The 57,671-nt window shown below is 42.9% G+C and carries 47 protein-coding genes (2 of these 47 only partly in view); 40 read left to right on the top strand and 7 right to left on the bottom strand.

What is annotated here, in order from left to right:
• The 11 genes from fabD to HII16_RS04315 form a co-directional block, all read left to right on the top strand.
• Positions 1-17, top strand: partial view of an ACP S-malonyltransferase gene (fabD, locus tag HII16_RS04365; RefSeq protein WP_135440071.1) — the 3' end only. The gene continues 913 nt to the left of window position 1, outside the view; only the last 17 of its 930 coding nucleotides appear in the window; the start codon falls outside the window, past its left edge; it ends in the stop codon at positions 15-17.
• Positions 18-19: 2 nt separating this feature from the next.
• The gene (gene fabG / locus HII16_RS04360; RefSeq protein WP_169127804.1) at positions 20-763 is read left to right on the top strand and encodes a 3-oxoacyl-ACP reductase FabG; all 744 of its coding nucleotides are present in this window, start codon (positions 20-22) and stop codon (positions 761-763) included.
• Positions 764-964: 201 nt separating this feature from the next.
• Complete coding sequence (gene acpP, locus HII16_RS04355; RefSeq protein ID WP_135440073.1) at positions 965-1,198, top strand: acyl carrier protein; 234 nt, start codon at positions 965-967, stop codon at positions 1,196-1,198.
• Between the two features lie 79 nt (positions 1,199-1,277).
• Complete coding sequence (fabF, locus tag HII16_RS04350; protein WP_169127801.1) at positions 1,278-2,513, top strand: beta-ketoacyl-ACP synthase II; 1,236 nt, start codon at positions 1,278-1,280, stop codon at positions 2,511-2,513.
• Positions 2,514-2,620: 107 nt separating this feature from the next.
• The gene (pabC, locus tag HII16_RS04345; protein ID WP_169127799.1) at positions 2,621-3,427 is read left to right on the top strand and encodes an aminodeoxychorismate lyase; all 807 of its coding nucleotides are present in this window, start codon (positions 2,621-2,623) and stop codon (positions 3,425-3,427) included.
• A 3-nt stretch (positions 3,428-3,430) separates the two neighbouring features.
• Positions 3,431-4,426 (top strand): endolytic transglycosylase MltG, encoded by a 996-nt coding sequence (mltG, locus tag HII16_RS04340; protein WP_169127797.1) that lies wholly within the window; start codon positions 3,431-3,433, stop codon positions 4,424-4,426.
• Positions 4,427-4,432: 6 nt separating this feature from the next.
• Entirely contained in the window at positions 4,433-5,053 is a 621-nt protein-coding gene (gene tmk / locus HII16_RS04335) for a dTMP kinase (protein ID WP_135440077.1), read from the top strand.
• A 14-nt stretch (positions 5,054-5,067) separates the two neighbouring features.
• Positions 5,068-6,024 (top strand): DNA polymerase III subunit delta', encoded by a 957-nt coding sequence (gene holB, locus HII16_RS04330; RefSeq protein WP_169127795.1) that lies wholly within the window; start codon positions 5,068-5,070, stop codon positions 6,022-6,024.
• Positions 6,025-6,069: 45 nt separating this feature from the next.
• Complete coding sequence (locus tag HII16_RS04325; protein ID WP_169127793.1) at positions 6,070-6,396, top strand: PilZ domain-containing protein; 327 nt, start codon at positions 6,070-6,072, stop codon at positions 6,394-6,396.
• A gap of 114 nt (positions 6,397-6,510) precedes the next feature.
• On the top strand, positions 6,511-7,284 hold the full coding sequence (locus tag HII16_RS04320; protein WP_169127792.1) for a YchF/TatD family DNA exonuclease: 774 nt from the start codon (positions 6,511-6,513) through the stop codon (positions 7,282-7,284).
• Between the two features lie 569 nt (positions 7,285-7,853).
• Positions 7,854-9,083, top strand: a complete 1,230-nt coding sequence (locus tag HII16_RS04315) for a spore maturation protein (RefSeq protein ID WP_169127791.1) — start codon at positions 7,854-7,856, stop codon at positions 9,081-9,083.
• On the opposite strand, the gene HII16_RS04310 is transcribed toward HII16_RS04315, so the two are convergent.
• Positions 9,080-9,601, bottom strand: a complete 522-nt coding sequence (locus HII16_RS04310; RefSeq protein ID WP_169127790.1) for a hypothetical protein — start codon at positions 9,599-9,601, stop codon at positions 9,080-9,082. The genes HII16_RS04315 and HII16_RS04310 overlap by 4 nt on opposite strands.
• A gap of 383 nt (positions 9,602-9,984) precedes the next feature.
• Here HII16_RS04310 and HII16_RS04305 point away from each other — a divergent pair, with 383 nt between their 5' ends.
• The 24 genes from HII16_RS04305 (at position 9,985) to pyrD (ending at position 43,075) form a co-directional block, all read left to right on the top strand.
• Positions 9,985-10,365 (top strand): molecular chaperone DnaJ, encoded by a 381-nt coding sequence (locus tag HII16_RS04305; protein ID WP_169127789.1) that lies wholly within the window; start codon positions 9,985-9,987, stop codon positions 10,363-10,365.
• Positions 10,366-10,376: 11 nt separating this feature from the next.
• Positions 10,377-10,856 (top strand): acetyl-CoA carboxylase biotin carboxyl carrier protein subunit, encoded by a 480-nt coding sequence (locus tag HII16_RS04300; RefSeq protein ID WP_169127788.1) that lies wholly within the window; start codon positions 10,377-10,379, stop codon positions 10,854-10,856.
• Between the two features lie 99 nt (positions 10,857-10,955).
• Positions 10,956-11,318 (top strand): hypothetical protein, encoded by a 363-nt coding sequence (locus tag HII16_RS04295; protein ID WP_169127787.1) that lies wholly within the window; start codon positions 10,956-10,958, stop codon positions 11,316-11,318.
• Between the two features lie 300 nt (positions 11,319-11,618).
• Positions 11,619-11,828: a hypothetical protein gene (locus tag HII16_RS04290; RefSeq protein ID WP_169127786.1), complete on the top strand. Its 210-nt coding sequence runs from the start codon at positions 11,619-11,621 to the stop codon at positions 11,826-11,828.
• 398 nt (positions 11,829-12,226) lie between these two features.
• A complete protein-coding gene (locus HII16_RS04285) occupies positions 12,227-12,907 on the top strand; it encodes a GntR family transcriptional regulator (protein WP_169127785.1) in 681 nt (226 codons plus the stop codon).
• 13 nt (positions 12,908-12,920) lie between these two features.
• A complete protein-coding gene (gene prpB, locus HII16_RS04280) occupies positions 12,921-13,799 on the top strand; it encodes a methylisocitrate lyase (RefSeq protein WP_169127996.1) in 879 nt (292 codons plus the stop codon).
• Positions 13,800-13,897: 98 nt separating this feature from the next.
• On the top strand, positions 13,898-15,022 hold the full coding sequence (gene prpC, locus HII16_RS04275; protein ID WP_169127783.1) for a 2-methylcitrate synthase: 1,125 nt from the start codon (positions 13,898-13,900) through the stop codon (positions 15,020-15,022).
• 78 nt (positions 15,023-15,100) lie between these two features.
• Entirely contained in the window at positions 15,101-17,716 is a 2,616-nt protein-coding gene (gene acnD / locus HII16_RS04270; RefSeq protein ID WP_211183391.1) for a Fe/S-dependent 2-methylisocitrate dehydratase AcnD, read from the top strand.
• Positions 17,717-17,890: 174 nt separating this feature from the next.
• Complete coding sequence (prpF, locus tag HII16_RS04265; protein ID WP_169127779.1) at positions 17,891-19,069, top strand: 2-methylaconitate cis-trans isomerase PrpF; 1,179 nt, start codon at positions 17,891-17,893, stop codon at positions 19,067-19,069.
• Between the two features lie 138 nt (positions 19,070-19,207).
• Complete coding sequence (locus tag HII16_RS04260) at positions 19,208-20,026, top strand: GNAT family N-acetyltransferase (RefSeq protein WP_169127777.1); 819 nt, start codon at positions 19,208-19,210, stop codon at positions 20,024-20,026.
• A gap of 11 nt (positions 20,027-20,037) precedes the next feature.
• Positions 20,038-20,643, top strand: coding sequence for a DUF2057 domain-containing protein (locus HII16_RS04255; protein ID WP_169127775.1), 606 nt, complete (start codon positions 20,038-20,040; stop codon positions 20,641-20,643).
• Between the two features lie 3 nt (positions 20,644-20,646).
• The gene (locus HII16_RS04250; RefSeq protein ID WP_169127773.1) at positions 20,647-21,351 is read left to right on the top strand and encodes an SIMPL domain-containing protein; all 705 of its coding nucleotides are present in this window, start codon (positions 20,647-20,649) and stop codon (positions 21,349-21,351) included.
• Between the two features lie 121 nt (positions 21,352-21,472).
• Positions 21,473-21,931, top strand: a complete 459-nt coding sequence (locus tag HII16_RS04245; RefSeq protein WP_169127771.1) for a GAF domain-containing protein — start codon at positions 21,473-21,475, stop codon at positions 21,929-21,931.
• Positions 21,932-21,964: 33 nt separating this feature from the next.
• Positions 21,965-22,252, top strand: coding sequence for a hypothetical protein (locus HII16_RS04240; protein WP_169127769.1), 288 nt, complete (start codon positions 21,965-21,967; stop codon positions 22,250-22,252).
• Between the two features lie 17 nt (positions 22,253-22,269).
• A complete protein-coding gene (proQ, locus tag HII16_RS04235) occupies positions 22,270-22,911 on the top strand; it encodes an RNA chaperone ProQ (protein ID WP_348981388.1) in 642 nt (213 codons plus the stop codon).
• 18 nt (positions 22,912-22,929) lie between these two features.
• Positions 22,930-24,942: a carboxy terminal-processing peptidase gene (prc, locus tag HII16_RS04230; protein WP_169127765.1), complete on the top strand. Its 2,013-nt coding sequence runs from the start codon at positions 22,930-22,932 to the stop codon at positions 24,940-24,942.
• Between the two features lie 368 nt (positions 24,943-25,310).
• Positions 25,311-26,768, top strand: a complete 1,458-nt coding sequence (gene nhaC / locus HII16_RS04225) for a Na+/H+ antiporter NhaC (protein WP_135440097.1) — start codon at positions 25,311-25,313, stop codon at positions 26,766-26,768.
• Between the two features lie 135 nt (positions 26,769-26,903).
• Positions 26,904-29,471: an aminopeptidase N gene (gene pepN, locus HII16_RS04220; protein ID WP_169127763.1), complete on the top strand. Its 2,568-nt coding sequence runs from the start codon at positions 26,904-26,906 to the stop codon at positions 29,469-29,471.
• Between the two features lie 396 nt (positions 29,472-29,867).
• Positions 29,868-31,898 carry a DUF1302 domain-containing protein gene (locus HII16_RS04215; RefSeq protein ID WP_169127761.1) on the top strand — a complete coding sequence of 677 codons (2,031 nt, stop codon included), beginning with the start codon at positions 29,868-29,870 and terminating at the stop codon, positions 31,896-31,898.
• 8 nt (positions 31,899-31,906) lie between these two features.
• Positions 31,907-33,271 carry a DUF1329 domain-containing protein gene (locus HII16_RS04210; protein ID WP_169127759.1) on the top strand — a complete coding sequence of 455 codons (1,365 nt, stop codon included), beginning with the start codon at positions 31,907-31,909 and terminating at the stop codon, positions 33,269-33,271.
• Positions 33,272-33,412: 141 nt separating this feature from the next.
• Positions 33,413-34,414 (top strand): YCF48-related protein, encoded by a 1,002-nt coding sequence (locus HII16_RS04205; protein WP_169127757.1) that lies wholly within the window; start codon positions 33,413-33,415, stop codon positions 34,412-34,414.
• A complete protein-coding gene (locus tag HII16_RS04200) occupies positions 34,414-36,741 on the top strand; it encodes an MMPL family transporter (protein WP_169127755.1) in 2,328 nt (775 codons plus the stop codon). Before HII16_RS04205 ends, HII16_RS04200 begins: the two co-directional genes overlap by 1 nt.
• A gap of 350 nt (positions 36,742-37,091) precedes the next feature.
• The gene (locus HII16_RS04195) at positions 37,092-41,939 is read left to right on the top strand and encodes an NAD-glutamate dehydrogenase (protein ID WP_169127752.1); all 4,848 of its coding nucleotides are present in this window, start codon (positions 37,092-37,094) and stop codon (positions 41,937-41,939) included.
• A gap of 125 nt (positions 41,940-42,064) precedes the next feature.
• Positions 42,065-43,075 carry a quinone-dependent dihydroorotate dehydrogenase gene (gene pyrD / locus HII16_RS04190; protein WP_135440104.1) on the top strand — a complete coding sequence of 337 codons (1,011 nt, stop codon included), beginning with the start codon at positions 42,065-42,067 and terminating at the stop codon, positions 43,073-43,075.
• A gap of 151 nt (positions 43,076-43,226) precedes the next feature.
• Here the strand turns inward: pyrD and HII16_RS04185 are convergent, their stop codons facing one another.
• From HII16_RS04185 to HII16_RS04165, 5 genes are all read right to left on the bottom strand, one after another.
• On the bottom strand, positions 43,227-44,915 hold the full coding sequence (locus HII16_RS04185; protein ID WP_169127750.1) for an RluA family pseudouridine synthase: 1,689 nt from the start codon (positions 44,913-44,915) through the stop codon (positions 43,227-43,229).
• Positions 44,916-45,036: 121 nt separating this feature from the next.
• Complete coding sequence (locus HII16_RS04180) at positions 45,037-45,861, bottom strand: hypothetical protein (protein WP_169127747.1); 825 nt, start codon at positions 45,859-45,861, stop codon at positions 45,037-45,039.
• A gap of 219 nt (positions 45,862-46,080) precedes the next feature.
• Positions 46,081-47,058, bottom strand: a complete 978-nt coding sequence (locus HII16_RS04175; RefSeq protein WP_169127745.1) for a helix-turn-helix transcriptional regulator — start codon at positions 47,056-47,058, stop codon at positions 46,081-46,083.
• A gap of 105 nt (positions 47,059-47,163) precedes the next feature.
• The gene (asnB, locus tag HII16_RS04170; protein ID WP_169127743.1) at positions 47,164-48,828 is read right to left on the bottom strand and encodes an asparagine synthase B; all 1,665 of its coding nucleotides are present in this window, start codon (positions 48,826-48,828) and stop codon (positions 47,164-47,166) included.
• Between the two features lie 265 nt (positions 48,829-49,093).
• Positions 49,094-50,740 (bottom strand): M28 family metallopeptidase, encoded by a 1,647-nt coding sequence (locus HII16_RS04165; RefSeq protein WP_169127741.1) that lies wholly within the window; start codon positions 50,738-50,740, stop codon positions 49,094-49,096.
• A gap of 178 nt (positions 50,741-50,918) precedes the next feature.
• Here HII16_RS04165 and HII16_RS04160 point away from each other — a divergent pair, with 178 nt between their 5' ends.
• From HII16_RS04160 to ihfA, 5 genes are all read left to right on the top strand, one after another.
• A complete protein-coding gene (locus HII16_RS04160) occupies positions 50,919-51,698 on the top strand; it encodes an ATP-binding cassette domain-containing protein (protein WP_169127739.1) in 780 nt (259 codons plus the stop codon).
• Positions 51,698-52,900: an ABC transporter permease gene (locus tag HII16_RS04155; protein WP_169127737.1), complete on the top strand. Its 1,203-nt coding sequence runs from the start codon at positions 51,698-51,700 to the stop codon at positions 52,898-52,900. Before HII16_RS04160 ends, HII16_RS04155 begins: the two co-directional genes overlap by 1 nt.
• A gap of 213 nt (positions 52,901-53,113) precedes the next feature.
• The gene (gene pheS, locus HII16_RS04150; protein WP_169127734.1) at positions 53,114-54,094 is read left to right on the top strand and encodes a phenylalanine--tRNA ligase subunit alpha; all 981 of its coding nucleotides are present in this window, start codon (positions 53,114-53,116) and stop codon (positions 54,092-54,094) included.
• A 13-nt stretch (positions 54,095-54,107) separates the two neighbouring features.
• Positions 54,108-56,492 (top strand): phenylalanine--tRNA ligase subunit beta, encoded by a 2,385-nt coding sequence (gene pheT, locus HII16_RS04145; RefSeq protein WP_169127732.1) that lies wholly within the window; start codon positions 54,108-54,110, stop codon positions 56,490-56,492.
• A gap of 4 nt (positions 56,493-56,496) precedes the next feature.
• Positions 56,497-56,790: an integration host factor subunit alpha gene (ihfA, locus tag HII16_RS04140; RefSeq protein WP_135440114.1), complete on the top strand. Its 294-nt coding sequence runs from the start codon at positions 56,497-56,499 to the stop codon at positions 56,788-56,790.
• A 116-nt stretch (positions 56,791-56,906) separates the two neighbouring features.
• Here ihfA and HII16_RS04135 read toward each other — a convergent pair whose 3' ends face one another.
• A protein-coding gene (locus HII16_RS04135; protein WP_169127730.1) for a 2-oxoacid:ferredoxin oxidoreductase subunit beta crosses the window boundary here: on the bottom strand, positions 56,907-57,671 show its 3' portion. The gene runs 288 nt beyond the window's last position; the window shows 765 of its 1,053 coding nt (coding positions 289-1,053); its start codon lies off the right edge, out of view — the gene reads right to left on this strand; the stop codon is at positions 56,907-56,909.

Genomic DNA, 57,671 nt, shown 5'->3' with positions numbered 1-57,671 from the left:
CAGCATTGGAAGGTTAACAATGTCTTTATTTTCTTTAGAGGGCAAAGTTGCCCTAGTAACAGGTGCTAGCCGTGGTATTGGTAAAGCTATCGCTGAGCAATTAGTCGCTCAAGGCGCAAAAGTAATTGGTACAGCAACATCACAAGGTGGTGCTGATGCTATTTCTGCATACTTAGCGGACAACGGTAAAGGTTACGTTTTAAACGTAACAGACGGCGAGTCGATCAGCGCTTTATTTGAAGCGATTAAAGCAGACTTTGGCAACGTTGATATATTGGTAAATAATGCCGGTATCACTCGTGATAACCTAATGATGCGAATGAAAGACGCTGAATGGGATGACATCATCTCTACCAACCTTAATTCATTATTCAAGATCACCAAAGCGGTTATGCGCCCGATGATGAAAGCACGCAGTGGCCGAATCATTAATATTGGTTCTGTTGTGGGCTCAATGGGTAATGCTGGTCAGGTTAACTACGCGACAGCAAAAGCAGGTTTATTAGGTTTTACTAAATCATTAGCAAAAGAAGTTGCCTCACGTGGCATCACCGTTAATGCTATTGCCCCTGGTTTTATCGATACTGATATGACTAAAGCACTAAACGATGAACAGCGTGAAGCGATTTCGTCGCAAGTGCCTGCAAACCGTTTAGGTCAACCAGAAGAAATCGCGGCTACCGTCGCCTTTTTAGCATCAGACGCGGCAGGCTACATTAACGGTGAAACTGTTCACGTTAATGGCGGCATGTACATGGTTTAGGCGATCAGTTTATAAAAACAACAGAAATTGGCGGATTTGTCGCAAATACTTGCGTATTCGCCGATTTTAAGCCATAAATATCGAGTTGGCTATCAGGTTTGACCAGCGCAAAATTTTGCATTTATGCTTGCAACAGTGCCTGATGCCGAATAAACTACACGCAATTTAGAAAATATTGCTAATTTTAGTGAAGGAAAAAAAATGAGTACTATCGAAGAACGCGTAAGAAAAATCATCGTTGAACAACTAGGTGTTAAAGAAGAAGAATGCAAAAACGAAGCATCTTTCGTTGATGATTTAGGTGCAGATTCTCTAGATACAGTTGAACTAGTAATGGCTCTTGAAGAGGAATTCGATACAGAAATCCCTGATGAAGAAGCTGAAAAAATCACTACTGTTCAATCAGCTATCGATTACGTTACAGCTAACAGCTAATAACGAATTCAACGAAGAAGGCGGTTTAATTACCGCCTTTTTTGTTTTTGAAAAGTGTAATACGGAGACAAAATAAGTTATGCGTCGAGTCGTTGTAACAGGCTTGGGGATGTTAAGTCCACTGGCCAATGATGCTCAATCTACCTGGCAAGCCTTAATGGCAGGGAAAAGCGGTATAGGGATGATCGAACACCTGGATACCACCGACTTTTCTACCAAGTTCGCCGGTCTAGTTAAAGACTTTAATTCGGAAGATTTCGGCATCGCAAAAAAAGAAGCCCGTAAAATGGATTTGTTTATCCAATACGGTATTGCTGCGGGTAATCAGGCACTTGCCGATTCTGGTCTTGAAATTACCGAACAAAACGCTGGCCGTGTTGGTGTTGCTGTAGGTTCTGGTATTGGTGGATTAACGCTTATTGAAGAAGGTCATAAAAAAGCGCTGCAAAGCAGTGTGAAAAAATTATCTCCTTTCTTTTGTCCGTCGACTATTTTAAATATGATTTCCGGTCACCTTTCAATCATGCATGGCATGAAAGGACCAAATATCGCTATTGTCACCGCGTGTACGACAGGTGTTCACAATATTGGTCATGCAGCACGTATGATCGCTTACGGTGATGCCGATGCGATGTTGGCCGGTGGTGCAGAAAAAGCATCAACGGTGTTAGGTATTGGTGGCTTTATGTCAGCCCGTGCGTTGTCAACTCGTAATGATGCACCACAACAGGCATCTCGCCCTTGGGATAAAGACCGCGATGGTTTTGTTCTAAGTGATGGGGCAGGTGTGGTGATGATCGAAGAATACGAACATGCAAAAGCTCGTGGCGCGAACATCTATGCAGAATTAGTTGGTTTTGGTATGAGTGGCGATGCCCATCATATTACCTCGCCACCAGCCAATGGTGAAGGTGGTGCTGCGGCGATGAGTAATGCGTTGAAAGATGCAAATATTGCCGCCGACAAAGTCGGTTATATCAACGCTCATGGTACCTCAACGCCAGCTGGTGATATCGCTGAAACCAATGGTGCGAAATCAGTATTTGCTGATCACGCCCACAAATTGATGATGGGTTCAACCAAGTCGATGACCGGCCATATGCTCGGTGCAGCAGGATCTGCTGAAGCGATTTTCACCATTCTATCTTTAAAGAATCAAGAAGTCCCACCAACCATTAATCTAGATAACCCAGATGAAGGCTGTGATCTTGACTACATAGCGCATACCGCTCGTCAGGCAAAGCTTGATTATGCTTTGTGTAACTCATTTGGTTTTGGTGGCACTAACGGTTCGTTATTATTTAAAAAGATTTAAATAAAGCCACCAAGTTAAGATGTGAAATGCTCAATTACTTTGATATAGTGGTTGAGCATTTTTTATAATAATAACATTCAGATAGTTGCCAACTTACGGCTTTAATCATGAGCTTTGTATCCGTTAATTTTCAGCAAACTAAGCAACTCAGTGTCTATGATCGCGCTGTGGCGTTTGGTGATGGCTTGTTTACAACAGGTTGCATCGAACAAGGTCGCTTATTAATACAAAGTGAACACCTCACTCGTTTACAAGATGGCTGTGCGCGCTTGCGTATTACCGGCGTTGATTGGCCGTCTGTGGTTTGCGAGATGAATAAGGCATGCGCCACTCAGCAAAACGGTGTATTAAAAGTTATTATTTCTGCTGGTGAGTCTCAACGCGGCTATGTTCGCAGTGCTCTCATAAAGCCGACAGTTATTGTGCAAACATCCGATTATCCCGCACATTATCAACAGTGGCGTGAACAGGGCATAACCGTTGGCATCGCTGACACTCGGCTCGGTATTAACCCGTTACTGGCGGGTATCAAACATTTGAATCGCCTTGAGCAAGTGCTGATAAGAGATGAACTTGAACACTGTCAACACGATGATCTTTTAGTGGCTGATATTCAGGGCAATATCGTTGAAACCAGCTCTGCTAATGTATTTTGGCAGTTAGCCGGTCAATGGCAGACACCATCTTTAGATAAGGCTGGTGTTAATGGCCTTATCCGACAAAAACTGCTCGCTAAAATTGATGCTGAAAAAGTGCAAACATGCATCGATACATTAGCGGATGTTGAGGCGATGTTTATTTGTAATACGGTATTGGGGCTTGCCCCCGTTACTCGCTTTAATGGTCATATCATAAAACATTCGACAAGCGCTCTGTCGCTATATCAGCAATTGAATCAATGGATAAAGGAATAAACCATGTTGCAGCGGATCCTGTTAATTTTTATCGTTCTTGGGTTATTAGCAGCCGGTGGTATGTACGCTTATGTCGACGCTCAATTGCAAAAGCCGATTAATATTAGCCAACAAACCTTATACCAATTGAATAAAGGCAAGAGTTATCATCATTTGGTGAAGGATTTTAACGATAAAGGTTGGTTGACATCGACCTTAGCTTTTCGCGTCTATGCCAAGTTATATCCAGCAAAAACCAACGTAAAGTCAGGTAGTTATTTGCTTGAAGCTGACATGAATATGTTGGATATCATAGCCCTTATGAACAGTGGTAAGGAAGCCCAGTTTAAGCTGACGTTTGTTGAAGGAACAACGTTTAAGCAATGGTTACTGCAGTTAAGTGAGACGCCGTATATTAAACAAACCTTGCAGGATAAATCACAACAGCAAGTATTGTCGTTAATCACTGAGCAATACACTCACCCAGAAGGCTTGTTTTTTCCAGACACCTATCAATATACTGCTTCGATGAGTGATATTGATATTTTGCGTAATGCCCATCAACGCATGATGCAAGAATTAGACGCCAGCTGGCAGGGCAGAGCTAAAAAATTACCATATAAAAACGTCTATGAGGCGTTAATCATGGCCTCGCTAATAGAGAAAGAGACGGGTAAATTAAGCGAGCAACCATTGATTGCATCGGTGTTTATCTCGCGCTTAAATAAAGGTATGCGCTTACAAACGGATCCAACCATCATTTATGGCTTGGGCGATCGTTACACTGGCGACATCACCTATGCTAATATCCGTGAAAAGACCGCGTACAATACCTATCGCATTAATGGTTTGCCACCAACGCCAATAGCAATGCCAGGTAAATCGGCGATCGAAGCCAGCATGCATCCGGCGCAGAGTCAGTATTTGTATTTTGTTAGCAAGGGTAATGGCGAGCATTATTTTTCAAAAACCTTGCAAGAACATAATAAAGCGGTCGATAAATATATTAGAGGTAAATAACCTATCATGAGTCAGGGAAAGTTTATTGTTGTTGAAGGCATTGAAGGTGCCGGAAAATCATCTGCTATCGCCGTTATAGAAGACGTCTTAAAAGCAAAACACATCGAATACGTGAAGACTCGAGAGCCAGGCGGAACGCCATTGGCTGAAAAACTCAGAGCCCTTGTCAAAGAACCTAGTGATGAGACAGTTACCAAAGAATGTGAGTTACTGCTTATGTACGCCAGTCGTTCGCAGTTATTGGCGAACAAAATATTGCCTGCGTTAGCACAAGGTAAGTGGGTTATTGGTGATCGCCATGACTTATCTTCACGTGCCTATCAAGGAGGTGGCAGAGAATTTAATGATACCCTGATTGATACCATTGCCAATATTACGCTAGGGGATTTTAAACCCGATTTAACCTTATACCTAGATATTGAACCTGAGCTTGGTTTGCAGCGAGCACAAAATCGCGGCGAACTCGATCGTATCGAACAAGAAAAAATTGATTTTTTCCATCGTGTACGGAATAAGTATCTGCAATTAGCCACCTTAGATGACAACACCTTTATTGTTGATGCAAGTCAGTCGATGGATAAAGTACATCAAGATATTCGCCAAACATTGGAAAACCAATTGCCGTAACGGCAAGAATCAATATGAACGAGACCACAGCAGACATCGCAAGCCCTTGGCTTGAAAGCAATAAGCAGGATTTGATCAATAAATACCTACAAAAAATATTGCCTCATGCCTTGTTAATTCATGGCAGTTACGGTGCTGGGCAATTGCCTTTGGCTCATTGGCTTGGTAACAGTCTGCTTTGTGAAAATATTGAACAAACAAACGAACCCTGCGGTCAGTGTAAAACTTGCCAACTACTTAAAGCTCAATCGCATCCTGATTTTGTAGTTATTGATAATGATGACAAAACCATTGGTGTAGATTTGGTTCGTAAAGCCTGTCAGTTTCTAGAAAAAACCGCGCAGTTAGGTCGTAACAAAGTGGTGATGATCAGTCACTGTGAAAATATGACGGAATCCGCTGCCAATGCCTTGTTAAAGACGTTAGAAGAGCCAACCAATAATAGCTTCTTATTGTTGGTGTGCAATGACATAGAACAGTTACTACCGACCATAATTTCTCGTTGCAGTAAAGTCGCTATTACGCCACCCCAAGGGGAACAATTGGCGCAAGTCGCTGTGAATAAACAGGTGGTTCATCCATTTAGTACGATTGCTGAAATTGCGGAGTTAACCGATGAGGACGTCTACAACGACAAACGTCAGCTACTGCAAAGTTTGGCTCGGTTTATACATCAATTTGATAATGGCGTTGAATTAATAGAGCAAATTCAGGCATCCGTTCATGGTATTCGTTGGTTGCAGTTCGGTTTTGAGTCGATGTTTCGCTATCATAGCGGCTGGCAACAAGCGCTTGCTGACAACCCTCTATCTGAGACTGTCGATGGCCTAGATGCCGAGACGGTATTTGCCTGCCTTAACCTAACAATGCAAGCAAATAGACAATTAAAAACATTAACACAAGCCAATAAAACCTATACACTTGAGGTGTTGCTGGTGGAGCTTGAACAGACTATACGTAATGCCGCTTGATGCAACAGCGGATCGATCAAATAAGAATAACAAGGTAAATCATTGATGAATAATTTTGTGTTAGAATTTAAAAACGAGCGCGAGCTGTATATGGCGTATATGCCGTTTTTAAAGCAAGGTGGTTTATTTGTAAAAACACCTGAGCAATTTGAATTGGGTGATGAAATTCATTTAACCGTGACATTACCTGGTCAACTTGAATCGGTCGAATTAAATGGTTCGGTTTGTTGGATCACCCCACATGGCGCGCAAAATGGTACCGAGCCGGGTGTTGGTGTTGCATTCGTAAACGATGAAAATAACGTGCGTAGTCAAATTGAATCAAATTTAGGGCGAATGCTAAATTCGAAAGAGCCGACCTATACCATGTAATTTAACAAGGACTGTGTTGCAAAGGGGTTGGCCATTTGCACACAAGACCTTTAACCATTTAAATACTAAAAGGAGTTCAACGAACTCCTTTTTTGATGAGTCATTGGAGTAAAAGTGTATATTGATTCTCATTGTCACCTAGACCGTTTAGATTTAACGGATTTTGACAATCAGTTAGACAACGTTGTTGCCGCAGCTAAACAAGCGGGTGTTGAACAGATGCTATGTGTATCAGTAACGTTGGATGCCTTTCAAAGCATGGCGGACAAAACCGCGAAGTATGATAATGTGCAAATTTCTTGTGGTGTGCACCCACTTAATCAAGAAGACATGGTTGATGAAGCGAGATTAGAGCAGCTTGCTGATAATGAACGAGTGATTGCCATAGGCGAAACCGGTCTAGATTACTTTTACGCACCAGAAACGCAGGAAGTACAACGTGACGCATTTCGCAAACACATTCGCGTTGCACGCAAACTTAACAAGCCCATCATCATTCATACCCGAGATGCGGTAGAAGATACCTTGCAAATCATGCGTGAAGAGAAAGCGGATGAAGTGGGTGGTATTTTGCACTGTTTCACTGAGCGTTGGGACATGGCTGAGCAGGCCATTGCTATGGGCTTTTATATCTCGTTTTCTGGCATTGTGACCTTTAAAAATGCGGCAGCGTTGAGAGATGTTGCGAGCAAGGTACCTGATGACCGCTTTATGATTGAAACCGACTCACCGTATTTGGCACCAGTACCACATCGCGGCAAACAGAACCAGCCAGCTTATGTTGTTGAAGTGGCTAAAATGTTGGCGGATGTTCGTGCACAAAGTGTTGAAGAAATTGCCCAGCTTAGTTCTGATAATTACCGTTGTTTGTTTAAGCTCGCAACATAATATGGGTATTAAAGCCGATAAAGGTGGCACTGCCACCTTTTTTTATGTCAAAAAATTAACCGTACTACGCAAATAGTAAACGGTAACCGCCGGTTATACTTGCCGTCGGCACTTAGATAAGGTGTTGCTAAATGGTGATTTTCTTTAGGTAAAAAAAGGCCCAAAGCAATGAGGTGCTTCGGGCTCAGGGGAATGGCTCATAGGTTGAGCCTGCGCTAATAAATTCTGTATCTCATTTCGCTATTCAATTGCCTTAGTATTTACCTTGGAACCGAACCAGCAAAATGATGTAATTTCGTTTGCCTTGAATTTTAATTCTAGTACAAGGGTTGAGAAAAGCCAATATTTTTTATCCACACTAAACCCCTTTGTATACAAGGGGTTGCGGTGATGTTTGAAAAATAGTTAAAATTTTATCTAAAGTTTTTATACATGAAAATAACAGCTTATCCACAAGTTGCTATAGAGCATTTAACCTAATATTAACATTTACCTGTTGCTGATCAGGAGGTTATCAAGCTATCTAGGCTATGGTATGGTGAGAGAAACAAAAATAATTATCGTCGCCCATGCTAAATCTTATCTGGCTCTCATTTTTTCTGGTTGCTTTTGTCTGCGCCCTGTATCAATGGCTAGCATTAAATAATGCCTCTATCTTTGAGCAATTGTTAACCAGTATTATTGATATGTCGTCATTAACGGTCGAAATCGCAATAGGTTTAATTGGTATCTTGAGCTTTTGGTTAGGGATGATGCAAATCGCACAATCATCTGGGGTAATAGATAAAATTGCAAAAGCGATTTCTCCGTTATTTTCTCGTTTAATGCCAGATGTTCAGAAAAATCATCCCGCGTTTGGCTCCATCACCATGAACTTATCGGCAAACTTTTTAGGTCTAGATAATGCGGCAACGCCGTTAGGCTTAAAAGCGATGCAAGATCTGCAATCAATCAACCCGAAAAAAGATACTGCCTCAAATGCGCAAATATTATTTTTGGTGTTAAATACGTCATCTGTAACCTTGTTTCCTATCACTGTGTTTGTTTATCGAGCACAGCAGGGGGCAGCGGTGCCAACGGATGTGTTTTTACCGATTTTGTTAGCAACATTTGCATCAACCATAGCGGGCTTATTCGCGGTTTGCTGGGTACAAAAAATCAAATTGATGCAAGGTGTGGTGATGGCTTATTTAGGTGCCGCTTTTGCATTTTTCGCCTCGCTTATTGCCTATATGGCAACCTTGTCAGCAGAACAGTTGGCACAGCAGTCGTCTTTATTTGGTAATTTGTTAATCATCTCGGTGTTAGTGGCGTTTTTGATTATTGCGCATCGTAAAAACGTTCGAGTCTATGATGAATTTATCATTGGCGCGAAACAAGGTTTGCAGGTTTGTATCACCATACTTCCTTATTTGTTGGCGATGCTCTGTGCTATTGGCGTATTTAGAGCCAGTGGCGCATTAGATATCATTGTTGATTCGGTACGTACGTTAGTCGCCGTAATCGGTGGAGATATTCGTTTTGTCGATGCCTTACCAACGGCGGTAATGAAGCCATTAAGTGGATCCGGCGCTCGGGCAATGATGGTTGAGACCATGAATCATCACGGTGCAGATTCGTTTGCTGGTCGTCTAGCCTCTATCATGCAAGGTTCCACAGAAACAACGTTTTACGTGCTGGCGGTGTATTTTGGTAGTGTCGGTATTCGTTATACTCGCCATGCTATCGCCTGTGGCTTGATTGCAGATGTTGCAGGGATCAGTGCTGCCATTGCAGTGTGTTACTGGTTTTTTGGTTAATAGACTATGAAGTTATAGTCAGGCCAAGGCCATCGTTGTGTGGCATTGATAAGCCAATGAGATACATCGACTAATGCAGTGATCTGATTTACGTTGCTAAAAATGACAATGTTTAAAATCCAAGCAAAGCCACATAGAGCCCAAGGCAGGTAGAATTTTCCACGACGTCGATCTTCGATAAGCATAACCACGCATATTAAAATGGGGATGCAAAAGTGCTGGATACCACTTGGCAACCATAATGGCGTCGTCTCAGCTAGCCAATCTAACAAACGACTTAAGCCTGGGTTCAGAAACATTCCCCCTGTACAGCACATATAACGCATATGACGTTGCATATTCTTTCGGTAAATAATCGCAAGGCCATAGAGGATCGCAAAAACTGTCAGTTGAAAAAATCTAAACCACACCATAGCAGGTACCCAGTCAGGCATAGGAAAAGGGATTTTTGAGCTGATATCGGCAATAACCGTAAAACCTGAAATCACAATGATTGGTGCGAGAAACAACGAACTCATGCCCAACATTCTATGGAAACGATTATGTCTGTGATTGATTAACCAAGCTTGGCTAATCAATAAAAGCACTCAAATAAGCATGGCAAAGGCATGAAAATGTTGTGCAAAGGTGACGTCGTCAGATGTCATTTTAGAGAAGTCACTTCGCCCAAAAACTGCGACTTTAATGATCAGTAATAACACAAATCAATAGATAGCATTTTAATACAAGGTCTAACCCTTAGGGCAGGCGAGTGATATTGCCTGCATTGTATTAAATATAGCCTATACCGTTGAAATTTTTAGAAATTTTTAAATAATCATTGCAGTTTTTATTTAGATTACATAACCTAATCGCTGCTTTTTATTAGATGCCAAACACAATAATTATTATGGATCGTGCGATGAATAAATACCTACTGGTATTGGTGACATTTAGTCTATTTACTGCGCTTAGCGCTAATGCAAAAACGAGCATAGGCTACGACAGTGTTGAAAGTGCCTTAACAGCTTTGAAATCAAAGCAAGGCGCTCAATTTAGTCAACAGGGCGGCTGGACTATTGTTGCCGAGCAAGAAGACGGTGATTATGTTCTCTGGTCGTTTACGCCGACAGATCATGATGCACACCCAGCTGCGGTGAAACGCAAAATCGTCGAAAAAGATAAACAAATTCATATTGAAATGACCGCGCTGTGTCAAGCAAGTAAACCTCAATGTGATGCTCTGATAGAAGAGTTTAAACTGCTCAATGACAAAATTCGCCAAAGCATGAGTCAGCAGTAGGTAGCAGGGTAATGAGCAGTAATATTAGTAATATATTCGTCCCCTTGCTATCGGACAATGACGCGAACGCGTACATCAGCCAAATATGCGTGTCAGTAGGACAGCAGGTGTCTGCCAATCAAGTATTGTTTGAGATCAGAATTGGTAAGGTTAATCATGAAATCCGAGCTAGCCATGACGGCATCATCGCTGAAGTATTGTGTGCAAGCGGAGACAGAGTGAGACAAGAGCAACTTGTTATGGTACTTGATGCGGCCTATAGTCGCGTTGCAACGCAAGCCTATCAGCAATTGGCTCAGCCAACACAACAGCACGTATCGGTGCAATCAGAACTCAATCAAGATCTAAAACAATACGCACACCAAGGCGATGTCATAGAAAGTGACATCAGCTGTTTCTTGGTCAAGATGCAAGAGATGGTCATCAACGTTTCAAAGATGCTCTGTGCCGTTATCTTAGCGGGCATGACCTTAACTGTGATGTTTAATTGATACTGAATTTACTTTTTAAACGCCACGAATATCGCATCGTTTGATTAATATTTAGGCTCTAATTTTAAGTGAAGCATATTCATAATATAAGGATGTAAATTGAATACTTCTATAATAAAAAGCCTATCGTTTTGTCTTTTTGTCCTGTTTATTGGTGGTTGCTCGACGTTTCATGAGGTGAAGCCAAATGAACAAGGCTCCTTTGTCTCACTTGCAGAACAAGTAAAAGTTCGCGATTACGTCATCGTCAAAATGAAAGACGATTCACGCCATAAATTTAGAATTGAGCAAATTACTGACACTCAATTAGTTGGCAAAGATGTATCCGTTGAGATAGCGGATATTAAAGAGTTAACGATAAAAGAGGCTGAGGTGGCAAAAACATTGACCAACGTTGGCGTAACTTGGTTTATTGTTTCACTTATTGTTATAGCTTGCTGTTTTGTTCCTGGCGCAGGTTAAGTAAACGGGATACCACTTAGTGACGTAAATGCCATTTACCGTTATTTAGAAAACCTATTGGAAATGGCCGTTGTCGTTATATGACAATGGCCTTTTTAATTAGCATTAATTATTAGTACCAACGCCCATTTGGTATCACGAGCTGTTCATCAACTTCACGACCTCATTAAACCTTGGTTTTATTGGCTTCCATATAACGCATTGATTTGTACAAATGTATAAATACCCCTGTGTGTTTTTTGACATTTTTACGGGCTTTACTATTCTTAAATTAGAATAACAAAAACAAAAGGATATAACATGAGTCTAAGATTAGTCACCTTTTCTGTCAGCACTTTAGCGTTGGCGGTATCTTTACATGAAACAGCCATTTACCTTGGTGTTTGGTCGAATATCTACGTCGAAATTCTTGCGGCAATGTATATTGCATTTGTGATCACTAAATTACTTTGTAAAGTCGTGGATAGGCGTCGCATTGTGGCCAAACTGCGAGAAGTACATAAGCACTAGGATATAGGCGTAACAACGTCTCTGTTGCTTTAATCATATACAAACGTTTATCGACTGGCTTACGATAGCTTAATCGAGCGCTTATTCGATGTTTTGGTCGACAACTTATTCGCAATTTTTGTCGACACTTTGTACAAAATTGTAATCAATATTTAGTATCGAATAGTCAGTTTTTGCCATTATTCTGTGTTATTTTAATAACTCATTCAATTTTCCACCCCACTTAAATGTTTAATTCAAACGCTTGTATGTCGAACAATGTGTCGGCGAAAACCGCGTTAATATCGTAATTAACGGCTTTTGCGTCATAAATTGTCGACAATGTTGTGTTTTAGATATTGACAATATTTGAAATGGGCGTAATATCTGCAACTATCTTCTAAATTGTCGACAATTTTATGAATCTAGTAAATCCCGTACAAAAACAAGCGATTACCACAGCCGACAAAGTGTTTGAGTCATTACAACACGATATCGTTGAGGGGCGCATAGAACCGGGCAGTAAAATATCAGAGCCTGAATTGTCAAAACAATACCAAGTCAGTCGTTCTACTTTACGCGAAGCACTCAACCGCTTAGAAAAATGTCATCTTATCGAACGCAAAGCCAATGTTGGCTCGCGCGTGGTGGAATGTTCTGTTACGGGCTTGTTAGAAATATATCAAGTGCGTGAAGCGTTAGAGGGCATGGCTTGTCGCTTGGCGGCGCAAAACATGACCGATGAAGAAATTGAAGACCTGAAACGGGTATTGGCTGTACATGCGGATACCAAGGAGTTGCAAGATGGTGTCGCTTACTACCAAGAAGAAGGCGATTTAGATTTTCATTATCGGGTCATATTAGGTAGTCATAACGCTCAACTGATCACCATATTATGCAGTGAGTTATACCATTTAGTGCGCATGTATCGTTGTCAGTTTGGTATGAATAGCCCGCGAGCCACACGTGCCTTTGATGAACATCGCCATATTTTGACCGCCATTGCTGAACGTGATGGTGAGTTAGCCGAAATATTGATGCGCCGCCATATTGCCGCATCAAGAAAGAACATAGAAAAGAAATTAGAAAAGGAATATTAATATGACAGTAAGAATGTCCCCAGGCGCCAAATTTCGTTCCGCCTTAGAAGCGAATAAACCATTACAAATCGTTGGTACGATTAACGCCTATTCCGCAATGATGGCTGAACAATTAGGTCACCAAGCGATTTACCTTTCTGGTGGCGGTGTTGCCAATGCATCTTACGGTTTACCAGATTTGGGCATGACTTCTTTGAACGATGTTGTTGCTGATGTGCAGCGCATTACATCGGCATCATCATTGCCATTAATGGTTGATATCGATACCGGTTGGGGTGGTGCGTTTAATATCGCCAAAACCATTCGCGATATGGAAAAGGCCGGCGCAGCGGCGGTTCACCTTGAAGATCAAGTGGCACAAAAGCGTTGTGGTCACCGTCCAAACAAAGAAATTGTGTCGACAGCTGAAATGGTCGATCGAATCAAAGCCGCCGTTGATGCACGCATCGACGACGATTTCTTCATTATGGCGCGCACCGACTCATTTGCGCAAGAAGGTCTTGATGCCGCCATCGAACGTGCAAAAGCCTACGTAGCTGCCGGTGCTGACGGTATTTTCGCCGAAGCAATTCAAACCGAAGAACATTATCGTGCATTCTCAGAGGCACTTGATGTACCGATTCTTGCCAACATCACTGAATTTGGTAAAACCGAACTTTGGAATCGCGAGCAATTAGGTGAATGGGGATGTGCCATGGTGCTTTATCCTCTATCGGCATTTCGTGCAATGAACAAAGCAGCAGAGCTTGTTTACAAAACTATCTTAGCCGACGGCGATCAAAAAGCCGTTATTGATAACATGCAAACTCGCATGGAGTTATACGATTATCTTGGCTATCACGACTACGAGCAAAAGCTTGATTCGTTGTTTGCTGAAGGCAAAAACAAATAAAACGCCGATTCGCGGATGCGGATATAAAATTCAGCCTGGCGCAGTAGTGTCGGGCACCCAAAATACAACAAGAATTAATCTATAACAGGAAGATTATTATGGTGGACAAGAAATTAGGTGGTGCAGGCCTACGTGGTCAAAGTGCCGGTGAAACAAAACTATGTACAGTCGGTAAATCAGGTACTGGCCTAACGTATTGTGGTTACGATGTTTCAGACCTAGCTGAAAATGCGACATTTGAAGAAGTTGCTTACTTATTATTCAATGGTGAGCTACCAAATCAGGCGCAACTTGACGCATACAAAGCCGAATTGGCACAAATGCGTGATTTACCTCAAGCATTAAAAGAAGTCTTACAGCACATTCCTGCAACGGCGCATCCTATGGATGTTATGCGTACCGGTGCTTCTTTCCTTGGTAACATCGAACCTGAAGAAGACTTTAGCCAACAGCATCGTGCTGCAAACCGTCTGCTTGCGGCGTTCCCAGCGATCATGACCTATTGGTACCGTTATTCTCATGATGGTGTTGAAATTGATTGTGTCACCGATGAAGCGTCTATTGGTGGCCATTTCTTAAAATTACTGACCGGTAAAACACCGTCGGACTTGCATCGTCGAGTGATCGATGTTTCTCTGATTTTGTATGCTGAGCACGAATTCAATGCCTCTACCTTTACCGCACGCGTTTGTGCTTCAACGTTATCGGATATGTTCTCATGCATCACCGGCGCTATCGGTTCTTTACGCGGTCCTTTGCACGGTGGTGCGAACGAAGCGGCGATGGAAATGATTCAAAAATTTGAATCGCCAGAAGATGCCAAAGCACAAATGGCTGGCATGCTTGAGCGCAAAGAAAAAATCATGGGGTTTGGTCACGCTGTTTACCGCACATCTGACCCGCGCAATACCATCATTAAAGCCTGGTCAGAAAAATTGGCTCAGGAGTTTGGTGACAGTTCACTGTATGACATTTCTGTCGCATGTGAAGAGTTTATGTGGGATAGCAAAAAGTTATTCTGTAATGCTGACTTTTTCCATGCCTCGGCATACCATTTTATGGGCATCCCGACCAAATTGTTCACACCAATTTTTGTGTGTTCACGATTAACCGGTTGGGCAGCGCATGTTATGGAACAACGTGACAACAACCGTATTATTCGCCCAAGTGCTGATTACATTGGCGCCGAGCCGCGCACTGTTGCACCAATCGCCGAGCGATAAAAGTATGTGCTGCTAACATAGGGCAGCACGCAGCAATTTATAGGGGAGATCGACGATTTCCCCTTTACTCATCTATTCATGGATATTGATATGAATTACCAATACCGCAAACCGTTAGCGAACGCGAACATCGATTTTTTCGACACTCGTGAAGCCGTTGAAGCACTGCAACCTGGCAGTTATGATACCTTGCCATACACTTCAAAAGTACTGGCTGAACAGTTGGTTCGTAAATGTGACCCAAATACTTTAAACGATTGCTTATTACAGATTATTGAACGTAAACGTAATCTCGACTTTCCTTGGTATCCAGCGCGTGTCGTTTGTCATGATATTTTAGGGCAAACCGCGTTAGTTGACCTAGCTGGTCTGCGCGATGCCATTGCCGATAAAGGCGGTGATCCGGCAAAAGTAAACCCGGTTGTACCAACACAGCTTATTGTCGACCATTCATTGGCTGTTGAAGCACCAGGCTTTGATCCGCAAGCATTTGATAAAAACCGTGCCATTGAAGATCGTCGTAACGAGGACCGTTTCCATTTTATTGAGTGGACGAAAACGGCATTTGAAAATGTCGATGTGATCCCAGCGGGTAACGGCATCATGCATCAAATCAACTTAGAGAAAATGTCACCGGTTATTCAGGCACGCGATGGTGTAGCTTACCCTGATACGTGTGTTGGTACCGACTCGCACACACCACATGTTGATGCCTTGGGTGTTATCGCCATCGGTGTTGGCGGTTTAGAAGCGGAAACCGTCATGTTAGGTCGTCCATCGATGATGCGTTTACCGGACATTGTCGGCGTTAAATTGGTCGGACATCGTAACCCAGGTATAACGGCGACCGATATCGTTTTGGCGATTACCGAGTTCTTACGTCAACAACGTGTTGTATCAAGCTATCTTGAGTTTTTCGGTGACGGTGCGCGTCAATTGACCATTGGTGACAGAGCAACCATATCAAACATGACACCAGAATTTGGTGCGTCAGCAGGTATGTTCTACATTGATGAGCAAACCATTGATTACTTAAAACTAACCGGCCGCGACTCAGAGCAAGTAGCCTTAGTTGAAAACTACGCCAAAGCCACGGGTTTGTGGGCCGACGGTATGCAAAACGCTGAATATGAACGTGTGTTGGAATTTGATTTATCGACGGTTGTTCGTAACATGGCTGGTCCATCGAACCCGCATCGTCGTCTGCCTACATCAGCGCTAGCTGAGCGTGAAATTGCCGGCGAATGGCAAGAGCCTGATTTACAAAATTGGCAGGGCAATATGCCTGATGGTGCGTGTATTATTGCTGCCATCACCAGTTGTACTAATACCTCAAACCCACGTAACGTCATTGCCGCAGCGCTTGTTGCCAAACGTGCAAATGAACTGGGGCTAGTGCGCAAACCATGGGTGAAAACATCGTTCGCACCGGGTTCAAAAGTCATTAAGTTGTACCTTGAAGAAGCAGGTCTATTACCTGAACTTGAAAAACTTGGTTTTGGTATTGTCGGTTACGCCTGTACAACCTGTAATGGTATGTCTGGTGCTCTAGACCCGACAATTCAACAAGAAGTGATCGAGCGCGATTTATATTCGACCGCTGTACTATCGGGTAATCGTAACTTTGATGGTCGTATTCACCCTTACGCAAAACAAGCGTTTTTGGCGTCTCCACCTTTGGTTGTCGCCTATGCTATCGCCGGTACGGTGCGTTTTGATATTGAAAAAGACGTATTGGGTAAAGACGATAACGGCAAGGATATTGTCTTGAAAGACCTGTGGCCATCGGATGAAGAGATTGACGCGATTGTTCGTGCTTGTGTTAAACCTGAGCAGTTCAAAAAAGTATATCAACCAATGTTTGAAATTCGCAATGTCGACAGTGCGGAAAGCCCACTATACGACTGGCGTGAGATGAGCACGTATATTCGTCGTCCGCCATATTGGGAAGGAGCATTGGCCGGTGAGCGCAGCATGAAAGACATGCGTCCATTAGCGGTTTTAGGTGACAACATCACCACAGATCACTTGTCACCGTCGAACGCTATTTTGGCGTCAAGCGCAGCTGGCGAGTACTTGGCTAAAATGGGCTTACCTGAAGAAGACTTTAACTCGTACGCCACGCACCGGGGTGATCACTTAACTGCTCAGCGCGCAACGTTTGCTAATCCAAAACTGCTTAATGAAATGGTGCGTGATGAAAATGGCGAAATTATGCAAGGCTCTTATGCTCGTATCGAGCCAGAAGGACAGCAAAGTCGTATGTGGGAAGCGATCGAAACCTATATGCAACGCAATCAACCTTTGATCATTATTGCTGGTGCTGATTACGGTCAGGGTTCTTCACGAGATTGGGCTGCCAAAGGGGTTCGTCTTGCTGGCGTACAAACCATCGTTGCTGAAGGTTTTGAACGTATTCACCGCACCAATTTGGTCGGTATGGGTGTATTGCCATTAGAGTTTACCGCGGGTGATACTCGTAACACCTATAATATTGACGGTAGTGAAACTTTTGATGTCATCGGCACACCAGCGCCTGGTGCACCAATGCACGTTGTAATGACTCGCCAAAATGGTGAAACGGTAGAAATCGCGGTTAAGTGTCGTTTGGATACGGCGGAAGAAGTGTCTGTATACAGCGCAGGCGGGGTTCTGCAAAAATTTGCCCAAGACTTCTTAGAATCTAACGCCTAGACGTTTATTTTCTTTGCGAGCTGTGTTGGAAATGCTCACCTAGAATACTAGGCTGCGTATTTCCGTCTTGCTCCCAGTAAAAACTAATTCGTCTATCCGCCAAATTCATTTAAACAATAAGATGATTAGGTAGTAGGGTAACTCACCCTCTATTTATTAATATAGGAGAGAGCGATGGCTCATGTTCCTCAAGTAAAAATACCAGCAACCTATATGCGCGGTGGTACCTCAAAAGGGGTGTTTTTCAACCTTACCGACTTGCCTAAACGTTGTCAGGTTGCGGGTGCTGCGCGCGACAACATGCTTTTGCGCGTAATTGGCAGCCCAGATCCTTACGGTAAGCAAACCGATGGTATGGGTGGGGCTACGTCTAGTACCAGCAAAACCGTTATCTTGGCGAAAAGTGAAAAGGCTGATCATGATGTCGATTACTTGTTCGGCCAGGTGTCGATTGATAAAGCGTTTGTTGATTGGTCGGGAAATTGCGGTAACTTAACCGCAGCGGTTGGTAGCTTTGCGATTTACTCGGGTTTAGTCGATGCCGATCGTGTGCCAGAAAATGGTGTTGCGACAGTACGTATTTGGCAAGCCAATATCAACAAAACCATCATTGCTAAAGTACCAATGGTAAATGGCGAAGTGCAAGAAACTGGGGATTTTGAATTAGATGGCGTCACCTTTCCTGCCGCTGAAATACCGGTGGAGTTTGTTGCCCCTGTCGATCCAAATGAAGCCATGTTCCCAACCGGTAATATTGTTGATGAATTGCATGTACCAGGCGTTGGCACCTTTCAAGCAACAATGATCACCGCGGGGATCCCAACCATCTTCCTTAATGCTGAAGAATTAGGTTTTAGCGGCAGTGAACTGCAAGATGATATCAACAACAGTGATGAAATCCTCAACCGTTTTGAAACCATCCGTGCTTATGGTGCGATTAAGATGGGATTGATTAATGACGTTGCACAAGCAGCATCACGCCAACACACACCAAAAGTTGCCTTTGTCGCACCGGCAAAAGCCTATACCGCCTCAAGTGGTAAAAACGTTAGCGTAAATGATATCGACTTAAATGTTCGCGCCTTGTCTATGGGCAAATTGCACCACGCCATGATGGGCACGGCTGCTGTTGCTATCGGCACCGCAGGAGCAATTCCTGGCACGCTAGTGAATATTGCCGCAGGTGGTGGTGAACGTCAGTTTGTCACCTTTGGTCACCCATCGGGCACGTTAAAGGTCGGCGCACAAGCAAGTTGTGTCGATGATCGCTGGCAAGTCGATAAAGCCATCATGAGTCGCAGTGCACGTATTTTGATGGAAGGCTGGGTTCGTATACCAGGTGATTGTTTTTAAAATGTTTTAAAAGAGCTTGGCGCTTGCTAAACTCTACAATAATGCTAAACAAGTGAAAGGGTTGGCTAAGGCTAGCCCTTTTTATTATTCAAATCTTTGCTAAGGTCTTATAGCATAGAGCAACTTAATTAACGGCCCATGACCACAATAAATAACGTTTTCACATCTTTGCCCGAACATCAAAACAAAGAAATCATAGAAATCCTTCTAGAAATGGGGCCTAGCAACACGGGTCACAATCAACTTAAGATCGAACGAATTATTTCAAATGGCGAATGTTCTGCCGATGGATATTGGTATCAGCAGCAACAAGATGAGTGGGTTATTGTGCTAAATGGCCACGGCGTGCTGGAGTTTGAATCTGGTGAAACCGTCACTTTAGGTAAAGGCGATTATTGTTTCATTAAATCTGGCTTAAAACACCGAGTCGCGAAAACCAGTCAAACTGAAACCACTTTGTGGTTAGCTGTACATTATTTTTCAGACAATAACAGCGCAGCGAAGCAATCGTCACACCATTGTCATATTGAGTCCATATCATTGGAGCAGGCGGCACATTTACTTAGCAATATTCCGGAACTTGCCGCTGAGCCAAAAATTGATGCGGAGTATTTACGCAATCGCATTGGTAACGAATCTTTCTTAGCCCTAGCAGCTTATGTCGACGAGCAACCGGTTGCGGTAAAAGTAGGTTATCAGCTTAATCAAAATGTGTTTTACAGTTGGTTGGGCGGCGTAGACCCTGAATATCGTCAATTGGGGTTGGCGCAAAGTTTACTGAGTTATCAAGAGACGTGGGTCGAGCAACAAGGCTATAAACAATTACGAGTCAAATCGATGAACATATACCCGATGATGATGCAGTTCCTATTGAAAAATGGCTATAAAATAAGTGGCTATCAGGGGAACTCTGGATTAGATGACGCGAAAATAATGTTCCATAAATCGTTTCAATAATGGAGTCTAGTTTGAAATTTAACACCATCTATAAACAACTATTGGCCATGGCGTTGTTGTTTAGCAGCGCTTTAAGTGCAACCGAGTTGGTTGTTCCTGACACCTTCAGTGTGCTGCGCGTCAATGGGGAAGAGCATTCGACGTCGTTTTTTGCAAGAGAATCCAAAGTCACGCTTGAGCCAGGGCAAAACGTGGTTGTGTTAAAATATTCAGAGTTATTTGATGACGATATGGAAGATCATCACACCACGATTCGTTCAAAGCCGTTTATTTTATTGTTTTCGATTGCCGGTGACGAACAGCTCACCTTCAGTTACACAAAGCCAGTCGATAGCGACAGCGCTAAATTATTTGCCAAAGATCCGCAAGTGCAATTAATCGACAGCCAAGGCAAAGCCATTGCGATGGTAAACCAATCATTGGCAAGTTATGAAGATGAGGTGATGAGAGAAACCATGAATCGTCGCCAACAAATCGTCAAAAAGTCTTTGCAAAGTGAGCAAGCGCCAGTAGCCAACCAATCGCCGCAATCCTTGTCTATGCTTAAATATTGGTGGCATCAAGCCAGCCAACAAGACAAAGAGGCATTTTTGCAATACTTAGAAGAGCAGGAGTAATACATGAAATATCTACATCTAAGCCTATTCGCCTTAGTGTGCCTTATGTCCAATGTTGCGCACGCGAATGAGTATCAAAAACATGGATTAGAAGTGACGGGCAAAGGCGCCATCTTAATTGATCCTGATGTGTTTACATTTTCCATTACTATTGCCGACCGTGCTGTTAGCGCCGAACAATCAAAACAAGTTGTCGATGAAAAATCACAAGACATCTTAGCCGTAGCTAAGTCTTTAGGTGTGAAAGATGACAACATTGAAACCGCACAAATGTTGATTCGTCCAATTTTTGATCACTCATCACAAAATCAAGACAGTTTATATCAACCAGCGCTTATTGAAGTGTCGCGTAAATTAACGTTTATTCTCAATGACTTTGCTCACTATGATCCGTTAATGGAGCGCGCCATCGTGATTGGTGTGAAGCATATCTCTGGATTGAATTATCAAACCGAAAAAGCAGACATGTATTACCGCCAAGCTATGGATATCGCCATTGAAGATGCCAAAGCCAAAGCACAACAATTGGCGAAACAACTTAATGTTAAAGTCGGCAAGGTAACCTATATGGCTGAGATACCGGTTAATGCACCACGGGTGTTACGAGTAAATGATGACGCTGAAACAAGCAGAGCGGTTGCATTAACGTCGACCCCAGGAAGACGTGAAATTGCTGCGCAAGTGGTCATCAACTTCTCAATTAAATAGCTCAGCCAGCCTCTGGCACTTACTTTTCCGTAAAAAAATGCAATAAAGCCTTTAATTTCGGAGCTTTAACAGGTATGTTATGCCAGTTTTATAATCGTATAATCCGAATTAAATGACACCCATGGAAAAAACACAATTTTATCGCACTCTGTTGGCTCAAGTTGACGCCATTATTGGTGACGAGACCGATGTAACAGCCAACATGGCCAATATCAGCGCTATTTTGTTTAACAGTCTTGAAAACGTTAACTGGGCTGGCTTCTATCGAATGGTTGACGGCCAATTAGTACTTGGTCCGTTCCAAGGGCAGGTCGCTTGCATTCGCATTGACATTGGTCGTGGCGTATGTGGCACCGCTGTGTCAGAAGGTACGTTGCAATTGGTCACTGATGTGCACCAGTTTAGCGGTCATATTGCCTGTGACGCGGCGAGCAATTCGGAAATCGTTATTCCTGTGTTTAACGATGGCAAGGTTATAGGCGTGCTGGATATCGACAGCACTGAATACGGTAATTTTGATGAACAGGACGCGATTGGATTACAAGCGATAGTTGATCGTTTTCAGCTATCTTTGAATTAATCCATCACCTTTAACCGAGTTGGCGTATAATTAATGAAAGAATTTGTTGTAATACATGATTTTCTTGTCTCTGAAGAAGTCGTTGGTGACTGGGATGGCGAGGAAGAGTGTGTTACAGAAAACCTGAACGAGATTTATCACACCCTATATCAACTGGCTGAAGACGATATCGAACCAACTGAATTGACTCAGTTGCTTGATTTGGTGTGGGAACATTGGATTGGTCAGCCCGCGCTGGCCGAAATCGAACATGAAGATATTTATGACTGGTGCCGCCATGTGCTGGAAAACCGTGAGCAATATCTCGAACAACAATTTTAATTATTTGAAGTAATCGAATTATGGAAACTAAACGTATCACCAGTAAAGAAGTGATTGCCTATTTGGCTGAAAAATTCCCAGCCTGTTTTTCCTTAGAAGGACAAGCGAAACCGTTAAAGGTGGGTATTTTTCAAGATTTGGCTGAAGCACTAAACGGCGACGAGAAAGTGAGCAAAACACAGCTTCGTCAAGCTTTACGCCATTACACCTCAAGCTGGCGCTATCTTAAGTCTGTTAAGGCCGGAACTCACCGTATAGACCTTACCGGAGCGGAGATCGCAGAGATAGATCAAGAGCAAGCTGATTACGCTGCAAAGACGCTAAAAGAGAGCCAAGAAAAGTTTTCTAACAAAAAAACACAAGACAAAAAAGAAAATTCGTCTTATAAAGGAACTAAACAGGGCGACAAACGCTCTGATGAGAAAGCGAAAAAGTTTAAGGTTGGTAAGGCGAAGAAGTCCTCTGCGAAACCAAAACCTGCTGTTAAATTAACCCAAGCTGACGCCTCTGCGTTGTCAGTAGGCGCCAGTGTTATGGTGCAATTTGGGAATTCACCAATAGCTGCTACTATTACAGAAGTAGCGGGTAAAGATGTTTCCGTTCAACTTGTTTCAGGCATGATCGTTAAAACGCAAGCCGACAAAATCTTTACCAAGTAAAATCACCGGAGTTGTTATATGCAAAAAATCTGTCGATTAGCCCTTGCCATTTCATTGTCTGTCACCTCATTAGCATCCTTTGCCGAAACTAAGGTTGTCACCGCTCAGGATTTACCTGTGCTCACTCAAGAAGTCCAGCACAAGAAAGCAAGCCAGCGAATATCGGCAACTTTTGCACGTCAACACTACAAAAAATTTCAATTTGATGATGAATTGTCATCGGAAGTGTTTGACCATTATGTTAAAAATCTAGATTTTTCGCGTAATATCTTCCTTCAATCTGATATCGATGGTTTCGAAAAATATCGCAACTCTTTTGACGATATGGTGACCTCAGGCAAATTGAATCCTGCGTTTGATATTTACAACTTAAATGTGCAACGCCGCTTTGAGCGTTACGAGTACGCTCTTTCATTGCTCGACAAAGAATTTGATTTTTCGGTTAAGGAAGAATACCAGTTTGATCGTGAAGACATGCCTTATGTCACATCACGTGAAGAACTTGACGAGTTGTGGCGCAAACGTGTTAAGTATGACGCATTAAATCTGAAACTTGCCGGCAAGAAGTGGGAAGAAATTCAAACAGTTCTTGGCAAACGTTATCGTTATGCAATGAAACGTCTCAGTCAAGGTGAGTCAGAAGACGTGTTCCAAGTGGTGATGAATTCATTTTCTCGTACCGTTGAACCTCATACCTCGTACTTATCACCGCGTAATGCAGAACGTTTCCAGATGGAAATGAATTTAAAGCTCGAAGGTATCGGTGCGGTATTGCGTCTTGAAGATGACTTTACGGTTATCCAAAGCGTTGTCACCGGTGGACCTGCCGACAAGTCGAAAAAGCTTAAAGCAAAAGATAAAATCATTGGTGTTGCGCAAGACGACGAAGAATTAGTTGATGTCGTTGGCTGGCGTTTAGATGATGTTGTCGATTTAATCAAAGGACCAAAAGGTACGACGGTTCGCTTGCAAGTTGAAAAGGGCGAAGACGACCCTGTTATTGAAGTGATTTCAATTGTGCGCGATACCATCAAGCTCGAAGATCGTGCAGCAAAATCTGAAGTTTACGAAGAAAATGACAAGAAGCTTGGAGTGATTACCATTCCAAGTTTCTATAACAAGCTGTCTCGTGACGTCGCCAAAGAAATCGCCAAGCTAAAAGAAGATAGTGTCCAAGGTATTATCGTTGATTTGCGTGGCAATGGTGGTGGCTCTCTAGTTGAAGCAACCTTGTTGACCGGTTTGTTCATTGATAAAGGACCTGTGGTACAGGTTCGTGACGGTGCTAACCGTGTGGAAGTGAACAAAGACACCGATGGTATCAGTTACTACGATGGTCCATTAACGGTAATGGTCGATCGTTACAGTGCGTCAGCGTCAGAAATTTTTGCCGCAGCACTACAAGATTATGGTCGCGCGGTGATTATTGGTGAAAACACTTTTGGTAAAGGTACCGTGCAACAGCATCGTGGCTTAGGTCGTGTCTATGATTTGTACGACAATCCATTAGGCTCGATTCAATTTACCATTGCTAAGTTCTACCGCATCAATGGTGGTAGTACCCAGCATAAAGGCGTAACACCAGATATTCAATTCCCATCGGCAATTGACCCAGGTGATTGGGGTGAAAGTCGTGAAGACAATGCTTTACCTTGGGATAAGATTGACAGAGCGTCTTATTCTCAGATGAATGATTTCAGTAAAGACATTACCTACCTAGATTCGTTGTATCAAGAGCGTATAAAAGGCAACGATGAGTTTAAATATTTAAACGAAGACATCGCCTACTACCGCGAAAACAAGGATAAGAAGTCGGTATCCTTAAATTTCGATGAGCGCAAAGCTGAACGTGAAGAAAACAAAACCAAACGTTTAACACGTGCCAACCTTCGCTTGAAAGCGATGGGTAAGGAACAAGTTGCCTCAGTGGATGATATTCCTGAAGATCTTGATGAATTGGATCCGTTTTTAGATGAGGCGGCCAACATTACTTTCGATTTAGTCGAAGTTGGTCGTTTAGCAAAACAGTAGCAACACTCGATACTTTAGTATGACAAAGCCGCATGTTAGCGGCTTTTTTATTGCAATTTTTGTCAACATTGGTAGCGATTTGGTGGTGGTGATTATTTTGCCTTATGTCGAGCGTCTGCATAAAATTATATTAATTTGTAATCAGAGCGCATATGTATTCGCGATTACTGAATAGATTTTTTATACTGCCGCACATTCACAGGAGTTGTAGAGCGTCAATATAACCCTAGGTTGTAAATAATAGCTTGATTTTGCTTTCAATCGTAATACACTCGTAACACTTTTTTAACAGAGCAGCGACGCAATACAATGAGCATTTTTAAATGCCTAACAATAATGTCGCTACGATAAATAAGGTATTAGTTCAGATGTCTAATAGCAGTACCATCAAACAACCAAGTTTACTTGATGCGTTGATCCCGGTATTCGTAATGATCGGCTTGCTTGCCGCAGCGGTGATGTATTTCGGTGACAATTCTTCTTATGGGCCAAACCAAATTGGTCTTCTTATGGCAACAGGTGTTGCTATCATCATCGGTTTTAAAAATGGCCATAACTGGGTCAGTATTGAAAAAGCCATCATTAATGGTATTTCAATCTCACTAGGCGCGGTTTTGATCCTGTTAGCGGTTGGTTCACTAATTGGTACGTGGCTATTAGCGGGTACTGTCCCAACTTTGATTTATTACGGCCTTAATGTACTAGACCCATCTTGGTTTTATGCGGCAACGTGTATTATCTGTGGCTTGGTATCAATGTCTATTGGTAGTTCGTGGACCACCGCGGCCACCGTCGGTGTTGCCTTACTAGCGGTTGCAGGTGGTTTAGAGCTGTCTGCTCCAATCACCGCTGGTGCCATCATCTCTGGCGCTTATTTCGGTGATAAGATATCGCCATTGTCGGAAACCACTAATCTAGCCCCCGCGGTTGCCGGTTCGGAATTATTTACCCACATTCGCTACATGCTATGGACGACATTACCGTCTATTGCCACGGCGTTGGTGCTGTTCATTATTTTAGGTTTGAATGAAGACGTCAGCCAAACAACGGACAATGCAATGCAGCTAAACACGTTGTTGCAAGAGAATTTCGACATCGGTGTGTTTAACCTGATCCCTTTGGTTATTTTATTGGCACTGGCTATTAAAAAAGTGCCGGCGTTTATTGCCGTATCCCTTGGCGCAATTGCCGGTGCCGTTTGGGCAGTGTTGTTTCAGCAAGATTTCATTATGTCATTAGCCGGTGAAGATGTTGATGCCATTACCGCTAATGTTACTATTGTTTGGACCGCGTTCTTTGACGGTGTGTCGGTAAACTCAGGTAATGCAAATCTTGATGACTTGCTTAGCCGTGGTGGTATGTCTGGTATGTTAAATACCGTATGGTTGATTATTTGTGCATTAACCTTTGGTGCGGTTCTTGAGCATCTTGGTTTATTGCGTCGCATGATGAACGCTATCTTAAGTGGCATTAAATCGGTTGGCGGTTTGATTTCTAGTACAGTAGGCACTTGCATTGCGACTAACTTTGTTACCGCTGACCAATATATGGCGATTGTCATGCCGGGTCGTATGTACAAAGAAGAATATGAGCGTCGTGGATTAGATCCTGTGGTCTTATCTCGTACTCTTGAAGATTCAGGTACCTTGACCTCGCCACTTATTCCATGGAATAGCTGTGGTGCCTATATGCACGGTGTATTAGCGGTTAATCCACTGGAATACGCGTTCTACTGTTTCTTTAACTTGATTAACCCTGTGCTGGCGGTTGTTTATGGCTTTATAGGTTTTAAAATCAGAAAATTGGCCAAAGCGGTTACCGCTTAATTGGCAACGAGCTAGCGTTTTAATGAATCAAAAAAGCCCGCACTAGCGGGCTTTTTTATGGTCATACGGTTTTCAAGTTGCAATACCTGTAACCGCAGGTAGAATCTAAACATCATTAAAAACAAAGAAGCCGTTATGAGCGAATTTACTCCCCGTTATCTGAAAGATTATCAAGCACCGCTTTTTACTATCTCTACCGTTGACTTGTTAATCGATTTATCCGATCACCACAGCAAGGTCACTAACACCATGGCGATCAGTCGCCAAGGTAACCATAGCGAGCCATTGCAACTCGATGGTGAGCATATGTCTTTGCTATCGGTATCCATTAATGGCGCGCCTTTAGCTGATAGTTGTTATCAGGTGAGCGACAATGGCCTGCAAATCACTACCACAGAACAGGCTTTCGAGCTGACCTTGGTGACCGAGATTAATCCCAAAGACAACACCGCCTTAGAAGGGATATATAAATCCGGTGAAGTTTTTTGCAGTCAATGTGAAGCCGAAGGTTTTCGTCGCATTACCTATTATCTTGACCGCCCTGACGTACTTGCAACCTTTACCACCAAAATTGTTGCTGATAAAACACAGTATCCGTATTTATTAGCCAATGGTAATAAGGTCGATAGTGGCGATTTAGCCCAGGGACAACACTTTGTAACTTGGCATGACCCGTTTCCAAAACCATGTTACTTATTTGCCTTGGTCGCAGGCGACTTTGACGTATTGCAAGACAGTTACGTGACGCACTCTGGGCGCGATGTCGCGCTTGAGTTATTTGTCGATAAAGGCAATTTAGGTCGAGCTGAACACGCGATGCAAAGCTTGAAAAAGTCGATGCAGTGGGATGAACAAGTGTTCGATTTAGAATACGACCTTGATATCTACATGATCGTCGCTGTCGACTTCTTCAACATGGGGGCGATGGAAAACAAAGGCCTTAATGTGTTTAATTCGAAGTTTGTATTGGCCGATGACACCAGTGCCACAGACGACGATTTCTTTAATGTTGAAGCCGTGATTGCCCATGAATATTTCCATAACTGGACCGGTAATCGAGTAACCTGTCGCGATTGGTTTCAGTTAAGCCTTAAAGAGGGCTTAACGGTATTTCGTGATCAGCAGTTTAGTGCCGATATGCATTCGCCGGCGGTAAACCGTATTAAAAACGTACGCCTATTGCGCTCGCATCAATTTGCCGAAGACGCAGGGCCAATGGCGCATCCTATTCGTCCCGAAAAAGTGGTCGAGATGAATAACTTTTATACCTTAACGGTTTATGAAAAGGGCTCAGAAGTGATTCGTATGATGCATACCATTTTAGGTGCCGAAGGTTTTAAAAAAGGTATGCAGCTTTACTTTCAGCGTCATGATGGTCAAGCCGTTACTTGTGACGACTTTGTTGCCGCAATGAGTGATGCCAGCGGCGTTGATTTAAGCTTATTTAAACGTTGGTATTCGCAATCAGGCACGCCGCAATTGCATGTCCTAGATAAGTACAATGCGGATAGTAAAACCTACCAGTTAACGATTAAGCAAAGTCATCTGCAAAATGACGATGACCAAGCAAAACTGGATTTACATATCCCAATCAATGTTGAACTTTTGGCTGATGGTGACGTGGTTGCTAAACAATTATTGCAACTTACCCAAGCGCAACAAACATTTACCTTTACGGGTATCGAGCAACACCCGGTGCCAGCATTGCTTGGTAATTTTTCCGCGCCGGTAAAATGCGAGTTTCCCTATAGTGAACAAGATTTATTGCACATCATGGTTGGTGCAGATGATGCATTCAATCGTTGGGATGCGGGGCAACAACTATTTGCGGCGCACATTAAGCAAATGTTAAACGAGCCGTCGCATCAGTTACCGCAAAACGTTGTAGACGCCGTGGCCAGTATTTTAACCGCAGACGGCGACAATGCGCTTAAGGCTGAACAGCTGACCATTCCGGACTTCGAACAAATGGCTGATGCCATGCCATTTATCGACCCACAGCAATTGGTCAAAGCGTTGCAACGTTTAAAAGCCAATTTGGCGAGGGAATTATCCGAGCTATTTCTACATACATACCACAACTTGTGCCGAGACGAATTTAGTAAAGATGGCCTAGCGATTGCCGATCGTGCGCTTAAAAACGTTTGTCTCAGTTATCTGGCGTTAACCGCGCATGGCGAAGACTGCAGTCAACAACAGTTTGCGACGGCAACCAATATGACCGATGAAATGGCCGCGTTGAAAGTTGCTTGTCAGCATTCACTTGCCAATAAAGTTTCGATGCTCGATGCATTTGAACAAAAATGGCAAGACAATACGCTGGTGATGGATAAGTGGTTTATGGTGCAAGGTCAGCAAGATTGTGATGATGTACTCGAAATGGTGCAATCGTTAATGAGCCACCCGAAGTTCAGCCTTGAAAACCCAAACAGAGCTCGAGCCTTAATCGGTGGCTTTGCCAACTTTAATAGTAAGCATTTTCATCGCCAAGACGGTAGGGGATATCAATTCTTAGCGGATCAGGTGATTGCGTTAAATGATATTAATCCGCAAGTGGCGTCTCGCTTGATCACACCTTTGATTCAGTACAAGTCGTTTGCTAAACAACATCAACAAATGATGATTGAACAACTGCAGCGCATTGCAGCAATTGATAACTTGAGTCGAGATCTACAAGAAAAAGTCATTGCCGCATTAAAATAATTTGTTCACTAATTAAACAAACAAAATGTTATTAACAAAAAGAGAGAACATATTTTCTATTTTCTCTCTTTTTTTGTTAACAATCTTATTACCTTTAGAGTTAATACTTTAAACGCTGGTCTGACCATTGACCTGTTTGGCTTTGCGCAATATGGGTTTCACACCTATGATTTAAGCGTGTTCATTAATTTGTACAAGTTTTAAACGCTTGTTTTAAACTTGTTAATGGTAAATTGGGTAAATTGCAAACAAAGCACCTATTTACATAGGGTTGACGTCTGTTATTTTGTGTTGCTTAGATGCTAAAATAGTGTAATGATTGTTTGAGTTCTACTTAAACTAGAAAAATAACTAATAACAAACAAAAGTTTTTCGAAACTCTCGGGGATTTAAAAAATGAAGCCAAGTTCTTTGCGTAAGTTTGGTAAGAGCCCGGTTGCTAAAAGCGTCGCAGCGGGTCTGCTGTTTCTTAGCGCCATGCCTTCCCATGCTGTCCGATTCGATGTAGGTGAATTTGAAGTATCGTTTGATTCTACCTTTTCTTACGGTGAAAGTTACCGAATAGAAAATCGTGATTGGAGTAATCTCACCGCCAAGTCTAACAACCTTAAAAACAACCTTGATTGGATGAACAATAGTTACAGCCAAGGTCAGGTTTGGGCGTTGCCTGGATCTTATTCAAGTAATGGTGACTTGGGTAACCTAAATTACGATTCTGGTGAAGCTTTTTCAAAAACATTAAAAGGGTCGCATGAACTGGATATTCGCTACGCCGCAGATATTGGAGATTTCGGTTTCTTTGGTCGTGGTATGTATTTCTATGATTTTGAAATGATGGACAACGATCGTCCATACGTGAACCCGTTAACCGGTGAATCATATAGCCCATGTGATGATGACGACGCTAAAGAAGAAATTTGTCGTGATATTCGCTTACTTGACGCGTTTGTTTATGCCGATTTGTATTTTGGTGATGTGCCAGTAAGTATTCGTGTCGGTGACCAACTTATCGGTTGGGGTGAGTCGACTTTGATCGCGCACGGTATTTCAGAAATCAACCCAGTTGATATCGCTCGTTTAAGAGCGCCTGGAGCAGAACTTAAAGAAGCCTTTATTCCATTCGGTGCTGTTTGGGCATCTATAGGTGTAACGGAAAACTTCAATATTGAAGCCTTCTACCAATACCGTTGGGAGCAATCAATTCTTCCTGCTCCTGGCAGTTATTTTTCGACCAATGATTTCGCCGGCTCTGGTGGTTACAACAACAATATTCAGCTAGGTTTTGGTGGTACAGCCGATATCAACTTGCAAGAGTTAGTAGCCAAGTTAAATGAACTCGGTGATTCACTGACCGGTACCCCGGCAGATTTCGCCAAGCTAGGTGATTATATTGATTTAGCACGTGCGGCTACGTTAACGCCAGAAAATGAAAAGGGTGAAATTGAGCCTGAAGATGGTGGTCAGTATGGTTTGAAATTCTCGTATTTCTTCCCTGAATTAAACGATACTGAATTAGCGCTTTATTACGTTAACTATCATTCTCGTCGTCCGGTAATCTCTGGTCAAACAGCGGATTTTGGAACCCCAGCGCTCGCAGCGGATTTGGCTCAGTTAAATGCTGGCATCACGGAAGACAATATCACTAACCTTAACGCCTATGCGAAAGCATTATTTATCTACCCTGAAGACATCAACATGTATGGTTTGAGCTTTAACACCACCATAGGTGTTACATCGGTAGCGGGTGAAGTGTCGTACCGTGAAGATGAGCCATTGCAAATTGATGACGTTGAACTACTGTTTGCTGCTGTTCCAGAGCAACTTGCTGCGGCAGGTCTGGCACCACTTGACGGTATTTCACAGATGGACGATATTCCGCCAGGCGAATTAGCGCAAGGTTATATCGAGCTAGATACGATTCAAGCACAAATCACGCTAACTAATTTGTGGGGCCCAACTTTAGGTGCAGGCCAATTTACCACTTTATTAGAGGTTGGTGGTATTAGTATTCAGGACATGCCGTCGCATGATGAATTGCGTCTAAATGGCCCTGGTGGCGCCCGTTCAGGAACTCCTCTATCGCAAGATGGTCGAATGGTATTGTTTGGTGGCACAGAAACTAACCCGTTCCCAAGTGATAGTGCCTGGGGTTATCGTGTGTTGGCGAAATTAGATTACAACGATGTATTCTGGGGCATAAATGTCGCACCACGTGTGGTGTTCTCGCATGACGTGAATGGTATTACACCAGATCCACTATTTTTATTTGTTGAAGAGAGAAAGTCAGTTTCCGCTGGCGTTTCATTTGATTATCAAAGCCGATGGTCCGCTGATATTAACTACAACGCGTTTTTTGACGGTGTAGGTACAACCAATCGGATCGAAGACCGTGACTTTGTCTCGTTTAACATCAAGTACTCAATCTAGAGGTAGACATGAAAAAAATTACAAGCTTATCTTTAGCAGTGACCTTAGCATTATGTTCAGCGTCATCTATGGCTAAGGTTTCGCCAGAAGAGGCAGCCAAGCTAGGTAAAGAATTAACGCCTATGGGCGCCGAAACCGCTGCTAACGCAGACGGTTCGATTCCAGCCTGGACTGGCGGTATTACAGAGGCTCCGGCTGGCTACACTGTCGGCGATCATCACCCAGACCCGTACCCAGAAGATAAAGTGCAATATACGGTAAGTGCGCAAAACGCAGCGCAATACAAAGATATTTTGACTCCGGGTCAAATGAAATTGTTTGAACTGTATCCTGAGACATTCAAAATGAATGTCTATCAGACTCGCCGCAGTGCGTCATACCCACAGCATGTATATGATGAAACCGTTAAAAATGCGACCCGTTCAGAATTGATTCGTGGCGGTAACGGTATCACTAAAGCGGCTGTTGGCGTACCGTTCCCAATTCCACAAAGCGGTTTGGAAGCGATTTGGAACCATACCTTACGTTACCGTGGTGAGCGTATCGCTCGCGAAGGTGGTCAGGCAGCGCCTACCGCTAGCGGTGATTACACGTACATTGGTTTTGATGAATCGTTGATCATTCCTTACGGTGTTCAAGGCGCAAGCTATGAAGACTTGGAAAAGACCAATATACTGTTTAAATTTAAGCAAAAAGTGTCAGAGCCAGCACGTTTAGCAGGTACTGCATTGCTTGTACACGAAACAATGGATCAGGTGAAAACGCCACGTCAGGCTTGGACATACAATACCGGTCAACGCCGTGTACGTCGTGCGCCAAATGTTGCTTATGATGCTCCAGGTACAGCGTCAGATGGTTTACGGACAACCGATGACTTTGATATGTTTAACGGCGCACCAGATCGTTATACATGGGAGTTAAAAGGTAAGCAGGAATTATTGATTCCATATAACGATTACCGTTTGCACAGCGACTCAGTTAAATACGATCAAATTCTTAAGAAAGGCCATATCAACTCTGACTTGGTTCGCTATGAGAAACACCGTGTTTGGGTTGTTGAAGCGAAATTAAAAGATGGCACCAGCCATGTCTACAAAACCCGCGTTTTCTATATTGACGAAGACAGCTGGCAAGTATCGGTTGCTGACATGTACGATAACCGCGATCAGTTGTATCGTGTAGCGCAAGCACATGGCTTGAATTATTACGAATTACCGGCGCAATGGTCTACACTTGAGGTGTATCACGATCTTAACTCTCGCCGTTATATCGCGATTGGTCTAGATAATGAGCACAATATGTACGATTTTGCTCCTAAAGTTAAAGACCGTGACTTTACTTCTTCGGCGTTGCGTCGAGAAGGACGTCGCTAACCGACAAACTGATTATAATAAACGGTTGGCTTAGCCAACCGTTTTTTTTGCTTACGTGAACACTCATCCGATGTCTTGAGTATTGTGCCATATACGTGTATAAGTGAGCAGAATAGATAACCTGAGTAGGTACTGCTTTTAATGAACAAAACAATAACAAGTTGTTTGCTCGCGTTACTTGTCTTAATGACAGGCAAGGTATGGGCGAATGATGCAGAAATGCAAGCTTTAGCAAGTAAGTCTTTAATGTTAGATGTGATTAAAGTCAACAGTGAGACTTTGATTGCTGCCGGAGAGCGAGGTCATATTCTGACTTCAAATGATGGCGCAAACTGGCAACAAACCGCTGTTCCAACCAAATCGACAATCAATAAACTTTTCTTTTTGAATGAGCAAACCGGCTGGGCGGTTGGTCATGATTCAGTGATATTACACACCACTGATGGTGGTAAAAGCTGGCAATTGCAAAACCATAAGCCTGAGCTCGAACGACCTTTATTTGATTTGATGTTCTTCGATGCCAATAACGGTATCGCGGTAGGCGCCTACGGCTTTATGTATCGTACCCAAGATGGTGGCAAGACGTGGCAGGAAGAATATCACCTAGAGCTGCTCAATGAAGACGACCAATTGTATTTGGAAGATCTTAAGCTTGAAGATCCTGAGTTTTACAAAGAAGAAATTGGCAGCATTTTGCCACATTTCAATGCCTTGTATATGCATCAAGACGAGTTATTTTTGGCGGGTGAACTTGGCTTGCTGGCTAAAAGCAGTGATTGGGGTAAAACCTGGCAATTGCTTGATGAAGTGTATATTGGCTCATTTTTCGATATCGCCGTGGTTAAGGGCAATGTGCTGTTGGCAGCAGGTCTGCGTGGCAATTTGTTTTACAGCGAAGATAACGGCACGCAATGGCAGCATGTTGAGATTGATTCCATTGCCTTGTTAAACGGTATCGTGACGAATGATAGTGGCAAGGTCTTTGTCTTAGCCAATGCCGGTGTATTGCTATCTAGTGATGATGGCAAACAGTTTACCTTGACCACTGAAAAAGACGGTAAAGCGCTTATGGCGGGAGTTTGGTTTAACGATAAACTCGTCGTCGCTTCAGAAGTTGGAATGAAAGTTCTGGATGTACAATAATGATATTTAAAAAATTCTTGAATCACTTTGAGCGCAACCTGTTTCGATTTCGGTTTACGGTGTTGGGCGTTTTCCTTTTTATTACCGGTTACTTGCTGGCTCAAGCGACCAATATTCGTCTTGATGCCTCATTTGAAAAAAATATCCCTCTGCAACACAGCTACATGCAGACTTACCTTAAACACCAAACAGACTTTGGTGGTGCCAATAATGTCTTGATATCGGTATGTAATACCGACGGAGATATTTTTAACGAACCATTTTTCTCGACCTTAAAAGGCGTGCACGACCAGTTGTTTTTTATTCCTGGCGTCAATCGTATTTTGGTTAACTCTTTGTATTCGCCATCGACGCGTTTTGTTGAAGTGGTCGAGGATGGCTTTGCCGGTGGGCCTGTCATTCCTGCTGACTTTAAACCCAATAAACAGGGTTTAGCGACGGTTAAGAGTAATATTGAAAAGGCAGGTATCGTCGGCTCAGTGGTCTCTGATGACTACAGTTGTGCCATGGTTAAAGCGTCTCTGATGGAAATGGATCCACAGACCGGCGAGAAACTTGATACCCTAAAAATCTCCAAGCAATTGGAGGACGAAATCCGTGGCAAGTTTGAAAAAGACAATATCAGTATTCACATTATTGGATTTGCCAAAATGGTCGGTGATATTGCCAATGGTGCACAAGGTGTTGTGACCTTCTTCGCCATCGCTATCGCCATAACTGCGGTTATGGTCTATCTGTTCTGTAAATCGATCACCTTAACACTGTTGCCAATAACCTGTTCGCTTATTGCGGTTATATGGCAAATGGGCATGCTCACTGAACTGGGTTTTGGTCTTGATCCAATGTCGATATTGGTACCGTTTTTGGTGTTTGCCATCGGTGTGTCCCATGGTGTGCAGATGATCAACGCCATATCCAAAGAAGTTGCCAAAGGCTACAACGCTAAGCAAGCGGCACAACAGTCATTTAGACGTCTATTAGTACCAGGCGGTATTGCGTTGCTATCAGATACCGTAGGCTTCTTAACCTTATTGGCGATTGATATTGGCATTATCCGTGAATTAGCAATCACCGCGTCGTTGGGGGTTGGCTTGATTATCTTTACCAACTTGGTACTGTTACCTGTGCTGGTGTCGTTTGTTCGCTTTGATCAGGAAGAGCAAAGAAAAATCATCGAGAATGCCGATCACAAATTGATGAATCGCTTGTTATGGAAGAAAGCCGCGATTGTTAGCTCACCGAAAGCTGCGGGCATCATTCTGGCAGTTACTGCGGTATTGTTCCTATGGGGCTTTAATCAGAGTGAAAAGTTAAAGATTGGCGAATTGCATGCCGGTGCTCCTGCCTTGCATGAAAGCTCTCGTTATAATCAGGACACCTTCTTAATAACCGATAAATATGCTATCAGCGTTGATTACATGTCGGTGGTTGTCGAGACTTACAGTGACTCTTGTATTAATCATGAGGTACTGGAAACCATTGATACCATGCAATGGCGTCTAGAGAACATTGACGGCGTACAATCGGCAGTATCCTTGGCGACAGTAGCTAAAAAAGTAAACTCGAACTTCAACGAAGGCAATAAACGTTGGCATGTATTACCACGTAATTCATCATCTTTGGTGCAATCTATTGCCTTGGTGCCAACCACCAGTGGTCTTTTAAACACCGATTGTAGTGCGATGCCGATTATCTTGTTTATGGAAGATCACAAAGCGCAAACCATCGAACGTGTGGTTGATGCGGTAAAATTGAATCTTGTAGAATTAAGTACCGATGAGATTCAATTTAAACTGGCGTCAGGCCCGGTGGGTGTAATGGCGGCGACAAACGAAGCCGTCGCCGAAGCACAGTTACCTATGATGCTGTATGTCTATGCGGCGGTTACTTTATTGTGTTTAATTAGCTTTCGCTCTGTGAGAGCGACGATAGTAGTTATCGTGCCTTTGTATGTTGTATCAACATTAGCTCAAGCGTTAATGACATTTCTTGATATCGGTCTGACGGTGTCAACATTACCAGTCATTGCTCTTGGTGTTGGTATTGGGGTCGATTACGGTATTTATATTCTATCGACCATGAGTCAGCGCTTGAAAATGGGTGAGACGATGGCGGATGCGTATCTTGGCGCATTAAAAGAGCGAGGCAGTGCGGTATTGATCACGGGTGTGACGTTAGCAATTGGTGTCTCGACTTGGTTCTTTTCAGCACTGAAATTTCAAGTCGACATGGGCATCTTGTTGACCTTTATGTTTTTGGTAAACATGTTGGCGGCAATAATTATTTTGCCAGCACTTTCAACGTTCCTATGGAAAAGAAAAAGCTGATTTTCAGTAAAATGAAAGTTTTGCATAAATAATCAAGAAAATGGCCGAAAGGCCATTTTCTATTTATGGCACCTGAATATTAAATTAACCTTGATTAACAAACGCTTAATAATTGGTACTTTTACTCTAAAAAAGTTCTCGCAAAACCTTAATTTTCTTAATAGAATTCGCCCCCGTAGTCTATCCTAATAACTAACAAATTATTAATTTGGCTTAATGCAAAGAAATGTTTTGTATTTTGTTGTGAAAGTTTAGAACAATAATTACAACATAAGCGATTTTAAATGCCATAACAGTGGTTATCGTTTGTGTAGGTTAATAAACCTTTCGCCTATTTGAGGGTAATATTGATGGCGTCATTAGATAATCACTCATCCGTGCTTTTTACCAACGTTAAAAAGTTGATTCATGAAAAAGTACCAGCCGATACGGCCCCGTTACTTGATCAATTCACGTCGTTATTTTACAAAAATTTGTCAGCTGACGATTTAGCTGGTCGAAACGAAAGCGACGTGTATGGTGCAACACTGAGTTTGTGGAAAGCCTTAAACTCTCGTGAAGACGATAAAGCGTTTATTCGCGTACTTAATCCTGAAGTGTCAAAAAATGGTTGGAAATCAAGCCATACCGTTGTTGAAATCATTTTGAAAGACACGCCATTTCTAGTCGACTCGACTCGAATTGCATTGAACCGTTTGGGTTTATCGCCACATTTGATTGTCAATTGCCCGATCAATATCGTACGCGATTACAACGGTCAGGTATCGGCGTTAGGCGATGCCTCTAAATCATTAAAAGACAGCATTACTGAAACCGTCTTTTTCATCGAAATTGACCGTCTTACCGCACAAGAGCAAATTGATACCCTTACCGCTGAATTAGCGTCGGTATACAAAGATGTGTTATCAACGGTACATGATTGGCAGGCATTGACCGGGAAATTCAAAGATTCGATTAAAGGGTTAAGCAAATCGAAAAAGTTTGTTGATGCCGTCGACTTCCAAGAAAGCAAAGAATTTTTAGAATGGTTGTTGAATAACAACTTTACCTTTATGGGCTACCGCCATTACACGGTGCAAGAGGTACAGGGCGACGTTGCATTGCAAGCCGACTATGATTCGAGCCTTGGCTTAATGCGTGATGCCGATGAAAGCAACGGTGTACGCATGGTGCATAGTTTGCCTGAGAAAGCGAGAGAGATGGCGCTTGGCAACAACATATTGATATTAACCAAAACCAATAGCAAGTCGCGCGTGCATCGTCCGGCGCACATGGATTATATCGGTATTAAACGATTTGACGACAAAGGCAATGTGGTCGCCGAAGAGCGCTACCTAGGTTTGTTTGGCAGTGCGTTTTACAATGACAGTGCGCTTAATTTACCGATTATCCGTCATAAAGTGCAACGTGTGTGTGATGACTCAGGTTTTGCTCCTGGCTCGCACGCATTCAAAACATTAATCAACATACTTGAAACCTATCCTCGTGATGAGATTTTGCAATCAACTGAAGAAGAGTTGGTGCAAACCGTTAAGGGCGTGTTGCAAATGCAAGAGCGCGACGTTACGGGTTTGTTTGTGCGTCGTGATGTATTTGACCGTTTTTACTCGTGCATGGTCTATGTGCCGCGCGAACGTTATAACACCCAATTAAGAATTGATACGCAAAAAGTATTACAAGATGCCTTTGGTAGTGAACATGAAGTTGAGTTCAATACATTCTTCTCTGAATCTGTCCAGGCTCGTACTCACTACATAGTCCGTGTGGACTCAACCAAAGCAGATATCAACGTGAAAGAAATCGAACGTAACCTAAATGAAGCCGCCCGTAGTTGGGATGACAAATTTGCCGATGCCCTAAATTCTAATAAGGGTGAAGTTCAGGGTAAAGCGTTGGCACGTAAATATGCCAGCTTCCCGCAGGCATACAAAGACGAAGTCTTACCGGGGACGGCGATTGTTGATATCGACAAGTTAGAAGCGGTAAGCGATGACAGTCCACTTGAGATGTTGTTTTATCAACCGTTGGAAGAAAAAGCGGACAGTCGTTTTGTTAAGCTGAAATTATTCCACAAAGGTGAGCCATTACATTTGTCCGATGTGTTGCCGATGCTAGAAAACTTCGGTTTGCGTGTTATTGGTGAAAGCCCATACATGGTGCGCAGTAACGACGGCGAGATGTGTTGGATCCTAGATTTCTCTATGTTACTGACCGGCAATAAAGCATTCAATCTTGAGCAAGTGCAAACCTTGTTCCAAAACGCTTTTGCTAAAGTGTGGCATGGCGAACTAGAAGATGACGGCTTTAATAAGTTGATCCTAGGCGCAGGTCTTGCAGGTCGTCAGGTTTCAATCTTACGTGCTTATGCGAAATATCAGCAGCAAATTGGCAGCACCTTCTCGCAAACGTACATTGAATCAACGTTTACGCGTTACCCAAACTTTGCCGAACTTTTGGTTAATTTGTTCCAAATGAAGTTTGATCCAAAAGCCAAAACATCAGACAAAGCCATTCAAAAGGTGTTGGACACCATTGAAGCATCGCTTGATTCGGTGGCTAGTTTAGATGACGATCGTATCATTCGTCGTTATGTTGAAATCATCAACGCGACCATGCGTACCAACTACTTCCAGGCAAATGCTGAAGGCCAAGATAAGTCATACGTATCATTTAAGCTCATGCCTGAATTGATCCCTGAGATGCCAAAGCCGTTGCCGAAATTTGAAATTTTTGTTTATTCACCGCAAGTCGAAGGTGTGCACCTTCGTGGTGGCAAAGTCGCTCGTGGTGGTTTGCGTTGGTCAGACCGACGCGAAGACTTCCGTACCGAAGTACTTGGCTTGGTAAAAGCACAACAGGTTAAGAATACGGTTATCGTGCCTGTGGGGGCGAAAGGTGGTTTCTATTGTAAACAGTTACCGGTAGGTGGAACTCGTCAAGAAATCTTTGAAGCAGGTCGTGAATGTTATAAAACCTTCATTCGTGCGTTATTAGACATCACAGACAATATCGTCGGTGGTGAAGTGGTTCATCCAGAATCTGTGGTACGTTTAGATGAAGACGACACCTACTTGGTTGTTGCCGCTGATAAGGGTACCGCGACATTCTCTGACACCGCCAATGCCATTGCCGACGATTACGGTTTTTGGTTAGGTGATGCATTTGCATCCGGTGGCTCGGTTGGTTACGACCACAAGAAGATGGGTATTACTGCTAAAGGCGCCTGGGAGTCAGTTAAACGTCACTTCCGTGAAATTGGCATAGATTGTCAAAGCACCGACTTTACGGTATTAGCAGTCGGCGATATGGGCGGCGATGTGTTTGGTAACGGTATGCTGTTATCAAAACACATATGTTTGCAGGTTGCCTTTAACCACATGCACATATTCATCGACCCAACACCAGATTCCGCATCAACGTATGTTGAGCGTCAACGATTATTCGATCTGCCAGGTTCAAGCTGGGATGATTACAACCGTGAATTGATTTCTGAAGGCGGTGGTATTTTCTCTCGCGCTGAAAAGTCGATTAAATTGTCTGCGCAAATGAAGCAAATGTTAGGCACCAAAAAAGCCTCAATGTCACCAAATGAGCTGATTCAAATGGCTCTTAAGATGAAGGTTGACTTGATCTGGAACGGTGGTATCGGTACCTACATTAAAGCGTCAACCGAAAGCCATGCCGAGGTTGGTGATAGAGCCAATGACGTGTTGCGTGTTGATGGTAAAGAAGTACAAGCAAAAATCATTGGTGAAGGTGGTAACTTAGGTTGTACTCAACTAGGTCGTATGGAATATACCCGCAATGGCGGACGTATGAATACCGATTTTGTTGATAACGTTGGTGGTGTTGATTGTTCGGATAATGAAGTTAATATCAAAATTTTACTTAATACCCTTGTCGCCAACGGTGATTTGACCATCAAGCAACGCAATAAGTTGCTTTATGATATGACCGAAGAAGTCGAAGAGATTGTTCTTGAAGATTGTTATCACCAAACTCACTCGATTTCGATTTCTCAATCCCGTGGTGCCAACAAACTGAAAGAACAACAACGATTTATTCATCATCTAGAGCGTCAAGGTAAGCTTGACCGCGCATTGGAATTTATTCCAACCGATGAAGAGATCATTGAACGTATGGCGAGAAATCGCGGCTTAACTCGACCTGAACTTTCGGTATTAGTTGCTTACGGTAAAATGGTATTAAAAGAAGAGTTGGTGGTTGAAGAAATCACCAATGATCCATATTTAGGTAAACTGTTAATCACCGCATTCCCTAAGCAATTGCAAAACGCGTACAAGAGTGAGATGCAATCGCATCCGCTGCGTGCCGAAATCATTGCCACTCGATTGGCAAATGACTTGTGTAACTACATGGGCTCTAACTTTGTTATTCGTATGCAAGAAGAGACCGGTTCACCTGTGGCTGAAGTTGCTAAGTGTTATACCATCGCCAGCGAAATTTTTGAGTTACAAGATATTTGGCAACAAATTACCGAACTTGATAACAAGATTGATGCTAATGTACAAACAGAGATGTTGTTTCAGTTGCGTCGTAACGTCCGCCGTGCAACGCGTTGGTTACTGCGTCATCGCAATAAGTCGCTTACTATTGAGCAATCAATTGACTTCTTTGCACCGACCTTTAAGGTGCTAACAACGAAATTGGATAAGTTCCAAGATCCCAAAGAAGCAAAAGGCTTGCACGACTTTAAAGACAGTTTGAAGCAGAAAAAAGTACCGGCGAGAATTGCCGAGCGTATATCTCAGTTGTCGACCTTGTTCTCGACCATGGATATTGCTCAAGTAGCGTGTCAAGACCAGCGCGATATTGATTTGGTCGCCAAGCTTTACTACAACATTGGTGTACGTCTGGACTTGCATTGGTTCCTAGACCAAATTACCAAGCAACCTGTCGATAATCACTGGCAAGCACTTGCCCGAGCCTCATTCCGTGAAGAGCTTGATTGGCAACAACGTGCATTAACCACGGCAATTTTGCGTCAAAACCCAGACAGCAATGACATTGAAGCGATGATCAATAACTGGATCGAAAGTTGTGATCAACCGTTAGAGCGCTGGCGTCAAGTGTTGGCTGATTTTAGAACCAGCAAAACGCATGAATTTGCTAAGTTCTCAGTCGCGTTACGTGAATTGATGATGTTGTCACATCACAATGATCATAATGTAAGTTAACCAAGTAACTTGATGTAATGCTGGTTTTGCTTAGCATCAAATAATGGTAAACTCCCCGCGCGTCGGGGAGTTTTTGTATCTAATCCCCTAACATTAAATGCTTTTTACTACAGAATCGGAACATCATGCTTTATTCATTTGCACGTAACCTTTTATTTAAAATGAGTCCAGAACAGGCTCATGACTTCACCATTAATATGATGAAAATGCCTGCAGCGTTTGCCATGAAAGGCTTATACGGTGCCAAGGTTAAAAACAAACCGGTTAATGTGATGGGAATCGAATTCCCTAATCCGGTTGGCCTTGCCGCAGGTTTGGATAAAAACGGCGAGTGTATCAATGGTTTTTCTGCGCTTGGTTTTGGTTTTGTTGAAGTGGGTACAGTGACCCCGCGCCCGCAACCGGGTAACCCTAAACCTCGCATCTTTCGATTACCACAAGCTGATGCTGTTATTAACCGTATGGGTTTCAATAATCATGGTGTTGATTATTTAGTTGAACAGGTTAAACGCGCCAATTTTAAAGGCGTGTTGGGTATCAATATCGGTAAAAATAAAGATACCCCAGAAGAGAATGCTAAAGACGATTACATTCACTGTATGCGCAAGGTGTATGCTTATGCGACGTATATTACTGTAAATATCTCTTCACCGAATACGCCAGGTCTTCGCGATCTACAGTACGGTGACGCGCTAAATACGTTATTGTCGGCGTTAAAAGCAGAGCAAACCAGTTTGGCTGAACAACATGGCAAATACGTACCTGTTGCGGTTAAAATTGCTCCTGATTCTACTGAAGAAGAAATCAATGGTATCGCCGAATGCTTATTGGCTAACAATATCGATGCGGTTATTGCCACGAATACGACATTAAGCCGAGAAGGTGTTGAAGGCCTTGAACACGGTGATGAAATGGGCGGCTTAAGCGGCCTGCCAGTGCAAAAGAAAAGTACTGAAGTTATTGGTATGCTTGCCAAAGCCCTAGACGGCAAGATGCCAATTATCGGTGTCGGTGGTATTAACAGCGCGGCATCGGCGAAAGAAAAATTAGCAGCGGGTGCCAGCCTAGTGCAAATTTATACGGGCTTTATTTACGAAGGCCCTGGCTTGATTAAAGATATTGTCGATAGTCTTTAATGGCCCATTTATTCCTAGATTAAAGGGAATAGATTTAATAGAACAAAAAAGGAGCTCAATAAGCTCCTTTTTTGTTGTTGAATTTGTGTTTACCAAAGGACGCATCGAACACCTTAAAATCACCTAACAGTAATCAACTATTAATAGCTAACTAGAACTCAGGTGGCACTTTGAAACTTAACACCTTCTGAGTAATAGGGTGTTTGATTTGTAAATATTCGGCATGTAAACGCAGTCTATCGGCTTTAGTACCATAGTGCTCGTCGCCTACAATCGCCATATTTAAACCTTGCGGATGGGCACAGTGCACACGTAATTGATGGGTGCGTCCTGTTTTAGGGTACATGGATAAGCGTGTTGTCGTTGCTGTGCGTTGCATCACTTTGTAAATGGTGTGGGCAGGCTTGCCAGTATCAAAGCACACTTTTTGTCTTGGTCTATCATCAATGTCTAATGTCAACGGTAGGGTTATTTCACCTTCGTCAGCCTCGACTAAGCCAGTGACCTCGGCAATATAGTTTTTATTAACACTGCGTTCGACAAACTGGCGTTGCAGTGCTTTGTTGGCACGACTGGTTAACGCCAATACCATTAATCCTGAGGTCGACATATCTAAGCGATGAACTATCAATGGACCGGTCGCTTGTGGGTATTGCCGTTTAATTCGCGAATAGACCGAGTCATCAATGTTTTTGCCCGGCACACTGAGCAGGCCTGATGGCTTATTGACAACAACCATATCATTGTCTTCGTAAACGATAACCAGTTGCTTATCTTTGCCTGGGTTAATCAACAAAGGGTTTTCATCTAAGGCCAAGCCTTCGAGCATGTGGCCAAGTATTGGTTGGCACTTGCTATAACATGATGGGTAATAGTGCTTGTGTCGTCTTATTGCTGATTTTGGCGAGCGGCCCCACCAAAATTCCGCCATACAGATAGGCGCGAGTGCTTGTTCAAAGGCGTATTGCAACAGTTTTGGCGCAGCACAGTCGCCAGCGCCTGCCGGCGGCACTTTAAACGGTGTTTCAGCAAAAATATCATTGAGATCTTTGCGCCCACCAAGGTTGTTTAAAAATCGATATTGTGAAAATAAGCGTTTTTGCAATCTATTAGAAAGCTTGCGACGAGTCTTGGCCAAGGATTGAATCTCCGCCTCAACGCTATCTAAGCTCTGTTGTGTCGCTTGAATACGTTGTTGCCATAACACCTTCAAATCTCGAAGTTTAAGCTTGTCGATGACACTGGCTTGGCTGAGCTGTTGTTCAAATGCTAGGTAGTCTTGCTCTGAAAATGTTTGTTTGGCTTGTGTTCTTTGTTGTTTACGCTGAGCTTTTCGCTCACTGGCGTCACCTTTAAACTGCGCTAACGCTTTAGCAAAGGCTTGGTGTTGCTCGCTGACTTGGCTTTGTAATTGGCTATATATAGGTTGCTGCAGTGCTTGTTTATATTCATTACTTACTTTCGTAATAATGGCCAAATCATCTTTAAAAAAACTGTCTTTAGATAACATGTCAAACACAGGTGGCACAAAGCCTGGTAGGGCGTTTGTGTCGGCTACTTTACCGGAAAAAGCGCTTAAATAGCCAAGTTGGCCTTGTTGATCTTGGACAACCAAAATACCAAACATTTTACCGACTGCGCTGTCCTGATCATCATCAGCATTCAGACCAAAATTATGCTGCCAATTATTGTTTGTTAATAACGTTTGTTGCAATTGCTCAGCGGCTATCTCAGCTAATGGGTGTGGCTGATAATAAAACGGAAAGGTGAAGCGCGCCGGTAATTTAATCGCGCTAACGTCTTGTTGAAATGCATGAAAGCACTTTGGTTGTTGAGGCATTTTTTAATGAAAAGTAGGCTTTGTCTGTATACCCTTAGTTTATCATTTAAAACAATGTTGAGGTACGGTTTATAAACAAGACTCCCGAAGGAGCCTTGTCTATTATGTCTAATTTATGTGTTTACTGGTGTAACCAGGTATTGAACATGTTTTCGACAACAGGAGTGATGCTGAATGTCACCATATAATCCGGGCCAAAGTCTTCATCTTTTTGCACGTAGTAATCAAGATCTAAACCGAATTTCCACGGTCGGCCGGCAATGATGGTGGTTTTACTAATCGTAAAGTTAACCGGTAGGGTCAGTTTTTCATCTTCTGCATTGTGGTTGTATTCAATTTTAGGTGCCGAGCCATAAGCCCAACCACCGTCACCAATATTGATGTACATTAATTGTGATGAGGTGATACTCATTTCACCGGCTTCACCTAAATCACCTTCGTCGACACTTTCTAGGTGTGAGGTGTAGGCACCAACTAATGTTTTACCTTTGCCAACAAATTTACCGACAAACAACGCAGGACCGACGGCGGTGACTTCACCGCCACCTATATCTGAGTTACCAATTGGTAATGAGCCAACCATACCATAGGCGAACAGGTCGGTCGGGTCTTCTGCTTTTGGTGCGTAAACCAAATCAAAGCCTAAATCACCGATGCCGGATTCACCATTGCCATTATCATAGACAATCGGAACAGCAGGGCGGAAAATCACTTTGTCACCACCATCAAGCATAAAAGGTAACGTCGGTTGGAATAGGGTATGTGAAATCTCACGGCCATCTTCCATCGATTTAAATTGGTTTTTAAAGGTCAAGCTAGCAAAGGCGGTATTGGGGTTAGCCAATTCTTTTGCCGCATCTTCAGCGCTGACTTCTTTGGCATTAACCTGAGCTGTGGCTAATAAAGGCAACACCGCGATTGCAACTATTGATTTCGAGTATTTCATACGTCACCTTGTTCGTGAACCGATATTTGTTAACTGTGGCGACATAGTAAACACTCGATGGATAAATCACTATATCATTTTACGCCAAGACAATTTATTACAAGTTGGTGAAAAAGTGTACAAGGTTGGGGCAATATATGAGCAAATGTTAAGGCTTAGATATTGGCGGATTAATAGCATGGGTTTATATACCCAGCATGCAAGGTCGATAATATAATATTAACAATGCAATTTTTTATACTGGCTCGGTGACTGGCCGGTCGATTTTTGGAAGGCTCGAGAAAAGTTATTATAGTGCGTGTAGTGCAGTTTTTCTGCAACATCCGCCACCGACATCTCGCGATTCTTTAAGTACAGTTTAGCGCTGCGAATACGCAACATTTCGATGAACTTTCGATAGCTAAGTTGGCGCTGCTGCAGGTAACGTTGAATACTGCGTTCGCTTATGCCGGTGATTAACGCCGCTTGTGGCAGGCTTGGAATATATTCGCGCAAATAAGGGGTTAATACCAACGTTAGCTCGGCAACAATGTCGTCTTTGCTGGCAATATAATCTGAACGCTTCTCACCACTAATGTACGGCGCCTGTTGTAATATGCTTTGTTCAACGAATACTCGGTTAGAGCTATGGTTTTGCTCGACTGTAACGTTATTAAGGTATTGATGTTGTCCTAAGTTGTGCACCTTGTTGGTGATACCAACCACCATTGGTTGCCAATTGCTTTTTGTTAAATAGCGAATCACTTCTATAAAGGTTGCTACCATCAGCTGTTCAAATGAATGCAGTGGTGTATCGACGTATTGTCGTTGTTCAAAACATAACCAGAGACCATCCGTGTTGGCGTCAGTATATAATTCAGCATTACTGGCTTGATGGTTATTTAACTGGATAAACTGTTCGAGGGTTTGTGCAATGGTTGTGGCGTTATCAGCAGCGTAATTAAGGTATGGCTTGAGGTGACTGATTCTAATTTTTTTAACCAATTCAAAGCCCAAATCTGGTACTCCGGCTTGTTCTTCAATAACGCGAAACATGCGCCGTAAACACGCCCAACTGATCACTACGTCCGTTTGTTTTAATGCACTTGCAGGAAACAGTGACTGGCTACAAGCCTGCTCTATGTCAATATTGTGTTGCTTTAAAATGTCGCCAAGAGGTTGCAATACCCAAGATGTCAGAAAGAAAATGTTTCGCAAATTTATGCCCTTATTGCTAATAACTAAAGCATAAATAAAAAAGGCCGCTTTCGCGACCTTTGTTGTAAAACAGCCTAGCTTATTAGCCTTGTTTAGTAGCCTAGCTTAGTAGCCTTCGTTATGTACACTACTGACGGCGCGACCTGATGGGTCGGCCATGTTTTGGAATGCTTCATCCCAAGCCAAGGCTGCTTCTGTTGAACAGGCGACGGATTTACCACCCGGCACACACTCTGCCGCTGACGCTAATGGGAAGTGCTCTTCAAAGATGCGACGATAGAAGTAGGCTTCTTTACTCTCTGGGGGGTTATGCGGAAACTTAAACGCCGCATTTGCCAGTTGTTGATCGCTCACTTCTTGTTCAACTAACTCTTTTAAACTGTCAATCCAATTGTAGCCAACGCCGTCTGAAAACTGTTCTTTTTGACGCCACAGGATTTCTTCAGGTAAGTATCCTTCAAATGCGCTACGCAACACATGCTTTTCAATGCGCCCGTTCTTACACATTTTATCTTCTGGGTCGATACGCATCGCTGTATCAAGAAAGTTTTTATCTAGAAATGGTACACGCGCTTCAATACCCCAAGCGGACATTGCTTTGTTGGCTCGAAGGCAATCAAACATATGCAACTTGTTTAATTTGCGCACCAATTCTTCATGAAACTCTTTGGCATTAGGCGCCTTGTGGAAATATAAGTAACCACCAAAAATTTCATCAGCACCTTCACCTGAAAGCACCATTTTAATGCCCATGGCTTTTATTTTACGCGCCATCAAATACATTGGTGTCGAGGCACGAACCGTGGTGACATCATAGGTTTCGAGGTGATAGATAACCTCTTTGATGGCATCAAGGCCATCTTGTACGGTAAAGGTAACACTGTGATGAATGGTACCAATTGCATCGGCAACTTTTTGCGCAGCGACCAAGTCTGGTGAGCCTTCAAGACCACAAGCAAACGAATGCAGTTTTGGCCACCAAGCTTCTGATAAATCATTCTCTTCGACACGTCGCGCGGCGAACTTTTGCGTGATGGCTGAAATCAAAGACGAATCTAGACCGCCAGATAATAATACGCCATAAGGTACATCGGTCATTAGGTGACTTTTTACCGAAGACTCTAAAGATTCGCGCAATTTATCAATGTCGGTACTGTTGTTTTCAATGGCAGAGAACTCCTGCCAATCACGTTGATAATATGGCTTGATTTCGCCTTCTTTGCTGCATAGGTAGTGACCTGGTGGAAATTCGCTTACCGATTTACACACAGGTGTTAAGGCTTTCATTTCCGATGCAACATAAAAGTTACCGTGTTCATCATGACCGGTATACAACGGGATTATGCCGATATGATCTCGTGCGATAAGGTAACTGTTGTCATCCTCATTATAAAGACAAAAGGCAAACATGCCTTCAAGTTGGTCGATGAAGCTAGCACCAAACTCTTGATATAACGGCAAAATCACCTCGCAATCGGATTTCGTTTGAAATTGATAGTCGACGGTAAGGGCATGTTCAAGGTTCTTATGGTTGTAGATTTCACCATTAACGGCTAGCACGTGATTTCGATTTTGGTTGTATAAAGGCTGTGCGCCATTTTCGGTATCTACAATGGCCAGGCGCTCGTGCACCAAAACCGCATTGTCGTTTGCATAAACACCGGACCAATCAGGTCCACGGTGACGAAGAAGTCTTGACAGTTCAATCGCTTGCGAACGCAAACTGGTCGCATCGGATTGAATGTCCAAAATACAAAATATTGAACACATAATGTTGTTTCCTTTGGGGGCAGCCCCGGTTAACCAAAATCGAAATTAATAACGCTGATTTAACAGTGATACACCTTTATACAAATGTCTAAGGAAACCGCCTTAATGGCTATGTTCTTTCCTAACACCCATAAAAAAAAGCATGAGAACAAACTCCTCATGCTTTTAAATTGTGCTATTTACATTTAAAAATCAATAGCCATTCGCTATAAATTAGAATATTTATTCCAATTTATAACAAATTAAACAGTTTAATGCATACGCATTACTGTTTGTTTACCGGTTGTTGACGCTGGAATTCACTTGTTGCTGACCATTGTGGCCAATCTTGTGAGTTAGCCAATTGATAAATAATATCAAAGTGTACCTTGGCATCATCCACCGCACCGTTTAGATCCCACTCTGGGTTATATTCATCACAGGTTTGGTGATAACAAGCGCGCATCTTAGGTAAAATCTTCTTACGGTATGCTGCAACGTCACTATTAAGTGGTTCGCTGCCACCACCAGCGTACAATGCAGGTACACCAACTTTAGCAAAGTTAAAGTGATCAGAGCGGTAATAGCTGCCTGCTGCAGGGTTCGATTCTTTAACTAAGTTACGCTTTTGCTTTAATGCCGCCGTTTTTAGGTATTTTTCAAGTTCAGACTTACCTAAACCACGAACTTCCAAGTCTTTTACTGGACCTAAAATGTTCATGCTGTCAATGTTCAATACGCCAACGGTATCTGCTAGGGCATAGATTGGGTTTTCCGCATAGTATTTTGAACCCAGTAAACCTTGCTCTTCAGCGGTGGTCGCAACAACGGTAATTGAACGCTCTGGGCGCTGATCTAGTGATGCTAACGCTTTGGCAATTTCGATGATGCCACTGATACCGGTGGCGTTATCGTGTGCACCGTTATAGATGGTGTCGCCTTCGGTTTCTTCACTTGTGCCAATATGATCCCAGTGACCGGTAAGCAGTATTTGCTCGGTAGGGCGTTTAGAACCGGGTAACGTGGCGACAAAGTTATGCGATGTCGAATTCTTGATGCTGCTTTTTACCGTCGCAGACGCGGTTAAACCAAGGGGTTTATTAATTGGCCCTTGCATTGCCTTATTCTTGTAGGTGGTAAAATCAAGTCCCGCTTGTTTAAACAAGTCACGGGTGGCATCCAGTGTTAACCAACCTTCAATTTGCACGCGATCTTTGTTGCCATCTTTGTCGAATAATACGTATTGTGGGCCAGTCCAGCCATTAGTCACTACCGACCAAGGGTACGATGCTGGTGCGGTTTCGTGCACAATAATAGCCGCAGCTGCGCCTTGGCGACTGGCTTCTTCATATTTATATGTCCAACGACCATAGTAGGTCATCGCACTGCCGGTAAACAGACTCGGAATTTGTGAAGCATAACCTGGATCGTTTACCAACATCACCACGGTTTTGCCTTTAACGTCTAGGCCTTCATAGTCGTTCCATTTGTACTCTGGCGCATTAATACCATAGCCAACAAAGACAATTTCGCTGTCTTTGATTTGTTCAAACTCACTGACTCGAGAGGTACCAAGCACCATATCACGTTCGTATTTAAACTCAGCGGCTTGACCATTACCAGCAACGCTTAAGCTCATCTCTGGCGAAGCGGTGATTTCAGACAATTCTACAGGTTGTAGAAAGCTGCCGTTGTTACCTGGCTGCCAACCGGCTTTTTTAAATTGTTTGGTTAAGTAGTCCAGTACCAGTTTCTCTCCTTTTGAAGTCGGTAAGCGACCTTCAAATTCATCAGATGAAATGGTTTTTATATGTTGGTGTAGGGATTTTTCGGAAATATCGTTGTAAGCGCGTTCGAATGACTTAGCGTTAGCAGCAGAGCTAGCCAAAATACCAACACCAACCGCCATCATCATTATTTTATTTAGTTTCATAGCATTCCTGAAGATTGCAAAAAGTGTGACTAAATGTAACGTGTCATGCCACTGAAATAAAGTATTGGTTACAAATAATTACCTGAATATGTCGTTATTGATTGCCATGTGTTAAAACACGTTTACAATTAATTAACAAGACAACAAAAAATCCTGCCCCTATGGTAAAAGGAACTTCATGATTTCAGTAGAAAATCTGAGCAAATGCTTTGTCACAAAAGCAAAGAAAGCGCTGGATTCGAATAAGGTCGACCCAAGAGACCACGGTAACCTGTTTTACGCCTTAAAAGACGTTAGTTTTCACTGTGGAAAAGGTGAAGTGCTTGGCTTGCTGGGGCCTAATGGTGCTGGCAAAACAACAGCGCTGAGAATTTTGTCCACCGCATTAAAACCCGATTCCGGTCAAGTTATCGTCAATGACGTCGACGTGTTAACCAAACCCTTACTAGCGAAAGAAAAAATTGGCTTTTTATCGGGTAAAACCGGTTTGTATGGGCGCCTTACGGCGCGTGAAAACATAGAGTTTTTTGCACGTTTACATGGCGTCAATGATGATTTTTTAAAAAACGACGCAGAACGCATCTACGAAAACTTAGCGATTACCGCCTATTTGGATCGCCGAGTTGAACACCTGTCGACGGGCATGCAACAGAAAGTATCGATAGCTCGCGCGGTGATCCATGAGCCAGAGGTGGTCGTCTTGGATGAGCCGACGACTGGCTTAGATATTATGGCCACAGAAACGATTATGGAATTTGTACAATATATTCGCAGTCAGGGCACCGCGGTTATCTTTTCGACCCATCACCTAGATGAAATCGCTCTATTGGCTGACCGAGTCTCGGTTATTTTTCAGGGCAATTCATGTTTCGACGGAACCGTTGAGGATTTTCAACAGCATGCTGATGATCTCGATTTACGTAAAGCATTTATGAATGTATTAAGGGAGGCAAGCTAATGTGGCAAGTCTTTATAAAAGAGCTTATTGAGCTGCTGCGAGATAAGAAAACCTTGTTTTTTATCATTGCGTTACCTTTGGTCATCTTTCCGGTTATTTTTGCCTTAATGGGATTTTTAGGCGCCAAAGCCGCGCTTACGCAAAGTGAAAAAATCGTCAAATACGTCATCGTTAATGAAGAGGCGGCACCGGATTTTGCCAACGTATTGTTTTACCACAATGATTTTAAAAAGGTTGATGTCGAGGTTAGCGATGAAGCATCGTACATAAAAGCGATCAAAGATGAGCAAGTTGATTTGGTGGTTGTTCTCGATCCCGAATTTAATAAACATCAAAACGCCTCAGAAAAATCGACTTGGAAAATATTCTTTAATGGCTCGAAAGTCATTGGCGGCAGTCGCATTAAGCTTGAAGACGCGATGGATCGTTATGCTGAAGATTTGCAACAAAAAATGTTCAGCCAATTAGGCTTAAGCCGCGAACAATTTGACGTATTCAAGCAACCAATTGTTTTAGAAGAGATTGACACCGCTGACGAACGAGAAAGCTTTGGTGAACAGCTTGGTGGTTTTATTCCCTACTTGTTGATCCCGTTATGCTTAACAGGGGCAATGTATCCAGCTATTGATGTTGGTGCCGGTGAGAAAGAGCGGGGCACCATTGAAACACTATTGTTAACACCGGTATCGCGTTTTTCTTTAGTGTTTGGCAAATTTCTTTGTATTTTAACCACCGCCATTATGACTGCTGTGATAACCATATTATCCATGGTGTTTTGGACATTTTTGGTTGGCCGCGTGTTTAGTGTTGATGAAGTCGCACAGGTACTTGCTGCGGTTGGCTTTTTTGAATTTGTCATGGTGATTTTATTGCTGATCCCTGTCTGTTCAATATTTGCCGCGTTGCTATTGGCCATATCCATTTATGCGAGCAGCTATAAAGAAGCACAAAATTACATGGGACCACTGACCGTTTTAGTAATTTTTCCGGTCATCGTTGGGATGACCCCCGGTATCAATCTTGATGGTGTGTGGGCATTAGTGCCGATTTCTAATGTCGCCTTAGCAATTAAAGAACTGCTCAAAGGTACGATGGATTTTGCCTATATGGTGCCCATCTTTGCCTCGACTGGTATTTTCGCCTTTGTCTCCCTCGCTTTTTGTGTTTATTGGTTTAATAAAGAGTCGGTATTATTTCGCTAAACAGCTGATTTTGTATTGTTATGTAATTAAATAACGGCTTTTTATAAAAAAACTTCGATAAATCGAAAAAATATGCGACAAGCCCCTATATAAGCGACAATTTTTTGCGTAGAATTGTCGCTTTTCTATTTTAGTCTTTTGGCCCAAAAATCTTCCGCATTTCGCTGTTGAGCTGAGGCCACATACTCGCGATTGACGTCGCCCGAGGGGAATATGAATTTAGACGATATCATCTTGCAAGCCGAGCAAGCAGTTCAAGCTGCTAGCGATCCGGCTGCGTTGGATCAGGTCAGGGTAGAATTCCTTGGCAAAAAAGGTCTGCTAACTGAGCAATTAAAAGGCCTAGGTAAACTAAGCGCTGAAGAGCGCCCTAAAGCTGGCCAAGCTATTAACGTTGCCAAGCAGCAAGTACAAAAGCTGATATTTGCTCGTGGCGAATTGCTAAGAGAAGAGCAAATCAGAGCGAAACTTGCCAGTGAAGCCATTGATGTAACTCTTCCAGGTAATACCATGGAAGAGGGTGGCTTGCATCCGGTCACGAAAACGATTGAACGTATTCAAACGTTTTTTGGTGAGCTTGGTTTTGCCGTTGCCACGGGTCCGGAAATTGAAGATGATTTTCATAACTTTGATGCATTAAATATTCCTGCGCATCATCCTGCACGTGCTGATCATGATACCTTTTATTTCAATCCTAAATTGGTGTTGCGTACACAAACATCTGGCGTACAAATTCGCACCATGGAAAATGAAAAGCCGCCATTGAGAATCATCTCTCCAGGCCGTGTTTATCGTAACGATTACGATCAAACGCATACGCCAATGTTCCACCAAGTGGAAGGTTTGATGGTTGATAAAAATGTTAGCTTCACTCATCTAAAAGGTATATTGCACGACTTTTTGCATAACTTTTTCGAAGAAGATTTAGAAATTCGCTTCCGTCCGTCTTACTTCCCATTCACTGAGCCTTCAGCGGAAGTTGATGTCAAAGGTAAAAACGGTAAATGGTTAGAAGTATTAGGTTGCGGCATGGTGCATCCAAATGTATTACGCAGTGTTGGTATCGATCCTGAAGAATACACTGGCTTTGCCTTTGGTATGGGTGTTGAACGATTGAGCATGTTACGTTACGGCGTAACCGATTTACGTTCATTCTTTGAAAACGATCTTCGTTTCTTAAAACAGTTCAAGTAGGAAGGCCCATAACATGAAATTTAGTGAATCTTGGTTACGAGAGTGGGTTAACCCTGAGATCTCTTCGGAAGAATTAGCACATCAAATCACCATGGCAGGTTTGGAAGTAGACGGTGTTGATCCTGTTGCTGGCGAGTTTACCAATGTCGTTGTTGGTGAAGTTGTTGAATGTGGCCAGCATCCCGATGCTGATAAATTGCAAGTTACCAAAGTCAATGTTGGCGATGAAGTCGTTGATATTGTCTGTGGTGCAAAAAATTGTCGTCTTGGTTTAAAGGTAGCTGTTGCCAAAGTTGGCGCAGTATTACCAGGTAATTTTAAGATTAAAAAAGCCAAACTACGTGGTGTACCGTCGCACGGCATGTTGTGTAGTGAGTCTGAGTTAGGTTTAGCTGACAGCGCTGACGGTATTATTGAACTACCGCAAGATGCGCCGATTGGCACCTGTGTTCGCGAATACCTTGATCTAAATGATGTGACCATCGATGTGGATCTTACCGCTAACCGCGGTGATTGTTTAGGCATTAAAGGCTTGGCTCGTGAAGTCGGCGTTCTAAATAGCTTAGCGGTTAACGAAGTTGAAATAAGCGACAACGTACCAAGTATTGATGACAGTTTACCGGTTGATATTGAAGCCGGTGAAGCGTGCCCTCGTTATCTTGCTCGAGTCATTAAAAACGTTAATGTAAACGCAGCAACACCACTTTGGATGGTTGAGAAATTACGCCGCTGTGGCGTTCGTTCAATCGATCCTGTGGTCGATGTGACGAACTACGTTTTATTAGAGCTTGGCCATCCTATGCACGCCTTTGACTTGGCGGCATTAGACGGCGGTATTAAAGTTCGCTTTGCCAATAAAGATGAAAAACTAACCTTGCTTGACGGCAATGAAGTCACCTTGTCAGAACAAACGTTGGTAATCGCTGATCATCAAAAAGCCGTTGCTATGGCGGGTATATTTGGTGGCTTGAAATCTGGTGTTACTGCCGAGAGTAAAGACATCCTATTAGAAAGTGCGTTCTTTGCGCCGTTGGCTATTTTAGGTAAAGCACGTCAATACGGTTTGCATACTGATGCCTCTCACCGTTACGAGCGTGGTGTTGATCCACAATTACAACGCCAAGCAATGGAACGTGCGACAACGTTATTGCTTGATATCGTCGGTGGTAACGCCGGTCCTATCGTTGAAGCTGTTAGCGAACAACATATTCCTGCGCCACGCACAGTCACCTTACGTCGCAATAAGCTTGATTCTCGTATTGGTATTCACATTGATACCGACACGGTTACTGAAATCCTTGAGCGCTTAGGTATGACGGTAAGTTTTGCCGATGAACTTTGGACCACACAGGTACCAGCTTATCGTTTTGATATTTCTATCGAAGAAGACTTAACCGAAGAAGTCGCTCGTGTATTTGGTTACAACAACATTCCAAATGTGTCTCCGACGGCAAGTTTGCAGATGCGTAACCATAAAGAAGCGAAACTTAGCGTTGCTAAATTCCGCAATGCGCTGGTAAATCGTGGTTATCAAGAAGCGATAACCTATTCATTTGTTGATCCTAAGGTGCAAGAACAGTTACACCCAGGTGAAGAGGTGATGACCTTACCACATCCTATTTCTTCAGAGATGTCGGTAATGCGTTTGAGCTTGTGGACAGGCTTGTTGCAGTCGGTGGTTTATAACCAAAACCGTCAGCAATCTCGTGTTCGTTTGTTTGAAGCCGGTTTGCGATTCGTTCCAGATGCCACCGCTGAAAATGGTGTGCGTCAAGAACCTATGCTAGCTGGTGTTATCAGCGGCCTAAAATACGGTGAACACTGGAACCTAGATAAAACCAATGTTGATTTCTTTGATGCCAAAGGTGATGTTGAAGCCTTACTTGCATTGACGGGTTTTGCTAATGACTACCAGTTTGCGCCAGCAGATATTGCTGCTTTGCATCCGGGTCAGACAGCAGCTATCTATCGTAATGATACGTTAGTTGGTTATGTTGGTGCTGTTCATCCAGAGCTAGAACGCAAGCTAGGACTTAACGGCAGAACATTGGTATTTGAGTTATTGCAGAACGAAATATTGACGCAAAAAATCTCAGAAGCCGGTGAAATTTCCAAGTTCCCAGCAAACCGTCGTGATATTGCCGTAATTGTTGAAGAACAAGTTAATGCGAAAAATGTGCTACAACTTATTGAAAAGGTTGGCACAAATCATTTAGTTAGCCTAGAATTATTTGATGTATACCAAGGGAAAGGTATCGACCCAGGTTTCAAGAGCTTAGCAATCGCCTTAACACTACAAGATAGTAGTCGCACTCTTGAAGAAAAAGACATTTCAGATGTCGTAACCAAGGTTGTTGATGCCCTTAAGAGCGAATTTAACGCAACATTGAGAGACTAACAATATGGCGCTAACGAAAGCAGAAGTCGCAGAACATCTATATGAAGAAATTGGCCTAAGCAAGCGTGATGCAAAGCAACTGGTTGAAGATTTTTTTGAGGAGATTCGAGCAAGTCTTGAGACTGGCGAACAGGTAAAATTGTCGGGTTTTGGCAATTTTGATTTGCGTGTCAAAAATGAGCGTCCGGGTCGTAATCCTAAAACTGGTGAAGATATTCCAATTTCCGCTCGTAAAGTTGTTACCTTCAGACCTGGACAAAAACTTAAGTCCCGTGTTGAGCAGGCAAACAACGATTAAGCTTGAATTAGCATGATAACCATTAAAAAGAGGCTGCAGTTGCAGCCTTTTTTATTATCCTTTATTTCAAGGGGTCAGAACAGTTGAAATTTCAACTGTTCTGACCCCTTGAAATATTAACGGAAACTGTCGTTAATATTCGCCAGAACCCGTTGCCCAGGGCAGAGAATATCTTGCTTTACTTGATTTAACGAGGTTTCGGTCGTTTCATTTAATTCGTGAAATGAACGGCTTGTTGGATCGACATACAACAGACCCGTTAATATTTCACCGCGTTGTTTATGTTCTTCGACATCGATGATCGCTTTCATTCGATTGGATGTGTCATAATCGGCATCAAGTTTATTGATGCGCATAATCGACCCATCATGCAAACAAATATCTTCAAAGCGACCCGCAGGGATCTCCTTGGTTATTTCTTCCTTAATAGGCACATAATCGGTAATCGCACCGGTGGTGATATGATCCTGTACATAATCATATGAGCGGGTTGAGTCGGGGTGGTTATTAAAGGTCACACAGGGCGAAATAATATCGATAAACGCAAACCCTTTGTGCGACATCGCGGCTTTTATGATTGGCACCAACTGGGCTTTATCACCAGAAAAACAACGTGCTACAAATGATGCACCGAGTTGCAATGCCATGGTACATAAATCAATGTCATTAAATAGGCTTAATTCACCGGCTTTATTTTTAACCCCTTTGTCTGAGGTGGCCGCTAATTGCCCTTTGGTTAAGCCATAAACTCCATTGTTTGCGACCATATAGACCATGTCTAATTGCCGACGCACTACATGGGCAAATTGTCCAAGGCCAATGGAGGCGCTATCGCCATCGCCAGACATAGCCAAGTATTTGAGATTTTTATTGGCCATGTT

Source organism: Thalassotalea sp. Y01, from assembly GCF_012932945.1.
Classification (GTDB): Bacteria; Pseudomonadota; Gammaproteobacteria; order Enterobacterales; family Alteromonadaceae; genus Thalassotalea_A.
Note: the sequence above shows the minus strand (reverse complement) of the source record. Positions and strands in the feature narration are given on the sequence as shown.

Coding starts and splice junctions, on each gene's coding strand:
- pepN (WP_169127763.1), top strand. CDS start 26,904: ATGAGCGAATTTACTCCCCGTTATCTGAAAGATTATCAAGCACCGCTT.
- nhaC (WP_135440097.1), top strand. CDS start 25,311: ATGTCTAATAGCAGTACCATCAAACAACCAAGTTTACTTGATGCGTTG.
- HII16_RS04315 (WP_169127791.1), top strand. CDS start 7,854: ATGCTAAATCTTATCTGGCTCTCATTTTTTCTGGTTGCTTTTGTCTGC.
- HII16_RS04160 (WP_169127739.1), top strand. CDS start 50,919: ATGATTTCAGTAGAAAATCTGAGCAAATGCTTTGTCACAAAAGCAAAG.
- HII16_RS04250 (WP_169127773.1), top strand. CDS start 20,647: ATGAAATATCTACATCTAAGCCTATTCGCCTTAGTGTGCCTTATGTCC.
- HII16_RS04205 (WP_169127757.1), top strand. CDS start 33,413: ATGAACAAAACAATAACAAGTTGTTTGCTCGCGTTACTTGTCTTAATG.
- HII16_RS04260 (WP_169127777.1), top strand. CDS start 19,208: ATGACCACAATAAATAACGTTTTCACATCTTTGCCCGAACATCAAAAC.
- HII16_RS04305 (WP_169127789.1), top strand. CDS start 9,985: ATGAATAAATACCTACTGGTATTGGTGACATTTAGTCTATTTACTGCG.
- fabF (WP_169127801.1), top strand. CDS start 1,278: ATGCGTCGAGTCGTTGTAACAGGCTTGGGGATGTTAAGTCCACTGGCC.
- holB (WP_169127795.1), top strand. CDS start 5,068: ATGAACGAGACCACAGCAGACATCGCAAGCCCTTGGCTTGAAAGCAAT.
- tmk (WP_135440077.1), top strand. CDS start 4,433: ATGAGTCAGGGAAAGTTTATTGTTGTTGAAGGCATTGAAGGTGCCGGA.
- HII16_RS04200 (WP_169127755.1), top strand. CDS start 34,414: ATGATATTTAAAAAATTCTTGAATCACTTTGAGCGCAACCTGTTTCGA.
- HII16_RS04325 (WP_169127793.1), top strand. CDS start 6,070: ATGAATAATTTTGTGTTAGAATTTAAAAACGAGCGCGAGCTGTATATG.
- HII16_RS04310 (WP_169127790.1), bottom strand. CDS start 9,601: ATGAGTTCGTTGTTTCTCGCACCAATCATTGTGATTTCAGGTTTTACG.
- pheT (WP_169127732.1), top strand. CDS start 54,108: ATGAAATTTAGTGAATCTTGGTTACGAGAGTGGGTTAACCCTGAGATC.
- HII16_RS04300 (WP_169127788.1), top strand. CDS start 10,377: ATGAGCAGTAATATTAGTAATATATTCGTCCCCTTGCTATCGGACAAT.
- HII16_RS04165 (WP_169127741.1), bottom strand. CDS start 50,740: ATGAAACTAAATAAAATAATGATGATGGCGGTTGGTGTTGGTATTTTG.
- prpC (WP_169127783.1), top strand. CDS start 13,898: ATGGTGGACAAGAAATTAGGTGGTGCAGGCCTACGTGGTCAAAGTGCC.
- HII16_RS04195 (WP_169127752.1), top strand. CDS start 37,092: ATGGCGTCATTAGATAATCACTCATCCGTGCTTTTTACCAACGTTAAA.
- HII16_RS04245 (WP_169127771.1), top strand. CDS start 21,473: ATGGAAAAAACACAATTTTATCGCACTCTGTTGGCTCAAGTTGACGCC.
- acpP (WP_135440073.1), top strand. CDS start 965: ATGAGTACTATCGAAGAACGCGTAAGAAAAATCATCGTTGAACAACTA.
- HII16_RS04290 (WP_169127786.1), top strand. CDS start 11,619: ATGAGTCTAAGATTAGTCACCTTTTCTGTCAGCACTTTAGCGTTGGCG.
- HII16_RS04285 (WP_169127785.1), top strand. CDS start 12,227: ATGAATCTAGTAAATCCCGTACAAAAACAAGCGATTACCACAGCCGAC.
- prpF (WP_169127779.1), top strand. CDS start 17,891: ATGGCTCATGTTCCTCAAGTAAAAATACCAGCAACCTATATGCGCGGT.
- HII16_RS04155 (WP_169127737.1), top strand. CDS start 51,698: ATGTGGCAAGTCTTTATAAAAGAGCTTATTGAGCTGCTGCGAGATAAG.
- prpB (WP_169127996.1), top strand. CDS start 12,921: ATGTCCCCAGGCGCCAAATTTCGTTCCGCCTTAGAAGCGAATAAACCA.
- HII16_RS04240 (WP_169127769.1), top strand. CDS start 21,965: ATGAAAGAATTTGTTGTAATACATGATTTTCTTGTCTCTGAAGAAGTC.
- HII16_RS04215 (WP_169127761.1), top strand. CDS start 29,868: ATGAAGCCAAGTTCTTTGCGTAAGTTTGGTAAGAGCCCGGTTGCTAAA.
- pheS (WP_169127734.1), top strand. CDS start 53,114: ATGAATTTAGACGATATCATCTTGCAAGCCGAGCAAGCAGTTCAAGCT.
- asnB (WP_169127743.1), bottom strand. CDS start 48,828: ATGTGTTCAATATTTTGTATTTTGGACATTCAATCCGATGCGACCAGT.
- pyrD (WP_135440104.1), top strand. CDS start 42,065: ATGCTTTATTCATTTGCACGTAACCTTTTATTTAAAATGAGTCCAGAA.
- ihfA (WP_135440114.1), top strand. CDS start 56,497: ATGGCGCTAACGAAAGCAGAAGTCGCAGAACATCTATATGAAGAAATT.
- acnD (WP_211183391.1), top strand. CDS start 15,101: ATGGATATTGATATGAATTACCAATACCGCAAACCGTTAGCGAACGCG.
- mltG (WP_169127797.1), top strand. CDS start 3,431: ATGTTGCAGCGGATCCTGTTAATTTTTATCGTTCTTGGGTTATTAGCA.
- prc (WP_169127765.1), top strand. CDS start 22,930: ATGCAAAAAATCTGTCGATTAGCCCTTGCCATTTCATTGTCTGTCACC.
- HII16_RS04210 (WP_169127759.1), top strand. CDS start 31,907: ATGAAAAAAATTACAAGCTTATCTTTAGCAGTGACCTTAGCATTATGT.
- HII16_RS04185 (WP_169127750.1), bottom strand. CDS start 44,915: ATGCCTCAACAACCAAAGTGCTTTCATGCATTTCAACAAGACGTTAGC.
- HII16_RS04180 (WP_169127747.1), bottom strand. CDS start 45,861: ATGAAATACTCGAAATCAATAGTTGCAATCGCGGTGTTGCCTTTATTA.
- pabC (WP_169127799.1), top strand. CDS start 2,621: ATGAGCTTTGTATCCGTTAATTTTCAGCAAACTAAGCAACTCAGTGTC.
- fabG (WP_169127804.1), top strand. CDS start 20: ATGTCTTTATTTTCTTTAGAGGGCAAAGTTGCCCTAGTAACAGGTGCT.